The organism is Thermophilibacter sp. ET337 (assembly GCF_024733715.1).
Taxonomy (GTDB): domain Bacteria; phylum Actinomycetota; class Coriobacteriia; order Coriobacteriales; family Atopobiaceae; genus Thermophilibacter.
In genome coordinates this window covers 1-56,160 of sequence record NZ_JANRHO010000004.1, presented here as the reverse complement: position 1 = coordinate 56,160, position 56,160 = coordinate 1, and the positions used below count along the sequence as shown (strand labels likewise).

At 67.4% G+C, this 56,160-nt stretch carries 53 protein-coding genes and 1 riboswitch (1 of these 54 only partly in view); of the genes, 38 read left to right on the top strand and 15 right to left on the bottom strand.

Going from position 1 to position 56,160, the window contains the following annotated elements; genetic code table 11:
* Together NW198_RS04880 and NW198_RS04875 are read left to right on the top strand one after the other, a co-directional pair.
* Positions 1-106, top strand: partial view of a YccF domain-containing protein gene (locus NW198_RS04880; protein WP_258340234.1) — the end only. It extends 263 nt beyond the left edge of the window; only the last 106 of its 369 coding nucleotides appear in the window; its start codon lies off the left edge, out of view; its stop codon occupies positions 104-106.
* 153 nt (positions 107-259) lie between these two features.
* Positions 260-1,000, top strand: a complete 741-nt coding sequence (locus tag NW198_RS04875) for an SDR family NAD(P)-dependent oxidoreductase (protein WP_258340233.1) — start codon at positions 260-262, stop codon at positions 998-1,000.
* A 55-nt stretch (positions 1,001-1,055) separates the two neighbouring features.
* On the opposite strand, the gene NW198_RS04870 is transcribed toward NW198_RS04875, so the two are convergent.
* Both NW198_RS04870 and NW198_RS04865 read right to left on the bottom strand, forming a co-directional pair.
* On the bottom strand, positions 1,056-2,444 hold the full coding sequence (locus NW198_RS04870) for an ATP-binding protein (protein ID WP_258340232.1): 1,389 nt from the start codon (positions 2,442-2,444) through the stop codon (positions 1,056-1,058).
* Positions 2,445-2,948: 504 nt separating this feature from the next.
* Complete coding sequence (locus tag NW198_RS04865) at positions 2,949-3,272, bottom strand: hypothetical protein (RefSeq protein WP_258340231.1); 324 nt, start codon at positions 3,270-3,272, stop codon at positions 2,949-2,951.
* A gap of 306 nt (positions 3,273-3,578) precedes the next feature.
* On the opposite strand from NW198_RS04865, the gene NW198_RS04860 reads away from it, so the two are divergent.
* The 8 genes from NW198_RS04860 to NW198_RS04825 all read left to right on the top strand — a co-directional run bounded on the left by NW198_RS04860 (position 3,579) and on the right by NW198_RS04825 (position 13,916).
* Positions 3,579-5,198, top strand: a complete 1,620-nt coding sequence (locus tag NW198_RS04860; RefSeq protein WP_087316599.1) for a peptide chain release factor 3 — start codon at positions 3,579-3,581, stop codon at positions 5,196-5,198.
* A gap of 581 nt (positions 5,199-5,779) precedes the next feature.
* Positions 5,780-6,994, top strand: coding sequence for a diaminopropionate ammonia-lyase (gene dpaL, locus NW198_RS04855; protein WP_258340229.1), 1,215 nt, complete (start codon positions 5,780-5,782; stop codon positions 6,992-6,994).
* Between the two features lie 70 nt (positions 6,995-7,064).
* A complete protein-coding gene (locus NW198_RS04850; RefSeq protein WP_258340227.1) occupies positions 7,065-8,471 on the top strand; it encodes a YgeY family selenium metabolism-linked hydrolase in 1,407 nt (468 codons plus the stop codon).
* 170 nt (positions 8,472-8,641) lie between these two features.
* Complete coding sequence (ygeW, locus tag NW198_RS04845) at positions 8,642-9,844, top strand: knotted carbamoyltransferase YgeW (protein ID WP_258340226.1); 1,203 nt, start codon at positions 8,642-8,644, stop codon at positions 9,842-9,844.
* Between the two features lie 115 nt (positions 9,845-9,959).
* Positions 9,960-10,901, top strand: coding sequence for a carbamate kinase (gene arcC, locus NW198_RS04840; RefSeq protein ID WP_258340225.1), 942 nt, complete (start codon positions 9,960-9,962; stop codon positions 10,899-10,901).
* 93 nt (positions 10,902-10,994) lie between these two features.
* Positions 10,995-11,942, top strand: a complete 948-nt coding sequence (locus NW198_RS04835; protein WP_258340224.1) for an NTP transferase domain-containing protein — start codon at positions 10,995-10,997, stop codon at positions 11,940-11,942.
* Between the two features lie 159 nt (positions 11,943-12,101).
* Entirely contained in the window at positions 12,102-13,475 is a 1,374-nt protein-coding gene (gene hydA, locus NW198_RS04830; protein WP_258340223.1) for a dihydropyrimidinase, read from the top strand.
* A 54-nt stretch (positions 13,476-13,529) separates the two neighbouring features.
* The gene (locus NW198_RS04825) at positions 13,530-13,916 is read left to right on the top strand and encodes a Rid family detoxifying hydrolase (protein WP_087316588.1); all 387 of its coding nucleotides are present in this window, start codon (positions 13,530-13,532) and stop codon (positions 13,914-13,916) included.
* Positions 13,917-14,078: 162 nt separating this feature from the next.
* On the opposite strand, the gene yqeC is transcribed toward NW198_RS04825, so the two are convergent.
* A complete protein-coding gene (gene yqeC, locus NW198_RS04820; protein ID WP_258340222.1) occupies positions 14,079-14,738 on the bottom strand; it encodes a selenium cofactor biosynthesis protein YqeC in 660 nt (219 codons plus the stop codon).
* A gap of 130 nt (positions 14,739-14,868) precedes the next feature.
* On the opposite strand from yqeC, the gene NW198_RS04815 reads away from it, so the two are divergent.
* From NW198_RS04815 to NW198_RS04775, 9 genes are all read left to right on the top strand, one after another.
* The gene (locus NW198_RS04815) at positions 14,869-16,032 is read left to right on the top strand and encodes a double-cubane-cluster-containing anaerobic reductase (protein WP_258340221.1); all 1,164 of its coding nucleotides are present in this window, start codon (positions 14,869-14,871) and stop codon (positions 16,030-16,032) included.
* A 15-nt stretch (positions 16,033-16,047) separates the two neighbouring features.
* The gene (locus tag NW198_RS04810; protein WP_258340220.1) at positions 16,048-16,827 is read left to right on the top strand and encodes an acyl-CoA dehydratase activase; all 780 of its coding nucleotides are present in this window, start codon (positions 16,048-16,050) and stop codon (positions 16,825-16,827) included.
* 170 nt (positions 16,828-16,997) lie between these two features.
* Complete coding sequence (yedF, locus tag NW198_RS04805; RefSeq protein WP_258340219.1) at positions 16,998-17,651, top strand: sulfurtransferase-like selenium metabolism protein YedF; 654 nt, start codon at positions 16,998-17,000, stop codon at positions 17,649-17,651.
* A 15-nt stretch (positions 17,652-17,666) separates the two neighbouring features.
* Positions 17,667-17,918 carry a DUF3343 domain-containing protein gene (locus NW198_RS04800; protein ID WP_258340218.1) on the top strand — a complete coding sequence of 84 codons (252 nt, stop codon included), beginning with the start codon at positions 17,667-17,669 and terminating at the stop codon, positions 17,916-17,918.
* A 48-nt stretch (positions 17,919-17,966) separates the two neighbouring features.
* A complete protein-coding gene (locus tag NW198_RS04795; protein ID WP_258340217.1) occupies positions 17,967-19,115 on the top strand; it encodes an aminotransferase class V-fold PLP-dependent enzyme in 1,149 nt (382 codons plus the stop codon).
* A 326-nt stretch (positions 19,116-19,441) separates the two neighbouring features.
* The gene (gene yqeB, locus NW198_RS04790) at positions 19,442-21,286 is read left to right on the top strand and encodes a selenium-dependent molybdenum cofactor biosynthesis protein YqeB (RefSeq protein ID WP_258340216.1); all 1,845 of its coding nucleotides are present in this window, start codon (positions 19,442-19,444) and stop codon (positions 21,284-21,286) included.
* Positions 21,283-22,299 carry an iron ABC transporter permease gene (locus NW198_RS04785; RefSeq protein ID WP_258340215.1) on the top strand — a complete coding sequence of 339 codons (1,017 nt, stop codon included), beginning with the start codon at positions 21,283-21,285 and terminating at the stop codon, positions 22,297-22,299. Before yqeB ends, NW198_RS04785 begins: the two co-directional genes overlap by 4 nt.
* Positions 22,300-22,359: 60 nt before the next feature.
* Positions 22,360-23,139 (top strand): ABC transporter ATP-binding protein, encoded by a 780-nt coding sequence (locus NW198_RS04780; RefSeq protein ID WP_258340214.1) that lies wholly within the window; start codon positions 22,360-22,362, stop codon positions 23,137-23,139.
* A gap of 88 nt (positions 23,140-23,227) precedes the next feature.
* Positions 23,228-24,313, top strand: a complete 1,086-nt coding sequence (locus tag NW198_RS04775) for an ABC transporter substrate-binding protein (RefSeq protein WP_258340213.1) — start codon at positions 23,228-23,230, stop codon at positions 24,311-24,313.
* Between the two features lie 98 nt (positions 24,314-24,411).
* On the opposite strand, the gene NW198_RS04770 is transcribed toward NW198_RS04775, so the two are convergent.
* On the bottom strand, positions 24,412-24,990 hold the full coding sequence (locus NW198_RS04770) for a nucleoside-triphosphatase (protein ID WP_258340212.1): 579 nt from the start codon (positions 24,988-24,990) through the stop codon (positions 24,412-24,414).
* Between the two features lie 45 nt (positions 24,991-25,035).
* On the opposite strand from NW198_RS04770, the gene NW198_RS04765 reads away from it, so the two are divergent.
* From NW198_RS04765 to thiD, 9 genes are all read left to right on the top strand, one after another.
* Positions 25,036-25,890: a DUF364 domain-containing protein gene (locus tag NW198_RS04765; RefSeq protein ID WP_258340211.1), complete on the top strand. Its 855-nt coding sequence runs from the start codon at positions 25,036-25,038 to the stop codon at positions 25,888-25,890.
* 99 nt (positions 25,891-25,989) lie between these two features.
* Positions 25,990-26,102, top strand: a riboswitch (TPP riboswitch).
* Positions 26,094-27,455, top strand: coding sequence for a phosphomethylpyrimidine synthase ThiC (thiC, locus tag NW198_RS04760; RefSeq protein ID WP_258340210.1), 1,362 nt, complete (start codon positions 26,094-26,096; stop codon positions 27,453-27,455). It overlaps the preceding riboswitch by 9 nt.
* 9 nt (positions 27,456-27,464) lie before the next feature.
* Complete coding sequence (gene thiS, locus NW198_RS04755) at positions 27,465-27,662, top strand: sulfur carrier protein ThiS (RefSeq protein ID WP_087226084.1); 198 nt, start codon at positions 27,465-27,467, stop codon at positions 27,660-27,662.
* On the top strand, positions 27,662-28,327 hold the full coding sequence (gene thiF / locus NW198_RS04750; RefSeq protein WP_258340209.1) for a sulfur carrier protein ThiS adenylyltransferase ThiF: 666 nt from the start codon (positions 27,662-27,664) through the stop codon (positions 28,325-28,327). The genes thiS and thiF overlap by 1 nt, the downstream gene beginning before the upstream one ends.
* Before the next feature lie 92 nt (positions 28,328-28,419).
* A complete protein-coding gene (locus NW198_RS04745) occupies positions 28,420-29,232 on the top strand; it encodes a thiazole synthase (protein WP_087226090.1) in 813 nt (270 codons plus the stop codon).
* Positions 29,229-30,497 (top strand): 2-iminoacetate synthase ThiH, encoded by a 1,269-nt coding sequence (gene thiH / locus NW198_RS04740; protein WP_258340208.1) that lies wholly within the window; start codon positions 29,229-29,231, stop codon positions 30,495-30,497. Before NW198_RS04745 ends, thiH begins: the two co-directional genes overlap by 4 nt.
* Positions 30,498-30,505: 8 nt before the next feature.
* The gene (locus NW198_RS04735) at positions 30,506-31,075 is read left to right on the top strand and encodes a thiamine phosphate synthase (RefSeq protein ID WP_258340207.1); all 570 of its coding nucleotides are present in this window, start codon (positions 30,506-30,508) and stop codon (positions 31,073-31,075) included.
* Between the two features lie 16 nt (positions 31,076-31,091).
* A complete protein-coding gene (gene thiE, locus NW198_RS04730; protein WP_258340206.1) occupies positions 31,092-31,787 on the top strand; it encodes a thiamine phosphate synthase in 696 nt (231 codons plus the stop codon).
* Positions 31,788-31,795: 8 nt separating this feature from the next.
* On the top strand, positions 31,796-32,626 hold the full coding sequence (gene thiD, locus NW198_RS04725; protein WP_258340205.1) for a bifunctional hydroxymethylpyrimidine kinase/phosphomethylpyrimidine kinase: 831 nt from the start codon (positions 31,796-31,798) through the stop codon (positions 32,624-32,626).
* Positions 32,627-32,644: 18 nt separating this feature from the next.
* Here the strand turns inward: thiD and NW198_RS04720 are convergent, their stop codons facing one another.
* The 7 genes from NW198_RS04720 to NW198_RS04690 all read right to left on the bottom strand — a co-directional run bounded on the left by NW198_RS04720 (position 32,645) and on the right by NW198_RS04690 (position 39,836).
* A complete protein-coding gene (locus tag NW198_RS04720; protein ID WP_258340204.1) occupies positions 32,645-32,995 on the bottom strand; it encodes a DUF2200 domain-containing protein in 351 nt (116 codons plus the stop codon).
* Positions 32,996-33,032: 37 nt separating this feature from the next.
* Complete coding sequence (locus NW198_RS04715) at positions 33,033-33,443, bottom strand: helix-turn-helix domain-containing protein (RefSeq protein ID WP_258340203.1); 411 nt, start codon at positions 33,441-33,443, stop codon at positions 33,033-33,035.
* Between the two features lie 379 nt (positions 33,444-33,822).
* Positions 33,823-34,863 (bottom strand): selenide, water dikinase SelD, encoded by a 1,041-nt coding sequence (selD, locus tag NW198_RS04710; protein WP_258340360.1) that lies wholly within the window; start codon positions 34,861-34,863, stop codon positions 33,823-33,825.
* Between the two features lie 165 nt (positions 34,864-35,028).
* Complete coding sequence (locus NW198_RS04705; protein WP_087316562.1) at positions 35,029-35,400, bottom strand: DUF1508 domain-containing protein; 372 nt, start codon at positions 35,398-35,400, stop codon at positions 35,029-35,031.
* Between the two features lie 343 nt (positions 35,401-35,743).
* The gene (locus NW198_RS04700; RefSeq protein ID WP_087316561.1) at positions 35,744-36,364 is read right to left on the bottom strand and encodes an indolepyruvate oxidoreductase subunit beta; all 621 of its coding nucleotides are present in this window, start codon (positions 36,362-36,364) and stop codon (positions 35,744-35,746) included.
* A gap of 3 nt (positions 36,365-36,367) precedes the next feature.
* Positions 36,368-38,137, bottom strand: coding sequence for a thiamine pyrophosphate-dependent enzyme (locus NW198_RS04695; RefSeq protein WP_258340202.1), 1,770 nt, complete (start codon positions 38,135-38,137; stop codon positions 36,368-36,370).
* A 61-nt stretch (positions 38,138-38,198) separates the two neighbouring features.
* On the bottom strand, positions 38,199-39,836 hold the full coding sequence (locus NW198_RS04690; RefSeq protein WP_258340201.1) for a class I adenylate-forming enzyme family protein: 1,638 nt from the start codon (positions 39,834-39,836) through the stop codon (positions 38,199-38,201).
* 188 nt (positions 39,837-40,024) lie between these two features.
* Between NW198_RS04690 and NW198_RS04685 the strand changes: the two genes are divergently transcribed.
* The 7 genes from NW198_RS04685 to NW198_RS04655 all read left to right on the top strand — a co-directional run bounded on the left by NW198_RS04685 (position 40,025) and on the right by NW198_RS04655 (position 47,684).
* On the top strand, positions 40,025-40,696 hold the full coding sequence (locus tag NW198_RS04685; protein WP_087316555.1) for a response regulator transcription factor: 672 nt from the start codon (positions 40,025-40,027) through the stop codon (positions 40,694-40,696).
* Between the two features lie 36 nt (positions 40,697-40,732).
* The gene (locus NW198_RS04680) at positions 40,733-41,761 is read left to right on the top strand and encodes an ATP-binding protein (protein WP_258340200.1); all 1,029 of its coding nucleotides are present in this window, start codon (positions 40,733-40,735) and stop codon (positions 41,759-41,761) included.
* 409 nt (positions 41,762-42,170) lie between these two features.
* The gene (locus NW198_RS04675; protein WP_087316918.1) at positions 42,171-42,986 is read left to right on the top strand and encodes an ABC transporter ATP-binding protein; all 816 of its coding nucleotides are present in this window, start codon (positions 42,171-42,173) and stop codon (positions 42,984-42,986) included.
* On the top strand, positions 42,976-45,087 hold the full coding sequence (locus NW198_RS04670) for an FtsX-like permease family protein (RefSeq protein WP_258340199.1): 2,112 nt from the start codon (positions 42,976-42,978) through the stop codon (positions 45,085-45,087). The genes NW198_RS04675 and NW198_RS04670 overlap by 11 nt, the downstream gene beginning before the upstream one ends.
* 229 nt (positions 45,088-45,316) lie before the next feature.
* Complete coding sequence (locus tag NW198_RS04665) at positions 45,317-45,883, top strand: PTS glucose transporter subunit IIA (protein WP_258340198.1); 567 nt, start codon at positions 45,317-45,319, stop codon at positions 45,881-45,883.
* 20 nt (positions 45,884-45,903) lie between these two features.
* Entirely contained in the window at positions 45,904-46,470 is a 567-nt protein-coding gene (locus NW198_RS04660; protein ID WP_258340197.1) for a PTS glucose transporter subunit IIA, read from the top strand.
* Between the two features lie 122 nt (positions 46,471-46,592).
* Positions 46,593-47,684 carry a glycerol dehydrogenase gene (locus tag NW198_RS04655; RefSeq protein WP_258340196.1) on the top strand — a complete coding sequence of 364 codons (1,092 nt, stop codon included), beginning with the start codon at positions 46,593-46,595 and terminating at the stop codon, positions 47,682-47,684.
* 201 nt (positions 47,685-47,885) lie between these two features.
* Here the strand turns inward: NW198_RS04655 and NW198_RS04650 are convergent, their stop codons facing one another.
* The 3 genes from NW198_RS04650 to NW198_RS04640 all read right to left on the bottom strand — a co-directional run bounded on the left by NW198_RS04650 (position 47,886) and on the right by NW198_RS04640 (position 49,459).
* The gene (locus NW198_RS04650; protein WP_258340195.1) at positions 47,886-48,194 is read right to left on the bottom strand and encodes a CDP-alcohol phosphatidyltransferase; all 309 of its coding nucleotides are present in this window, start codon (positions 48,192-48,194) and stop codon (positions 47,886-47,888) included.
* Positions 48,195-48,350: 156 nt separating this feature from the next.
* Positions 48,351-49,019 carry an HAD family hydrolase gene (locus tag NW198_RS04645; RefSeq protein ID WP_258340194.1) on the bottom strand — a complete coding sequence of 223 codons (669 nt, stop codon included), beginning with the start codon at positions 49,017-49,019 and terminating at the stop codon, positions 48,351-48,353.
* 104 nt (positions 49,020-49,123) lie between these two features.
* Positions 49,124-49,459, bottom strand: a complete 336-nt coding sequence (locus NW198_RS04640) for a helix-turn-helix domain-containing protein (RefSeq protein WP_258340193.1) — start codon at positions 49,457-49,459, stop codon at positions 49,124-49,126.
* Positions 49,460-49,541: 82 nt separating this feature from the next.
* Here NW198_RS04640 and NW198_RS04635 point away from each other — a divergent pair, with 82 nt between their 5' ends.
* The 3 genes from NW198_RS04635 to NW198_RS04625 are packed head-to-tail and all read left to right on the top strand — an operon-like array spanning position 49,542 to position 54,650.
* Positions 49,542-50,222, top strand: a complete 681-nt coding sequence (locus NW198_RS04635) for an SAM-dependent DNA methyltransferase (protein WP_258340192.1) — start codon at positions 49,542-49,544, stop codon at positions 50,220-50,222.
* Positions 50,215-51,741 carry an Eco57I restriction-modification methylase domain-containing protein gene (locus NW198_RS04630; RefSeq protein ID WP_258340191.1) on the top strand — a complete coding sequence of 509 codons (1,527 nt, stop codon included), beginning with the start codon at positions 50,215-50,217 and terminating at the stop codon, positions 51,739-51,741. Before NW198_RS04635 ends, NW198_RS04630 begins: the two co-directional genes overlap by 8 nt.
* The gene (locus NW198_RS04625; RefSeq protein WP_258340190.1) at positions 51,738-54,650 is read left to right on the top strand and encodes a DEAD/DEAH box helicase; all 2,913 of its coding nucleotides are present in this window, start codon (positions 51,738-51,740) and stop codon (positions 54,648-54,650) included. The genes NW198_RS04630 and NW198_RS04625 overlap by 4 nt, the downstream gene beginning before the upstream one ends.
* A gap of 60 nt (positions 54,651-54,710) precedes the next feature.
* On the opposite strand, the gene NW198_RS04620 is transcribed toward NW198_RS04625, so the two are convergent.
* Positions 54,711-55,889: an ATP-binding protein gene (locus tag NW198_RS04620; protein WP_258340189.1), complete on the bottom strand. Its 1,179-nt coding sequence runs from the start codon at positions 55,887-55,889 to the stop codon at positions 54,711-54,713.
* Positions 55,890-56,160: the final 271 nt, after the last annotated feature.

Here is a 56,160-nt window from a genome sequence, read left to right as displayed (position 1 = left end):
CGAGGGCGCTATCTACTGCGTGACCGTCGTCGGCATCCCGTTTGGCCTGCAGCTCTTCAAGATGGCCAAGCTCACGCTGTGGCCGTTCGGCGCCGAGGTGCGGTAGGGCGAGGCCGGGGCGCAGCCCTGCATCCCGCGCTCGCCGAGTGACGTCGCGCCCTACGCCGAGCGGCGCCATGTCCCCGCGTTCTTCTCGCCCTGTGCTGGGTAGGGTAGGGTAGGGGCAACCCATATCCGTATCAGCACAGAAGGGAACGTCATGCTGCTCAAGGGAAAGACCGCCGTCGTCACCGGAGGCTCGCGCGGGATCGGCCTCGCCATCGTCAAGCGCTTCCTGGAGGAGGGCGCCAACGTGGCGCTCTGCGGGAGCCGCGAGGAGACCGCGCGGAAGGCCCTCGACGGCATCTTGGCCGAGAACCCGGACGCCCCCGTCATGGCCATCTGGCCGAGCGTCGCCGACGAGGCGGAGCTCGAGGCCGCCTTCCGCCAGGTGGCGGAGCGCTTTGGCGGGCTCGACATTGTCTGCAACAACGCCGGCATCTCGCAGTCCACGCCGCTCGACGCCTACACGGCCGAGGAGTTCGACAAGATCATCGACATCAACGTCAAGGGCGTGCTCAACGGCTGCCAGGCGGCGTCGCGCGTGCTCGGCGAGGGTGGCGTCATCATCAACACGAGCTCCATGGTGAGCAAGATGGGCCAGCCCTCCGGCGTGGCCTATCCCATGTCCAAGTTCGCGGTGAACGGCATCACGATCTCGCTCGCGCGCGAGCTGGGGCCGCGCGGCATCCGCGTGAACGCCGTCGCGCCGGGCGTCACGGCCACGGACATGGTGGCGAGCCTGCCCGAGGAGATGATCGCCCCCATTGCGGCCGGCATCCCGCTGCGTCGCGTGGGCCAGCCCGAGGACGTGGCCAACGCCTTCGTCTACCTGGCGAGCGACCTCGCGTCCTACGTGACGGGCGAGGTCCTGGCCGTCGATGGTGGCATGACGGTGTAGGTGATGGCCGACAGGGCGCGCTGGCCTCGGGGGCTCGGGGCCGGCGCGCCGCGGCCTACTCGTACATCTCCTCCAGCCCGATAAGCACTGTCCGCTTGTCGCCGACCGACTCAAACCCAGAGCGCGAGAAGAACCCGTACCGGTGGCACAGAAGCCCCGTCCGCTGCACCTGCTCGATCTCCTCGTCGATCATTCGCTGGGTCACGGGCGTTGAACGGAACTTCGCCTCGTAGAACGTGTAGCCCATCGGGTCTCTGGTGACCACGTCGAACTGTCCGTTTGTCCTCGTTGCCGGGTCGTCGTAGGAGTACGTGCCAATCAGGTCGAAGGGCGGCTCGATGTTGCCCGCACGGTTCTGCCTCACGAGGTGCTGGCGGCACACCTCCTCGAAGGCATGCGGGACAAACTGCTGCTCAAAGTCATCGTTCACGTAGCGGTCGTAGAAGGTTCCGGGGTCGAGCACGCTGCGCTGCGAGAGATACCGGAAGACGTAGCGATAGTAGAACCTCGTGAGCCCGTCGCAAATGACGTAGGATGTTCGCTTCTTGTTCGTTGGGTCGTTGATGGGCGCGCGCCGGTCGACGAGCTGCATCTCAATCAGCTTGTTGAGCACGTTCACGAGCGTGGCGCCGCTTGAGATGTGGGACTGGCTGAGGATGTCCTTGTAGCGCGTGTGTCCATCTGCAAGGGCGAGAAAGACCTCGTGCGCGTTGCCGATCTTTGAGACCTCGGAGAGCAGGTAGGCGGGAACCTCGTCCTCGAGGCGCGCGTCTGGCTGGAGAACGAGGTTGATGAGGTTCTCGCGCACGGATCTGCCGCGCTCGATGAGGCGGTTGTAGTACGGAATCCCTCCGAACACGCTGTACAGCCGCACTTTGTCCGCGCACGGGCGCTCGGGGTAGAACTGCGAAGACTCTAGGTAGTCCATCGGTTGAAGGTTGATCTTGAGATCGACGCGCCCATAGAGGGGGTTGTCCTGCTCGAGCAGGGACTTCATGACCTCGACGTATGAGCCGCAGAGCACGAGGGAGAGTTTCGAGCGGTCTCGATACTCATCGAGAAGAACCTGCAGGATGCTATCCATCCCCCTCACGACGTCGTGCAGGTAGGGGTACTCGTCGATGGCGAGTACGATCTTCTCGCTAAGCGCGCGTTCGAGGACGAACCGAAGCGCCGCCTCTATGCTGGCGAAGGCGAGCGGGGGCATGTCGAAGGCGCTGCCAATGACCTCGGACAGGCTGCTTACGTTGCTCTCGGCCGTGGTTTGTCGGCACTCGTAATAGATGGTTCGCGTGCCAGTGGTCTGAGCCTGGCGCATCGTGTGGAGGATGAGCTCGCTCTTGCCGACGCGGCGCCTGCCGTAGATGAGCGTTGCGTTTTGGGCGGGGGAGGAGAACTGCTTGATGAGCTTTGCCTGCCCGCGCTCGCGTCCGATGAACTCCATTTCGCTCACCTCATTTTACTCAAAAAAGTTGAGTCAAAAAAACTGAGTAAAGTGTAGCAGTTTGGGGAGCATAAGAGGTGATCCGAATGCGTTTAGGTGTACTGGCTCATGGGGACCAGCGTATGTCGCACCCTACACGGGGTGCGTGGGTAGAAACTCCGACGTCATCACGGCCGTCCACGCCGTCCAGGCCGCACCCTACGCGGGTGCGTGGGTGGAAACACGGATATGACCTCGGCGGCGCACGAGCAAGGGTCGCACCCTGCGCGGGGTGCGTGGGCGAGGTCGGCAATGAGCGCGTGAAGCCAACACAGCCGAGGGGCTCTTCCTGATGAGTGGGGCGGCGATCGATGGCCTTGGCCTCCATTTGCAATCATCCAACATGTCGAGGGTGGACATGTCACTGCTCCTGTCGAAAGCCGCATCTTCCCGTTCTTCTCGACGTGTTTGCGGGAGGTTGAGGCAGGAGAGGTGCAGCGCAATGTCGCGGCGAGCTGGCCTGCCTCACGCCACGCCCGCCCCGCCGACGCCGCGCAGGTCCTTGAGCGCCGGCCCGCATACGAAGGCGTCCAGCTCCCGCCAGCGATCCCGTGCCTCGTCCGAGAGCGCAAGGTCGTCAAAGCCGATGAGCCTCCGCAAGTGCCCGTGTGCCCGCGCCAGCGCGTAGTCGCGCGCCTTGTAGCTTACGTTGCCGCTGCGCAGGACCTGGCATGCCTGTCCGATGACCGCGGCGGCCTCGGCCGATCCCCTCGATGCCGGCTCCCGTGCGATCGCCTCCTCGAACCCAGCCATCAACTCGCACGCGCGCATGCTCTTGCAGCGGTCCATGTTCCCTCCTCGTTTCGATTGAGGTGAGTATGCCCGCTCGTCTCAGCTCGCATGTGGCTGTGACGGTTCTGTAAGTCACTTCCGACAAACCCTGCACCCGCGCGTTCTTCTCGCCCGCGCATCACCATGCTTCCCCGGACAAAGCCCGCCCCTCATCATGGCGCCACTTTGTCCGGGGAAACACGGTGAACACGGCCGAAGCCGTGTCCCGCGCCCGCGCTTCTCGCTACAATGGCTGGGCCGAATACGAAAACAGATGCGAAGGAATCACCCCTTCGAATCACCGCACGACACGAAAGAAGACCCATGCCCAGCGCCAGCCTTGCCGAACAGATCGCCTCGCGCCGCACGTTTGCCATCATCTCGCACCCGGACGCGGGCAAGACCACGCTCACCGAGAAGCTCCTGCTCTACACCGGCACCATCCAGAGCGCCGGCTCGGTCAAGGGCAAGTCCAGCGCCAAGCACGCGGTCTCGGACTGGATGGACATCGAGAAGGCGCGCGGCATCTCCGTGACCTCGTCCGTCCTGCAGTTCACCTACGGCGGCTGCTGCGTGAACATCCTCGACACCCCCGGCCACCAGGACTTCTCCGAGGACACCTATCGCACGCTCATGGCGGCCGACTCCGCCGTCATGGTGATCGACGGCGCCAAGGGCGTCGAGGCCCAGACCGTCAAGCTCTTCAAGGTCTGCGCGCTGCGCGGCATCCCCATCTTCACTTTCGTGAACAAGCTCGACCACGAGACGCGCGACCCCTTCGACCTCATGGAGGAGATCGAGAGCGTGCTCGGCATCGGCACCTACCCCATGAACTGGCCCATCGGCAACGGCCGCACGTTCCGCGGCGTCTTCGACCGTGCGAGCCGACACGTCCTCGCCTTCGAGGGAGACGGCCGCGCCAACGCCACCAAGCGCGTGAACGAGGTCGAGGCCGAGCTCGGCGACGCCGCCCTCGACGAGCTCATCGGCGAGGAGAACCACCGCAACCTCATGGACGACATCGAGCTGCTCGACGGCGCGGACCACGAGTTCGACCTCGAGGCCGTGCGCACGGGCAAGCTCAGCCCCGTCTTCTTTGGCTCGGCGCTCACCAACTTTGGCGTGGAGCCGTTCCTGCGCGACTTCCTGCGCCTGGCGCCTGCGCCGTCGGCCCACGTTGACGCCGAGACGGGCGAGCCGGTGGAGGCCGCGGACCCGGACTTCTCCGGCTTCGTCTTTAAGATCCAGGCCAACATGGACAAGAACCACCGTGACCGCATCGCCTTCCTGCGCATCTGCTCGGGAAAGTTCGAGCGCGGGATGGACGCCTGGCACGTCCAGGGTGGCCGCAAGATCAAGCTCGCGACCGGCACGGCGATGATGGCCGACGACCGCGCCACCGTGGACGAGGCGTATGCCGGCGACATCGTGGGCCTCTTCGACCCGGGCATCTTCTCCATCGGCGACACGCTGTGCAAGGTGGGCGGTCACGTCCGCTACGCCGGAATCCCCACCTTCGCGCCCGAGCACTTCGCGCGCATCGAGCAGGTTGACACGCTCAAGCGCAAGCAGTTCGTCAAGGGCATGGAGGAGCTCGCGCAGGAGGGCGCCATCCAGATCTTCCGCGAGTATGGAGCCGGCATGGAGCGCGTGATCGTGGGCGTGGTCGGCGTGCTGCAGTTCGAGGTGCTCGAGCAGCGCCTCAAGAGCGAGTACCACGTCGAGGTCTACCGCTCGCCGCTGCCCTACAGCCTGATTCGTTGGATCGACGAGTCTGAAGGCGAGGTGGACATTCGCTCGCTCAACCTCACGAGGGAGACGCTTCGCGTGGAGGACATGCGCGGGGGCAAGCTGCTGCTCTTCACGAGCCAGTGGAACCTCGACTGGGCGATCGAGCACAACCCCGACCTGCGTCTCTCCGAGTTTGGCAACGTGACCTTCTAGGGACGGGCGTTCGGCGGGCGGCGCGGCCGGCAACAATTGAGGAATCGCCTTGTCGGGCGCCCCTATGGGGCGCCCGACCGTGCAAAAACGCCCTTCGATCCATTTTGCCGGGCTCCAGAAAACAAAAGTCGCCTTCAATCCATGCGATTTTTGGCCAGCGACGATGGTCTGCTTTAGAAAACTTAAATAAATACAATCAATAGTGAATCCATCCGAGAGAGTCGAAGCAAATACAGCTCATTTCGCATGGATCGAAGGCGACTTTTGTTCGTGGGAGCCGCGAAAAAAGGATCGAAGGGCCAAATTGCAGAGCGAAGGCTTCTCCGGCACCCGATTTCGCGTGCGGATTGCACTCGCACACCATTCCGAAGTGACATCAGCCGACCCGCGTTTGGCCGTGTGCTGGTTGTGAAGTGGCACGCACGGTCGACACCGCTCGCCGATGCAAACGCGACGCTCACCGCGCAGAAAAAAATCCCCTTGCAACACCCTTGAAATGTGGGAATATATGGGCTAACAAACTTTCTGTTTGGTAAGCAGACAAAAAGTTGGCACGCACGCAGGCGAAGCAAGGAGGAAGCGTGAGCGAGAAGATCAAGTGGGTTGTCAACAAGATGCCCAAGAGCGACGATGCGCACCTGGGCATCATGTCCCTTGAGAACGTGGAGGCAGCCCGAAGCTTCCACCGGAGCTTCCCGCAGTACGACGTCACGCCCCTCGCCAAGCTCGACGCGCTGGCGGGGGAGCTTGGCCTCGCGAACCTCGCCGTCAAGGACGAGTCCTACCGCTTTGGCCTCAACGCCTTCAAGGTGCTTGGCGGCTCCTTCGCCATGGCCAACTACATCGCCCAGAAGATCGGCCGCCCGGTCTCCGAGATGACCTACGACTACCTCACGAGCGACGAGCTCGCCCGCGACTTCGGCCAGGCCACCTTCTTCACCGCCACGGACGGCAACCATGGCCGCGGCGTGGCCTGGGCCGCCAACAAGCTCGGCCAGAAGGCCGTCGTGCACATGCCCAAGGGCAGCGTGAAGAGCCGCTTTGACAACATCGCCGCCGAGGGCGCCGAGGTCACAATCGAGGACGTCAACTACGACGAGTGCGTCCGCATGGCCGCCGCCGAGGCCGAGGCCTGCGAGAACGGCGTCATCGTGCAGGACACCGCCTGGGAGGGCTACGAGGAGATTCCGTCCTGGATCATGGAAGGCTACGGCACCATGGCCTCCGAGGCGGCCGAGCAGCTGCGCGCTGCCGGCGTCGAGCGCCCGACGCACGTCTTCGTTCAGGCCGGCGTGGGCTCCCTTGCCGGCGGCGTCGTGGGCTACTTCACCAACCTCTTCCCGGAGAACCCGCCCATCTTCGTGGTGATGGAGGCCGACACCGCGGCCTGCCTCTACAAGGGCGCCCTGGCCGGCGACGGCGAGCCTCGCATCGTGGACGGCGACATGCCCACGATCATGGCGGGCCTCGCGTGCGGCGAGCCCAACACCCTGGGCTGGGACATCCTGCGCAACCACGTGAGCGTCTTCGTGAGCTGCCCCAACTGGGTCGCCGCCAAGGGCATGCGCGTCCTCGGCGCCCCCAAGAAGGGCGACCCGCGCGTCATCTCCGGCGAGTCCGGCGCCGTGGGCGCGGGCCTGATCACCACGCTCATGGAGTCCGACGAGTACGCCGAGCTCCGCGATGCCATCGGCCTGGACGAGAAGAGCTCCGTGCTCATGTTCTCGACCGAGGGAGACACCGATCCCGTGAACTACCGCAAGGTCGTCTGGGAGGGCGCGTACCCCGCCGAGTAGGGGAGAGCGAGAAGAACGGGTTCTTCTCGGCACAAGACACAACGGAAGCGTCAGAAAGGACGTAAGCAAAATGGCCAAGGAACTGAACTTCGACGAGATCAAGAGCGCGGCGGCGGCGTACGGCCCCGACATGACCGCCTTCCTGCGCGCGATGATCTCCCACCCCTCCGAGTCCTGCGAGGAGGGCGAGGTCGTGGCCTGCATCAAGGCCGAGATGGAGAAGCTCGGCTTTGACAAGGTCGAGGTCGACGGCCTGGGCAACGTCATCGGCTGGATGGGCGAGGGCGACAAGATCATCGCCATCGACTCCCACATCGACACCGTGGGCATCGGCAACCGCGACAACTGGGAGGCCGACCCCTACGAGGGCTACGAGACCGACGAGCTCATCTACGGCCGCGGCGGCTCCGACCAGGAGGGCGGCATGGCGTCCGCTACGTACGCCGCGAAGATGATGAAGGACCTGGGACTGATCCCCGAGGGCTACAAGATCATGGTCGTCGGTTCCGTCCAGGAGGAGGACTGCGACGGCATGTGCTGGCAGTACATCGTCAACAAGTACTTCGACGGCCCCGAGGACGCGCGCGAGAAGATTGACTTTGTGATCTCCACCGAGCCCACCGACGGCGGCATCTACCGTGGCCACCGCGGCCGCATGGAGATTCGCGTCGACGTCCACGGCGTCTCCTGCCACGGCTCCGCGCCCGACCGCGGCGACAACGCCATCTACAAGATGGCCGACATCATCGCCGACGTCCGCGCCCTCAACAACAACGGCTGCGACGAGTCCACCGACATCAAGGGCCTCGTCAAGATGCTCGACCCCAAGTACAACCCCGAGCACTTCGAGGATGCGCGCTTCCTCGGCCGCGGCACCTGCACCGTCTCCCAGATCTTCTACACCTCCCCGAGCCGCTGCGCCGTCGCCGACTCCTGCGCGATCTCCATCGACCGCCGCATGACCGCCGGCGAGACCTGGGACTCCTGCCTCCAGGAGATCCGCGACCTTCCGTCCGTCAAGAAGTACGGCGACGACGTCAAGGTCTCCATGTACATGTACGATCGCCCGAGCTGGAAGGGCACCGTCTACGAGACCGAGGCCTACTTCCCCACGTGGATCAACGCCGAGAGCGCGGCCCACGTCCAGGCCCTCGTTGACGCGCACCACGCCCTCTACGGCGACGAGCGCATCGGCTGCGAGGCCTCCATGGACAAGCGCGCCGGCCGCCCGCTCACGGACAAGTGGACCTTCTCGACCAACTGCGTCTCCATCCAGGGTCGCTACGGCATCCCCTGCGTGGGCTTTGGCCCCGGCGCCGAGAGCCAGGCGCACGCGCCCAACGAGGTCACCTACAAGCAGGACCTCGTGACCTGCGCCGCGCTCTACACAGCCGCGCTCAACCTCTACGACCCGTCCAAGAAGACCGGCGACGTCACCGTCTTCCGCGCCGGCGCCACCGACAACGACATCAAGTAACGTTCTCGACGCTGCGCACCGTTGTGACGGGCATCTTGCCCCTCACTCGTCGGGCGCCGCACTCCAGGCGTGCGCCCTCCTCCTTCGGGGCAATCTGCTCCGTCACAACGGCGCTCGCTGACTTAGGACTGACCCGTACGTCTCACGTATTCGATTGAAAGGAAACCACAATGGCCAAGGACTTCTCCGCGCTTCTCGACGAGCTCAAGGGCTACGACTTCTCTGGCATGTACAACGCCGACTTCCTGCACACCTGGGACAAGACCACCGACGAGCTGCGCGCCCTCTATGCCGTGGCCGCCGCCCTGCGCAACCTCCGCGAGCGCAACATCTCCCCGCGCATCTTTGACTCCGGCCTCGCGGTGTCGCTCTTCCGTGACAACTCCACCCGCACGCGCTTCTCGTTCTCCAAGGCCACGAACCTCCTGGGCCTCCAGCTCCAGGACCTCGACGAGGGCAAGTCCCAGATCGCCCACGGCGAGACCGTCCGCGAGACCGCCACGATGATCTCCTTCATGGCCGACGTCATCGGCATCCGCGACGACATGTACATCGGCAAGGGCGACGCCTACATGGCCGAGGTCGCCGAGTCCGTTGACGAGGCCTACAAGGACGGCGTGCTCGACCACCGCCCGACCCTCATCTCCCTGCAGTCCGACTCCGACCACCCGACCCAGTCCTCCGCCGACATGCTCTACCTCATCGAGGAGTTTGGCGGCCTGGAGAACCTCCGCGGCAAGAAGGTGGCCGTGACCTGGGCCTACTCCCCGAGCTACGGCAAGCCGCTCTCCTGCCCGCAGTCGCTCATCTCGCTGCTCCCGCGCTTTGGCATGGACGTCACGCTGGCCCACCCCGAGGGCTACGACCTCATGGGCGATCGCGTGGAGGCCGCCAAGGCCTACGCCGCCGAGTCCGGCTGCACCTTCAAGCAGGTGAACACCATGGCCGAGGCCTTCGAGGGCGCCGACATCGTCATCCCCAAGAGCTGGGCCCCCTACGCCGCCATGGAGAAGCGCACCAACCTCTACGCCGAGGGCGACGACGCCGGCATCAAGGCGCTGGAGAAGGAGCTTCTCGCCCAGAACGCCACCCACATGGACTGGTGCTCCACGCGCGAGCTCATGGCCAAGACCGCTCACGGCGACGACACGATTTACATGCACCCGCTGCCCGCCGACATCTCCGGCGTCTCCTGCGAGCACGGCGAGGTCATGGCCGACGTCTTTGACATGCACCGCGTGGGCATGTACAAGGAGGCCAGCTACAAGCCGTACGCCATCGCGGCCATGATCTTCCTGCAGAAGGTCAAGGACCCCGTGGCCACGCTCGCGGCGCTCGAGGCCGCGGCCAAGCCCCGCTGGAACCAGGCGTAGTAACAATCGCTCGTCCGGGTGAGGGCCGCCCATAAGTCGTTCGCTCGCTGCGCCTCGCGCAGAAGTCGCTCACTGACTTATGGGCGGCCCCGTCCTTACGTTGAGAGGGCATCAAATGTCTAAGCGTATCGTCATCGCTCTGGGTGGCAACGCCCTGGGCAACAACCTGCCCGAGCAGATGGAGGCGGTCAAGCACACGGCGCGCGCGATCGTGGACCTCATCGAGCAGGGCAACGAGGTCGTGGTGGCGCACGGCAACGGCCCGCAGGTGGGCATGATCCAGGAGGCAATGACCCAGCTCACGCGCTCCGACCCCGAGAAGTACATCCCGTGCCCGCTCTCGGTCTGCGTGGCTATGAGCCAGGGCTACATTGGCTACGACCTGCAGAACGCCCTGCGCGAGGAGATGCTCGACCGCGGGATCGAAGTGGGCGCGGCCACCGTGCTCACGCAGGTCGAGGTCGACCCCGCCGACCCGGCCTTCGCTAACCCCACCAAACCGATCGGCGCCTTCATGACGCGCGAGGAGGCCGACCGCATGATCGCGGAGCGCGGCTACAACGTGGTCGAGGATGCGGGCCGCGGCTACCGTCGCGTGGTGGCCTCACCCAAGCCGGTGGGCATCGTGGAGCTGGACACCATCCGCTCGCTCGTGGAGACCAACCACGTGGTCGTGGCCTGCGGTGGCGGCGGCATCCCCGTGTTCAAGACCGAGGGCAACCACCTCAAGGGCGCCGCGGCGGTCATCGACAAGGACTTCGCGGCGGCCAAGCTCGCCGAGCAGCTCGACGCCGACTTCCTCGTGATCCTGACCGCGGTGGAGAAGGTCGCCGTGAACTTTGGCAAGCCCGATCAGCGCTGGCTCGACGAGCTCACGCCCGCCGACGTGGAGCGCTACGTGGGCGAGGGCCAGTTCGCGCCCGGCTCGATGCTGCCCAAGGTCCAGGCGGCGCTCGCGTTCGCGCAGTCCGGCGCGGGCCGCTCGTCGCTGATCACGCTCCTCGAGAAGGCAAGCGACGGCATCGCCGGCAAGACGGGTACCATCGTACGCGGGTAGTCTGCAGGTTGGGGACAGTCCCCAATTTACAGAAAAGTTTTATGTGATTTGGGGACTGTCCCCAATTGACAGAAGAACGGGGGAGCGCGGGGCATGAGACCCGACCTCAGGGCATATCTTCTGGGCGACGACGGGCGCCGGGTCTTTGGGCCCGGCCCCGTCGACCTGCTGGAGCGCGTGGGCGAGCTGGGAAGCCTGCGCGCCGCCGCCATCGACATGGGCATGGCCTACACCAAGGCCACGCGGCTCGTGCGCGACGCGGAGCTCGCCTTTGGCTTCCCGCTGACGGAGCGCACGGTCGGCGGCACGGGCGGCGGCGGGTCGAGGCTCACCGCGCAGGCGCTCGACCTCATCGAGCGCTACCGAGCTTTCGAGCGCGCGAGCCGCTGGGCGCTCGCCGCCGCCTACGAGACGTGCTTCTCGGGCTTTGCCGACGTGGCGCGCCTGGGATGCGTGGTCATGGCGTCCGGGGAGGGGACGCGATTTGGCGGTGTCGCGGGCGAGAAGCTCGTGGCGCCGCTGGCCGGCACGCCCGTGCTCGAGCGCACGCTCGCAGCGCTGCCCGCCGACCTGCTCGACGTGGTGGTCGTGACGCGCTGGGACGCGGTCGAGGACCTCTGCGGGCGGCTCGGGGTGCGCTGCGTGCGCGCCACGGGTCCGCGCAAGAGCGACACCATGCGCGCGGGCCTGGAGGCGCTGGGGCGTCGCGCGGGCTGTCTGTTCGTGACCGGCGACCAGCCGCTCCTTACCGAGAAGAGCGTGCGCGCCATGGTCGCCGCGCTCACGCGCGAGCCCACGGCCATCGTGCGCCTGGCGTGGCGCGGTCAGCCGGCAAATCCGGTGCTCTGGCCGGCGGACATGCTCGACGCACTCGCGCGGATGGACAATGACACCGGGGGGCGCGCACTTCTCGCCGGCCATGCCGAGCTCGCGGACCGGGTGCGCCTGGTGGAGGCGGCTGACGAGCGGGAGCTCGACGACGTGGACACGCGGGAGGACCTGGCGCGCCTTGAGGACGCGCTGACGGAGAGAGGTATTTGACAGTGGCGGAAGGCTTGACAGTGGCGTCAGGTTTGACAGTGGCGTCAGGTTATATTGTCAAATCGGAATGATTTGACAATATAACCTGACGCCACTGTCAAACCTGACGCCACTGTCAAGCCTTCCGCCACTGTCAAATACGAGAGGAGGGGAGAGCCGATGAGAAGGATTCTCGCAAACGGCACGCTGGTCACGCCTGATGGCCTTCGCCGCGGCGACCTCGCGCTGGAAGGCGACAAGATCGTGGGCCTGGCGGCCCGCATCGAGCCCGCGCCCGGCGACGAGGTCGAGGACGTGGCGGGTTGCTGGGTCTTCCCCGGCTTCATCGACGCCCACACGCACCTGCAGTGCTGGACCGGCATGGACTGGACGGCGGACAGCTTCGAGACCGGGACGCGCGCCGCGGCCTGCGGCGGTACCACCTGCATCGTGGACTACGCCACGGCCGATCGCGGCGTCACGATGGACGAGGCGCTGGCCGAGTGGCAGGCGCGCGCGGCTTCGGGCGCCGGCTGCACGGCCAACTACGGCTTTCACATGGCGATCGCCGAGTGGGCCGAGGACTCGCCGGCTCAGATGCGCCGCATGCGCGAGGCGGGAGTGAGCAGCTTCAAGACCTACCTCGCCTACGACCACCTGCGGCTCACGGACGCCGAGACGCTGCGCTGCCTGGAGGTTGTCCGCGACCTGGACGCCGTCCTCTGCGTGCACTGCGAGAACGGCGACGTGGTGAACGAGCTGCAGCGGCGCGTGCTGGGCGCCGGCATCACGGGGCCGGAGGGGCACCCGCTCTCCCGTCCGGCCGAGGCCGAGGCGGACGCGGTGAGCCGCCTACTCTACCTGGCCCAGATTGCGGGCGCGCGCGTCAACGTGGTGCACCTGTCCACGGAGCTCGGTCTTCTCGCCGTGCGCGCCGCCCGCGCCCGCGGCCAGCAGGGCATCTACGTGGAGACCTGCCCGCAGTACCTCACGCTGGACGACACGCGCTACCTCGAGGCGGGGGAGGACGGCTTTGCGGGCGCCAAGTACGTGATGAGCCCGCCGCTGCGCAAGCCGGCCGACGTGCGGGCCCTCCGCGAGGCGGTGCTCTCCGGCGAGGTCGACTCCATCGCGACGGACCACTGCTCGTTCAACCTGCGCGGCCAGAAGGACCGCGGCCGCGGCGACTTCACCAAGATCCCCAACGGCGGCCCCGGCATCGAGCACCGGCCGGCCGTGATGGCCACGAGCTTCGAGGGCCAGCTCGGCCCCGAGGGACTCTGCCGCCTGCTGGCGGAGGGCCCGGCGCGCACCTTCGGCCTGTGGCCGGAGCGCGGTCGGCTCGCCGTGGGCGCGGCCGCCGACGTCTGCGTGTGGGACCCGTCGGCGCGCTGGACCATCTCGGCGGCGACCCAGCACCAGGCCGTGGACTACACGCCGTGGGAGGGCTTCGAGGCGCACGGCCGCGCGCACCTCGTCTACGTGGGCGGCGAGCTCGTGGCCCGCGACGGCGAGCCCACCGGCGTCACCCCCGGCCGCTACGTGGCAAGATAGTCAACAGTCAGTCGTAAAGTGGGGGACGTCCCCCTCAAGCAGAAGGAGAAGAACATGGCAATCGAGGCAATCGTCACCGACAAGGCGCCCGCGGCGCTCGGCCCCTACTCCGCGGCGGTGGCCGCTCCCGCGACCCGTGCGATCCACGTGTCCGGCCAGCTGCCGATCGACCCGGCCACCGGCGAGTTCGCCGGCGAGGACATCCAGGCCCAGACCCGTCAGAGCCTGACCAACATCAAGAACATCCTCGAGGCCGCCGGCGCGAGCATGGCCGATGTCGCCGAGGTCACCGTCCTTCTCGACGACATCGCGGACTTCGCGGCGATGAACGAGGTCTACGGCGAGTTCTTCACGGCGCCGTACCCCAGCCGCGCCGCCTTTGAGGTGGCCGCGCTGCCCAAGGCCGCCAAGGTCGAGATCAAGGCAGTGGCCTACCTGTAGGCAGAGCCTCACCGGTGGGGACGCCCGCCGACTTCCACGCAGGAGCGCTCTTCGAGAAACTCCCGCTTAGGAAGTCGGCGGGCGTCGCCGTTTCGGTCCTCAGAAAGCAACCGAGAATAATGAGCCTGCCGAGAGGTGGGGCGGGCCGCTGGGGAGCGGGCGTTAGGGCAGGGTGATTGTTCCGGCGCGGACGCTGCCCACATAGGCCGGGGTAGCGAGAAGGGCGGCGAGATCGCGGGCCGCCTCCGGAGCGGCATCGGCCTGGTTGACGAGCGCGACGTCGGCGAGAGCCTCGGCGTTGGCGGCGCGCGCCACGAGCTCGGGCGTGGCAAGGTCGTCCGGCGTGCAGCCGGCGAGCTCGCAGAAGCGCTCTGGTCGGTGGACGACCTCGCGCACGGGGTGGTCGAGCCCGGACGCGCCGAGCACGAGGACCGTGCGCTCAGAGCACGCGGGTATGACCGGCTCCCAGGGGGCGTGCGCCTTGAGGGGGAGCCGCCGCGAGCCGTCGGCCTCCACGAGGACGTGGTGCGCGAGCTCGGCGAGGACGTCCATGCCCAGCTTGGGAGTCACGAGCTTGCCGTCCTTCTCGGCCTGCGAGCCCACGCAGACGACGCGCGACTCCGCGAGCGCCGCGCGCACGTCGTCGGCGTCGGCTGAGGTCACGAGCGGCACGCCCGCGAACGGCCGGATGTGCGTGGTCGTGGTGAGCACGACCGTGCCCGGCAGCTCGCGTGCCAGTGCCGCCAGAAGCGACGTCTTGCCACCGCTGCCTATGACCGACGTCACGCCCGTGCTCACGCCCAACACCTCCGCAAGTGTCACGCGCACCTCCTCGACGATGTTCCTCGAAGCTATCCTACCGCTCACAGTCATTGTAGTTTCCAAACTACAACGCTGTATTACTCTTTGTTTGGATACCAAACACTTTTTTGACCAGACCCGGGGAGGGCCCATGATCGACGCTGCCACCATCGAGCTGCCGCGCACCTTCGAGGAGTTCAACGAGCAGCGCCGTCAGAGCTTCCTCAAGGTAAAGGACTTCAAGCAGGCGGGCGGTCGTCTGGTGGGCTATCTCTGCAGCTACACGCCGCTTGAGGTGATAGACGCGGCCGGCGCCTCGGGCGTGGGGCTCTGCGGCACCTCCGACGAGGTCATCCCCGTGGCCGAGGAGGTCCTGCCGGCCAACCTCTGCCCGCTGATCAAGTCAACCTACGGTTTCGCGTACTCGCAGAAGTGCCCGTTCACGCACTTCTCCGACCTCATCGTGGGCGAGACCACGTGTGACGGCAAGAAGAAGATGTACGAGCTGCTGAACGAGCTCAAGCCCACCTACGTGCTGCACCTGCCGCAGGGCCGTTCCCGCGCGCATGAGCGCGAGGGCTGGTACCAGGAGGTCGTTGGCCTCAAGGAGGCGCTCGAGCGGCTCTACGGCATCCAGATTACCGACGACGCACTGCGCGAGGCCGCGCGTCTGCGCAACCGTTTGCGTCGCGCGATCCTGGCCCTCTACGACCTGCAGCGGAGCGTGCCGCCCGCGATGAGCGGCGTGGAGCTCATGAGCACGATGTTCGCCGGGACGTTCAACTTTGACGTGCGCGCCTACGTGGAGAGCCTCGAGCGCCTCTGCGAGCAGCGCCACGCGGAGGCCGCCGAGGTCGGCAGTCCCATCGGCGCGGGAGCCAAGCGCATCCTCATCACGGGCTGCCCCGTCGGCGGCGTCATCAACAAGGTGGGCGCCACCATCGAGCGCAACGGCGGCGTGGTGGTCTGCGAGGACGACTGCTCCGGCGAGCGCACCAACCGCTTCATGGTGGACGAGGACGCGCCGGACATCCTGCGCGCCATCGCCGAGCGCTACCTCAAGATCAACTGCTCCGTCATGACGCCCAACGACAACCGCTTTGCCGCGACGCTCGAGATGGCCGAGAAGTACCAGGTGGACGGCGTGATCGAGTGCGTGCTCACGGCGTGCCATACCTTCAACGTCGAGTCCGCACGGGTGGAGCGCGCCGTCGAGGGGGCGGGGATCCCTTACATGAAAGTGGAAACCGATTACTCCGCCGGCGACCTCGGCCAGCTGGAGACGCGCATCGCCGCGTTCATCGAGACGCTGTAGAGGGGCGAGAAGTACGTGTCTGCCGGGCGTTTGGGCATAGGCGTTGACATCGGCTCCACGGCGACCAAGGTGGCCGTGGTGGACGCCGACGGCTCGCTTGTGCATGCCGAGCTCATGCCCACGGGCTTCTCCAGCGTGGACGCCGCCGAGCGGGCGCGTGCGACGCTCGAGGCGGCGGGGTTCTCGCTCTGTGCCGGCGATGCGCGCGTGGTCGCCACCGGCTACGGGCGCGTGGCCGTTCCGTACGCGGACAAGGTCGTGACCGAGATCACGTGTCACGGCCTCGGGGCGGCGCGACTCTTTGGGGATGAAGGCACCGTGATCGACGTGGGTGGTCAGGACACCAAGGTCATCCGTCTGCGCGCCGGTCGTGTGGTTAAGTTCGTGATGAACGACAAGTGCGCGGCGGGAACCGGTCGGTTTCTGGAGATCATGGCGGACCGGCTGGGGGTGGGGCACGACGAGCTCTCCGCGCTGGCTCGTTCAGGCGAGCCGACGCAGATCACGAGCATGTGTACCGTGTTTGCGGAAAGTGAGGTCATCAGCCTCATGGGCCGCGGGGAGCCGCGGGAGAACATCGCCCGCGGCGTGATCGAGAGCGTTGTTTGCCGCGTGGCGACGCTCGTGGGGTCTGCGGGCGGCGCGACGCCGTACTATCTCACAGGTGGGCTTTGTGACAACGAGCTTGTGGTCGAGCTCCTGGGCGAGAAGCTCGGCGCACCCGTGGCGACGTGCCCGGAGGCGCGCTACGCCGGGGCGCTGGGCGCGGCGCTCATGGCGCTGGAGCTGGAGTAGGGAGGGGTCGGGAAAAAACACGCATTCAATGTGGGTCACGTCGTGTTTGGCTGGGACGATGGCCGATGGTTCTCATCCAATGCGTGTTTTTTGACCCTTGGAGTAGGAGACTAGGTGCGGGTGCCCCGTTAGCCCGCCGGCAAGGCCCGGACGGGCCGAGAGGAGACAACATGGCAGACACGGTGCTCACGATCGACGCGCGCGGGGACGCGTGCCCGATTCCGGTGGTGAAGACGCTGAAGGCGCTGGGCGCGCTGGCTGGCCCGGGCTCGGTCGAGACCCTCGTGGACAACGAGATCGCGGTGCAGAACCTCACGCGCATGGGCGAGGGCAAGGGCTGCACGGTGACGAGCGAGCGCCTGGGCGAGAAGGAGTGGCGCGTGACCGTGGCGGCCTCGGCGGCGCTCGCGGTGAGCGACGTGGAGGCCGATTCGGCGACGTGCGAGGTGCCGACGCCGGGCGCGCCGTCCGCGGCCGCGCCTGCGGCGCGCAAGGTCGTGGTGGCGATCACCTCCGAGTGCATGGGCACCGGCGACGACGTCCTGGGGCGCAAGCTCATGGGGAGCTTCGTCTACTCGCTCACGCAGCTCGACGAACTGCCCGCGACCGTGCTGCTCTACAACGGCGGCGCGCACCTCAGCTGCGAGGGCTCGGCCGCGCTCGAGGACCTGCGCGGCCTTGCGGCCTCCGGCGTGGAGGTGCTCACCTGCGGCACCTGCCTCGATCACTACGGCATCGCGGACCGGCTCGCCGTGGGCGAGGTTACCAACATGTACGTGATCGCGCAGCGTCTCACGGGCGCAAGCCTCGTGGTGAGGCCTTAGGGCCGGGCGCGGGCGATGGCACGCGTGCGGGTGCCGTCATTGGTGGTGACGTTTCCCACCACGGCGGCGGCGATGTCATGCGAGGAGTGCTGCCAGCGGCGGGGCCTCCCCGGGCGGATGATCCCGGTGCCCGGCGAGGTTGCGGCCGGCTGCGGCCTGGCGTGGAAGACGGCGCCGGAGGCTCGCGAGGAGCTCGCGGCGGCGCTGGCGGCCGACGGCGTGCCCGTGGAGGCCATGGCCGTGATCGAGCTCCTGGAGTTCTGTTAGTTGGGGACAGTCCCCAACTAACAGACGGGCGAGAAGGACGTGGGGTCGATGATCTACCTGGACAACGCGGCGACGACGATGCGCAAGCCGCAGGAGGTCGTGGACGCCGTCGTGGCGGCGATGGGGTCGCTCGGCAACGCGGGGCGCGGCGCGTCGGCCGGAGCGCTCGACGCCGGCCGCACGGTCTGGCGCTGCCGCGAGGCGGTTGCGGCGCTTCTGGGTTGCCCGCGCGCCGACCACGTGTGCTTCTCGGCCAACTCGACCGCGGCGCTCAACGCCGCGCTCTCCGGCCTGGTGGGGCCAGGCGACCGCGTGGTCACCACGGTGCTGGAGCACAACTCCGTGCTGCGCCCGCTCGCGCGGCTGGCAGACGAGCGAGGCGTCGAGGTTGTCTACGCTGGCTGCGACGAGCGCGGATACCTTTGCATGCACGAGCTCGAGCGCCTGGTCACGCCCGGCACGCGCCTCGTGGCGGTGACGCACGGCTCCAACGTGACGGGAAACCTCGTCGACGTGGCGCGCGTGGCGCAGATAGCGCACGCGGCCGGGGCGCTCTGCCTGGTGGACGCGTCGCAGACGGCGGGCTCCGTGCCGCTGGACATGGCTGCGATGGGGCTCGACGTGGTCTGCTTCACCGGCCACAAGGGCCTCATGGGACCGCAGGGCACGGGCGGGATGGCCGTGGCAGAGGGCATCGACGTGCGGCCCTGGGCCGAGGGCGGCTCCGGCGTGCACTCCTTCGAGCGGCGACACCCGCAGGAGTGGCCCACGCGCCTGGAGGCGGGGACGTTGAACGCGCACGGCCTGGCGGGCCTTGCGGCGGGCATCGCGTTTATCGAGAAGAACGGCGGGCCCGCGGCGGTGGGCGCGCGCGAGCACGCGCTCGCGCGGAGGCTCTACGAGGGCGTGGCCGGCGTGCCGGGCGTGACGGTGTACGGCGGCTGGCCGGAGGCGCCCGAGCGCTGCGGATCCATCGTGGCGGTGGGCGTGGCCGGGCTCGACTCGGCGGAGGTGGCCGACGCGCTGTCCTCGGGGTGGGGGATCGCGTGCCGCGCCGGCGCCCACTGCGCGCCGCTCATGCACCGCGCGTTGGGGACCGAGCGCCAGGGCATCGTGCGCCTGAGCTGCGGCTGGTTCAACACCGAGGAGGAGGTTGACGTCGCGGCCGCCGCCGTGCGCGAGATTGCCGCAAGCTGAGGTCCTGCTCGCCCGTGGAGGGGCGTGGTCCGTGTTGGACTCAGTTGCCTACTGGTCTATCAGTAGGCAACTGGCATCGTCTGGGGCATTTTGGCGAGTTGACCTCTCTTACCTACTGATTTTCCAGTAGGTAATACTTTCACCGACAAGAACTGATTGCTCGGGGTCTAAGAGGGACGTGCCGTCCGGGGGCGCTCACCTGCCGCTCGCTGCTTCGACGCGGTCTACGGGCAGCCCAAACTATTTGTAAGCTATACTTACTTGTTGGAATCCAAAGCCTGACGTAGAGCGTTATATTTTCAAAAGTATAACGTTGACGAGGGGGAATGATAGAGATGCTGGTCGTGATTCGCGGAGCGGGCGACATCGCCTCGGGTATCGCGCTGCGCCTGCACCGCGCTGGCATGCGGGTCGTGATGTGCGATCTCGCGGTGCCCACGTCCATCCGGCGCACCGTGTGCTTCTCGGAGGCCATTCGCCTGGGCGAGACGCTCGTGGAGGACGTGCGCGGCGTGCTCTGCGGGAACGTCGAGGCGGCCCGCGCGGCCGTGGCGGCCGGCGACGTGGCGGTGCTCGTGGATCCCAAGGCCGCCTGCGTGCGCGACCTCGCTCCGGACGCGCTTGTCGACGCGATTCTCGCCAAGCGCAACCTCGGCACCACGCGCGACATGGCCCCCGTCGTCATCGGGGTGGGGCCCGGCTTCACCGCGCGCCAGGACTGCGACGCCGCCGTGGAGACTATGCGCGGCCACTACCTGGGCCGCGTTTACTACGAGGGCTCGCCGATCCCCAACACCGCGGTACCCGGGCTCATTGGCGGCTACGCGGGGGAGCGCGTGATGCGAGCTCCCGCAGACGGCGTCTTCGAGCCCTGCGTGGAGATCGGCGCGCAGGTCAAGGCCGGTGACGTCTGCGCCACGGTGGCAGGCGAGCCCATGTGCGCCACCATCGACGGCGTGGTGCGGGGCCTCCTGCAGGCGGGCGTGCCCGTGCGGGCGGGCATGAAGTCCGGAGACGTGGACCCGCGCTGCCACCCGGAGTACATCGAGAGCTCCTCGGACAAGGCGCTCGCGGTGGGCGGCGGCGTGCTCGAGGCGATCCTTTCTCTCTCCGGTGCGTTGGGCGAGAAGAACGTGCGAGTTCCGGACGATTTTGCCGAGAAAACCGTCCAGACGGCGCCCCTCAACGGCTCGCTCTCGGACGCGGGCTTCGTCTCCGCGATCGCAGACGAGCTCGCTGCCGGCCGGCGCGTGGGGTTTGCGAGCCTGCTCGCCACCCGCGGCTCGATGCCGCGCCACGAGGGCGCGCGCCTCGCCGTGACCGAGAAGGACCGGCTGCTCGGGACCGTCGGCGGCGGCGCAATCGAGCGGCTCGCGATCGAGCGGGCGCGCGCGGCCCGCGACGGCGGCTCGCCGAGCCTCGCGTGGTACCGCACCGGCGACGAGATGGCCTGCGGGGGAGACGCGCTGCTCGCCGTGCGGTCGCTTACGGCCGACGACCTGCCCGTCCTTCTCGCCCTGCGCGACGCGCTCGAGCACGACGAGTCCGCCTCCGTGACGGAGCGCTGGTCCGACCCCGCCGCGCCCACGCTCGAGCTTGCCCCGGCCGCGCGCCTCGCCGGCCCGACCTGGGACGACGCGCGCGCCACCTACCGCGAGCCCGTCGCCGCGCCGAGCCGCCTGCACGTCTTTGGCGCCGGGCACGTGGGCGCGGCGCTCGTTGCCATGGCGTCGGCCGTGGGCTTCGAGTGCCATGTCTACGACGATCGCCCCGAGCTCGCCACGTCGGCAAACCTGCCCGCCGCGACGTCGGTGACCTGCGGCGCATTCGATGAGCTCGCCGCCGGCGCCGTCATCGGCCCGCGCGACTCCGTCGTCGTGCTCACGCACGGGCACGCCCACGACGAGACGGTCCTTCTCGCCGTGCTGTCCCGTGACGTCCAGCCCGCCTACGTGGGCTGCATCGGCAGCGCCCGCAAGGCCGCCCTCGCGCGCGAGCACCTCGTCGCCGCCGGCGTCCCGCAAGAGCGCGTTGACGCCGTGGCCATGCCCATCGGACTTGCCATCGGTGCCGTCACGCCGGCGGAAATCGCCCTCGCCATCGTCGCGCAGCTCGTCCGCCGTCGCGCCGAGCGTCGCGGCGAGGGTCCGGGGAAGGGCGAGCGCGCATGAGTGGCGTCCTGCGCAAACACCCTGGTCGCATCATCGCCCTTCTCGGCGCGTCGCTCGTGGCCGTCGTGCTCGTCTCGTTGGCGCTGGGCCGCTATCCCATCGGCCCGGCAGACGCGGTTGAGCTGCTTGCATCCCGCGTGGCGCCCGGCCTCGGCGACTTCTCCGCGCAGCAGGAGACGCTCTTCTTCAATGTGCGCCTGCCGCGCATCCTGCTCGTGATCCTCGTGGGCGCGAGCCTCTCGGCCGCCGGCGCCGCGTTCCAGGGCATCTTCCAGAACCCGCTCGTCTCGCCGGACTTCCTGGGCGCGTCGCAGGGCGCAGCCTTCGGCGCTTGCTGGGCCATCCTTGCGGGCGGCACCTCGCTTGCGATCTCCGGCTCGGCATTCGCTGTCTCGCTCGCCGCGGTGGGCATCGTGCTGCTGGTGAGCAGCCGTGCGCGCGGCAACCGAATCCTCGTCACCGTCCTCGCGGGCATCATGGTGAAGTCGCTCTTCGAGGCCGGCGTCTCCTACACCAAGCTCGTGGCCGACCCGTCCAACCAGCTGCAGGCCATCACCTTCTGGCTGCTCGGCTCGTTCAACGGCGCCAAGGTGGCCGACTTCGCGCTGGCTGCCGGCCCCATCGCAATCGGCCTCGCGGGCCTCATGGCCATGCGCTGGCGCCTCAACGTCCTCACGATGTCAGACGACGAGGCGCTCTCCATGGGCGTCAACGCCCCGCGCGTGCGCGCCGTGGCCGTGCTCTTCTCGGCGCTCGTGACCGCGGCGAGCGTTGCGGTCTCAGGGCTCATCGGCTGGGTGGGCCTGGTGGTGCCGCATCTCACGCGCGGTCTGGTGGGCAGCGACTACCGGCACCTGCTGCCCGCCAGCATGCTCGCGGGCGCTACGTTTCTGCTGGTGGTGGATGACATCGCGCGCCTGGCGCTCACGGCGGAGATCCCCATCGGCATCCTCACGTCTGTGGTGGGCGCGCCGTTTTTCCTGTGGCTCATCGTGAAGAGGGGGCGCGGCTGATGCGGGCGAGAAGAACCTGGCGTCCCGGCCCCGCGGCGGCCGAGAGGGGGCGCGGCTGACATGAGCTTCGAGATCTCCGGCCTCGGCTTCTCCTACGGCGACCATGCGGTCCTCGAGGGCGTTGACCTGCGCGTTGCTGACGGTGAGCTCGCGTGCGTGCTCGGCCCCAACGGCGTGGGCAAGACCACGCTCTTCCGCTGCATCCTGGGCCTCGAGCGGCCCCGCGCGGGGACCATCCTCGTGAACGGGCATCCGCTCGACCAGCTCAGCGTTGCCGAGCGTGCCCGTGAGATGGCCTTTGTCCCGCAGAGCCACGCACAGGTCTTTGACTACGAGGTGCTCGACGTGGTGCTCATGAGCGCGGCGTCGCGCCTGGGTCCGCTGCGCGCGCCCGCCGCGGCCGACCGCGCCCGCGCCGAGGAGGCGCTTGAGCGCGTGGGCGTGGCGCACCTCGCGCACCGGAGCTTCATGCAGGTCTCGGGCGGGGAGCGACAGCTCGTCCTCATTGCCCGCGCCATCGCGCAGGACGCGCGCTCGATCGTGATGGACGAGCCCACGAGCGCGCTCGACTTTGGCAACACGGCGCGCGTGATGGCGGTCGTTAGGCGGCTCGCGAGCGAGGGTCTCTCTGTAATCGCGTCCACGCATGCGCCCGACCTGGCCTATCTCTATGCGGACACGGTGCTCGCGCTCGACGGCGGCCGCGTCCGCGCATGCGGCTCGCCGGCAGAGGTCATCACCGGACCGCTCCTGAGCGAGCTCTACGGCCTGCCCGTGGAGGTCAGCTCGCTGTATGACGACCGGGTGCGCGCCTGCGTGCCTCTGGACATGACGAAGTGATTTGCGAGTTGGGGACAGTCCCCGATTCACACAAAAGTTTTATGTGAATCGGGGACTGTCCCCAATTCACAGGACGAAGGGAGAAGAAGTGAGGAGAAGAACGTTCTTGTCGGCAGTTGCGGCACTTGCGATGGCGGTGTCGCTCGGGGCGTGCAACGGCGCGCCGGCCGACCAGCAGCCCGCCGCGGAGCAGGCCGCCATGCGCGTGGTCACGGACTCGGTCGGGCGCGAGGTTGAGATCCCGGCCGAGGTCGAGCGCATCGCCGCCTCCGGCCCCGTAGCGCAGCAGGTCCTGCTCACGGTGGCGCCCGGGAAGATGGTCGGCCTCTCCGGCGAGCTCACGGACGAGCAGCTCGCCTATCTCGGCGAGGACCTTGCTGACCTGCCCGTCTTTGGTCAGATCTACGGCGGCAAGGGCGACTTCAATAAGGAGGCCGTCGCCGCGGCGGACCCGCAGCTGATCGTCGACGTCGGCGAGGCCAAGGACTCGCTCGCCGAGGAGCTCGACGCGCTGCAGGACCAGATCGGGATCCCGTGCGTGCACATCGACTCGACCGACCTCCACAGCTACGCCGACCTCTACGACCAGCTTGCGGAGATCCTGGACTCCGAGAAGGCCGCCGAGCTCGCGGACTACTGCCGCGACGCCGTGGCCGAGGTCGAGGCCGTCGTGGCGGAGGTACCGGACGACGAGCGCCCACGTGCGGCGTACCTGCTCGGCGACACGGGGACCAACGCGATGGCGCGCGGCGGCTTCCAGTCCGGCGTCATCGACCTGTGCTCCGAGAACGTCGTCGTGGTGGACGACCCGTCTTCCAGCGGCAAGGGCAACGAGATCGGCCTCGAGCAGATCGCGCTCTGGGACCCCGAGCTCATCGTCTTCGTTGGCGACTCGATCTATGACACCGTGGGCTACGAGCCGGCCTGGGCCGAGCTCAGCGCCATCAAGTCCGGCAACTACTTCCGCGCGCCGAGCGAGCCCTACAACTGGATTTCCATGCCCGCCTCCGTCAACCAGATCATCGGACTGCAGTGGTACGCGCGCCTGTGCTACCCGGACCGCTTCGACGACGACCTGCGCGACGTGGTGGGGGAGTACTACCAGCTCTTCTACGGCCACGACCTCACGGACGAGGAGTATGACGCGCTGATGCGCGGCGCCGTGCGAGAGTAGAGCAAGGGCCCAAAAAAAACGGACATTGGATGGCCAAAATTGGCCCTTTGCGCGACGTTTGCCCAGTTGGCAAGATTCTTTCAGCTAACCAAATGCCGTTATTTTCTGGGGTGCCCGGGTAGACCGCCGGGAAGAACCTCGCGAAAGCGCCTCGCGCCCGTCTCGTCCGGGCGGACGAGCTCGACGGATCCCCAGGCGGGGCGCAGTCGCGCGGCGGCCTCCTCTGCCAGCGTGGCGCGCACGACCGCGAGCGCGTGCGGCCAGGCGGGCGCGGGGCCGGCGTCGAGCAGCGCGAGCGCCGCGGTGAGCCCGCCGCCGCGGCGCAGCTCGAGCGGGCCTATCTCGTCGATGACGAGCGGCCCGGGGCCCGCGTCCTTCTCGCCCACCGCCGCGGCAAGCCCGGTGAGGTGCGCGTTCACGCGGGCAAGCGCCGTCGCATCAAAGTCCCAACCGCACCTGTCAATTGGGGGCTGTCCCCAATTGACAGGTTTGGCGAGGAGGACGCGCTCGCGCGAGGGCAGCAGCACGTTCTCGATCCCGACCTTCTCGCCGTCGCGCCACACGCCGGGTGCGAGCACCCCGCGAACGGGTACGCCCGCGGTCTCGAGCTCGTGCACGCGCGCCTCGAGCCACGTGGTCTTGCCCGTCCGGATGTCTCCGGTGAGAATGAACAGCATGAAGCCTCCCGACCGCCCAAGCCGCAATGACCCATCCCGGAGGAAATGATGACAGATGCGTGGTCGCTCTACGACCGAATGATCGACCGGATTCCCGAGGACGTGCTCGTGCGGAGCGTGGTCATGGGCGCCCACCACTGCCTCGTCGAGGCCGAGTGCGGCGCGGGCGTGGCGGCGCTCCACCGCGGGGGCGTGCGCCTGCGCCTGGAGCGCGGCTGGGCGGGCCGTCCGCTGCGCGAGCTTGCCGCCTGTGCGAAGTCGTGGGACTTCGAGGTGGCGTCGGTGGGCGTGGCGGCGCTCAACGCCTGGCACAACCAGCGCGAGCGGATCGGCGAGCTGAGCCTGGTCACGGACGCGGGGAGCACGGACCCGTTTGTGTTCCTGGCCCCGGCGGCCCGGCGCATGGCGGCCGAGAGGGGCGACGGCTCGCGGCCCCGCACGGTGGTGGTCGGCCACTTTCCGCACCTTGCGGCCATCGCGGAGCACGCGGACGTCACCGTGCTGGAGCGCTCCGCCCGCGCCGACACGGACCTGCCGGACACCGCCTGCGAGTACCTGCTGCCGGGAGCGGACCTCGCCGTCATGACGGGCATGGCGCTCGCCAACAAGACGATGCCGCGTCTGCTCGCTCTTGCGCGCGACGCGCTCACCTGCGTGGTGGGCCCGTCGGCCACGATCTGCGCGGCGGTCCAGGAGGCGGGCGCGGACCTCGTCGCCGGCAGCGTGGTCGCCGACGCCGCGCTCGCTCGCGAGGTCGTGAGCTGCGGCGCGGCGCTTTACGGCTCCGGGGCGCTCGAGCACGTGCTCGTTGCAACGCCTCGCGGTCGCGCGGCGCTTGCAAGCCCAGGCGGAGGTGGTGATGGCGCTCACGCGCAGGCTGCTGGCGAGCTCCTTGATTGAGGGGCCGTTTGTCCCGCTACGGCGCACTAGACTCGAGCGAGCGCGAGCCTTGGGGGAGCGCTATACTTGCCGCAGGCGGACTTCGCTCCGCCGGAACAATCGCATAGCGCGGGGAGCTTGCAGGACGGCAGGCTGAGAGGGGGCGCGCCCGCCCCGACCCGAGGAACCTGACATGGGTAATGCCAACGGAGGGAGTTTTGCGCATGAGCACAGCTGTAGAGAAATTGGGCGGGCAGGCACCGCGCGGCGAGAAGAACCTCGTCACGCAGCTCGACTACGCCCGCGCCGGGCAGATCACGCCCGAGATGCGTGCCGTGGCGGAGGCGGAGCGCCGAGACCCGGAGTTCGTCCGCGCAGGTGTGGCGGCGGGGCGCATCGCCATCCCGGCCAACGTCCGCCACCTCGAGAAGGGCCTCGTGCCGCGCGGTGTGGGCGCGGGCCTCTCCACCAAGGTCAACGTCAACCTCGGCATCTCCGGGGACGTGGCGGACGCCAGCATGGAGTGGAAGAAGGTTGGCACGGCCGAGAAGTACGGCGCGGACGCCATCATGGACCTTTCCAACTCCGGCAAGACCCGCTTTTTCCGGCAGCAGCTCGTGGAGCGCACGCCGCTCATGGTGGGCACCGTCCCCATGTACGATGCCATCGGCTACATGGAGAAGCCGCTCGTGGAGCTCACTGCCGAGGACCTTCTCGCCACGGTGCGCGCCCACGCGGAGGACGGCGTGGACTTCCTCACCATCCACTGCGGCATCAACCGTCGCGTGATCGAGACCTTCAAGGAGACCGGGCGCCTCATGAACATCGTCAGCCGCGGCGGGTCGCTGCTGTTTGGCTGGATGGAGGTCACGGGTAACGAGAACCCCTTCTACGAGCACTATGACGAGGTTCTCGAGATCTGCCACGAGTACGACGTGACCATCTCGCTGGGCGACTCGTGCCGGCCGGGCTGCCTCTTCGATGCCAACGACGCCGCCGAGACGGCCGAGATGATCGAGCTCGGCAAGCTCACGAAGCGCGCCTGGGACGTGGGCGTGCAGGTCATGATCGAGGGCCCGGGCCACATGGCCATCAACGAGATCGCGGCCAACGTGACGATGGAGAAGCGCCTCTGCCACGGTGCGCCGTACTACGTGCTCGGCCCGCTCGTGACGGATGTGGGCGTGGGCTACGACCACATCACGGCGGCCATCGGCGGCGCCATCTCGGCGAGCGCCGGGGCGGACTTCCTCTGCTACGTGACGCCGGCCGAGCACCTCTGCCTGCCCGACGCAAAGGACGTGCTCGACGGTCTTATCGCCACCCGTATCGCGGCGCACGCGGCCGACATCGCCAAGGGCGTGCCCGGCGCGCGCGAGGCGGACGACCGCATGGCGGACGCCCGACGCCGCCTGGCCTGGGACGAGATGTGGGCCTACGCGCTCGACCCGGACACGGCCCGCGTGCGCTACGAGGCCTCGCCGGCCTCGACGGAGGGGACCTGCACCATGTGCGGCAAGATGTGCGCCGTCCGCACGGTGAACAAGGTCTTCGAGGGCACCACGATCGACCTCGACCTGGAATAGGGGGCTGCCATGGCACAGATAAACGGCAGGACCGCGCCCGAGGCCGACGGCCGGACCGTCGCCGAGGTGCTGGAGCAGATGGGATACGAGCGTGCCCGCGTGGCGTGCGAGCTCAACGGGGAGATTCTTCCCCGCGCCGAGTTCGATGTCCGCCGGCTGACGGCCGAGGACGCGCTCGAGGTCGTCCGCTTCGTGGGAGGCGGCTGATGGCGGGGGAGAGGGACGTCGAGAGGGGCGGTGCCGTCGTGGGGGACGCTCTCCCCGACGCCCTCGAGCGCCGTATCGGGCACGAGGCGCGGGAGCGCCTGCGCGCGGCGCGCATCGGGATCGCAGGGGCGGGCGGGCTCGGCTCCAACATCGCCGTCATGCTTGCGCGCAGCGGGGTGGGCGAGCTCGTTGTCGCCGACTTTGACGTGGTTGACGAGGGCAACCTCAACCGTCAGCACTACTTCCGCGAGCATCTGGGCCGTCCCAAGGTCGAGGCGCTCGCCGAGCAGCTCCTTGCCATCGGCTCGGGCACGCGCGTGCGTGTGCTGCGCACCCGCGTCACGCCCGAGAACGCCCGGGGGATCTTCGAGGGGTGCGATATCGTCTGCGAGGCCTTCGACGACCCCGAGGCCAAGGCGCTTCTCGCCGAGGAGCTCCTCACCCTGCCCGAGGGTCCCGTGCTCGTCGCTGGCAACGGCATGGCGGGCGCGGGCCCGGCGAGCGAGATCGTCACGAAGCGGGTGGGCCGGCGCTTCTACGTCTGCGGCGACGGCGCGTCGGACGTCGGGGCGACCGGGGCGCTTCTCGCCCCGCGCGTCGCGCTCTGCGCCGCCCAGCAGGCTCTTCTCGCCGTGAGGATCGTCCTGGGGCTCGAGGGCTCCTGACGTCCCCGGTTATCTGGCAACCAAACGCGCCGCGGGCCGACCTGTTTTGCGGGGCCCAGCGCCCGCGACGCCCATCAACGAAAGGAAGCACCATGACAGAGCACATCGCATCGGGCGCCGTCGCGCCCAGCGCGGACACCTGGACCCTCGGCGGCAAGGAGTTTGCGTCGCGCTTCATCCTGGGGTCGGGTAAGTTCAGACTCGACGTGGTCAGGGCGGCCGTGGAGGACGCGGGCGCGCAGATCGTGACCCTTGCTGTTCGCCGCGCCAACACCAATCAGGAGGGGAGCATCCTCGATGCCGTGCCCGAGGGCGTGACGCTTCTGCCCAACACCTCGGGCGCCCGCACGGCCGAGGAGGCCGTGCGCATCGCCCGCCTCGCGCGTGAGCTCGGCTGCGGCGACTTCGTCAAGGTCGAGGTCATCCGCGACGCGCGCTACCTCCTGCCCGACAACGCAGAGACCGTCCGCGCCACCGACATGCTGGCGAGCGAGGGCTTCACGGTGCTGCCGTACATGTACCCCGACCTCAACGTCGCGCGCGACCTGGTGAGCGCGGGCGCGGCCGCCGTCATGCCTCTCGGCGCGCCCATCGGCTCCAACCGCGGCTTGGTGACGCGAGACTTCATCCGCATCCTCATAGAGGAGATTGACCTGCCGGTGATCGTGGACGCGGGCATCGGGCGCCCGTCGCAGGCGTGCGAGGCCATGGAGATGGGCGCGGCTGCCGTCATGGCCAACACGGCCGTGGCCACCGCCGGCAACATCCCGCTCATGGCGCGCGCCTTTGGCGACGCGGTGCGGGCCGGTCGCGCGGCGTTCCTTGCGGGTCCCGGTCGCGTGCTCGACGGCGCGGGCGAGGCCTCGAGCCCGCTCACCGGATTTCTGGGGGAGGAGGCCAGATGAGCGCGGACGAGAAGAACGTGCAGGTAGTGTGGCCTGAGACCGTAGCCGTGGGCAAGCGCTGCCGGCGCATCGTCTCCATGGACGAGAAGGACATGGCGCACGCCATCCACACCGACTACGGCCTGGACACCATGACCTTCCTGCCCGACATGGACGTCCTGGACAACGGCATGTTCGACCGCGTGCTCGACGCCGTGGAGGCCTACGACCCCGACGCCGTGACCGCCGCCGACGTGCGCCGCGTGCTCGACGCCGACGTGGTGGAGCCCGCCGACTTCGGCGTGCTCGTGTCGCCCGCGGCCGAGCCCTTCCTCGAGGAGATGGCCGAGCGGGCCCGGGCCGAGCGCGTGCGCTGGTTTGGCACAAACATCCAGTTCTTCACGCCGCTCTACTTGGCAAACTACTGCGAGAACCGCTGCGTGTACTGCGGCTTCAACTGCGAGAGCGGCATCCGTCGCGCCCGCCTGGACGAGGGGCAGACCGTCGCCGAGCTCGACGCCATCGCCGCCACGGGCCAGGAGGAGATCCTGCTGCTCACCGGCGAGGACCCGGTGACGTCGGACGTGGACTACATCGCACGCGCCTGCGAGCTCGCGGCCGCGCGCTTCAGGAACGTCGGCGTCGAGGTGTACCCCGCCAACGTGGCCGACTACGCGCGCCTGCACGAGGCCGGCGCTGACTTCGTGACCGTGTTCCAGGAGACCTACGACCCGGCACGCTACGCCAAGCTCCACCTGCGCGGCCGCAAGCGCATCATGCCCTACCGCTTTGAGGCGCAGGAGCGCGCGCTCAGGGGCGGCATGCGCGGCGTGGCCTTCGCGCCGCTGCTGGGCCTCTCGGAGTTCCGTCACGACGCGCTCGCCTGCGCGCTGCACGCCTACTACGTGAGCCGGGCCTACCCGCATGCGGAGATCTCCTTCTCGTGTCCGCGTCTGCGCCCCGCTGCGGGCGCCGTCACGCCCAACGGGCCGCACGTGAGCGAGGCGCAGCTCCTGCAGGTCATCTGCGCCTACCGCCTGTTCATGCCCTTTGCCGGCGTCACCGTGTCCTCGCGTGAGTCGGCGCGCTTCCGCGACCACGTGGCCACGATCACGGCCACCAAGGTCTCGGCCGGCGTGTCCACGGGCATCGGCGAGCATGCGCACCAGGCCGAGGAGGGCGACGACCAGTTTGAGATCGACGACAGCCGCAGCCTGGCCGAGATGTGCGCCGCCATGCGCGACATGGGGCTCGAGCCGGTCATGAACGACCACGTTCTGGTGTGAGGGCGCCCATGGGCTCGCTCTTTGACGGAGGCTTCCTGCGCGTTGCCATGACGGACCGGCGCCGCTGCGCGCGGCCGCTGCCCGAGCAGGTGGCGCGGATCGCCGGCACCTACGACGCGCTCATCCTGCGCGAGAAGGACCTGGACGACGGCGCGTACGTCGCGCTCGCCCGTGAGGTCATGGCGGCCTGCGGGCGCGCGGGCGTCGCCTTTGTCGCCCACGGCCACGTGCCCGCCGCCCGTGAGGCCGGCGCGTCTCGCCTGCACCTGCCGCTGCCCGCGCTTGAGCGTGACGGCCGCCCGGAGGGGTTTGACCTCGTCGGTACCAACGTGCACGAGGTGGACGAGGTGGCGGTTGCCGAGGGGCTCGGCGCCGACTACCTTGTGGCGAGCCCCGTCTTTGCGCCGTCGTGCAAGCCGCTCCCGGGCCGCGGGATCGCGTTTCTCGAGCAGGTCATCGCTGCGGCCCATGTGCCGGTGCTCGCCCTCGGCGGCATCACCGACGCCACCGAGCCTGCCGTCCGCGCCGCCGGCGCCGCCGGTGCCGTCCGCATGTCCGACGCCATGGCGTGCGCCTAGGAAAGGAGACGCCCTCATGGACGCCAATCACATGGATGTGGGACCCGTCGTCCGCGGGTCCTTCTCGCCCGCCGACATCCGCCGCGGCATGCTGCTCTACGCGGTGACGGATCGCTCCTGGCTCAGGGGGCGTTCGCTCGTGGACTGCGTCCGCGCGGCGGTCGCGGGCGGAGCCACCTTCGTGCAGCTTCGCGAGAAGGGCCTCTCGACAGACGAGATTGTGGCGGAGGCGCGACAGCTCCTGCCCCTCTGCCGTGCGGCAGGCGTGCCCCTCGTGATCGACGACGACGTGGAGGCGGCCCGGCGCAGCGGCGCGGACGGCGTGCACGTGGGGCAGTCTGACACGACGTGCGCCGCCGCGCGCGAGGCGCTCGGGCCGGACGCCATCGTGGGGGTCTCGGCCCACACGGTGGAGGAGGCGCTCGCCGCTCAGGCGGCCGGTGCCGACTACCTGGGCGTGGGGGCGCTGTTTGGGACGTCCACCAAGTCCGACACCGTGGCCGTGTCCCTCGAGGGCCTCGCGCGCATCTGCGCCGCCGTGGATATCCCGGTGACGGCCATCGGGGGCGTGAGCACGCGCACGCTGCCCTCGCTCGCGGGGACGGGCGTCGCCGGCGCGGCGGTGGTCTCGGCGATCTTTGCCGCCGAGGACATCGAGGCCGTAACGCGCGAGCTGCGCCGCCTTGCCGCGGACGCCGTCGGGTCGAGATAGGGGGTCTCATGGACACGAGGAGCTGGAGCGTTCCCGCGGTGCTCGCGATTGCCGGCTCGGACTCGAGCGGCGGCGCGGGCATCCAGGCGGACATCAAGACCATCGCCGCGCACGGGCTCTTTGCCGAGACCGCGATAACCGCGCTCACGGCACAGAACACCTGTGGCGTGCGCGACGCCATGGAGGCCACGCCCCAGATGGTGGCCGAGCAGATCGACGCCGTCTTCGAGGACATTCCGCCCGCCGCGGTCAAGGTGGGCATGGTTTCCTCCGCGGCGATCGTCGAGGCCATTGCCGAACGGCTCGAGCACTGGGGCGCCAAGAACGTGGTCGTGGACCCGGTGATGGTGGCCACGTCGGGCGCGCGTCTCATAGACGACGGCGCGGCGGGGGCGCTCGTGGGGCGCCTGCTGCCGCTCGCGCGCGTGATCACGCCCAACATCCCTGAGGCGGAGGCGCTTCTCGGCGAGCCGGTGCGTTCTGAGGCGGAACAGGAGGCGGCCGCGCTCGCGCTTGCCGAGCGCCTGGGCTGTGCCGTGCTCGTCAAGGGCGGGCATGGCGTTGCGGATGCCAACGACGTGCTGGTGGAGTCGGCCGTCGATGACGAGGGCGCCCCGCGCGTGACGTGGCTGCGCGCCCCGCGCGTGGAGACCGGGAACACCCATGGCACGGGCTGCACGCTCTCGAGCGCCATCGCCTGCGGCCTGGCGGAGGGCCTCGCGCTGCCCGAGGCGGTGTCGCGTGCGAAGGACTACCTCACCGGTGCGCTCTCTTCCGGTCTGGACCTGGGGCGAGGCTCCGGTCCCGTGGACCACATGTGGCGCCACCGCGGCAGATAGCGCGCGAACCGCTCGGCGCTAGCTCCGCAGCACCTTCTCCAGCGCCTTGCCTCGTGCAAGTTCGTCGACCAGTTTGTCCAGGTAGCGGGCGTTCTGTTCCACGGGGTCCTCGATCGCGGCCACGTCCACACCGCAGACCTTGCCGGTGATGAGCGCACGATTGGGGTTCAGCGCCGGCGCCTCGTCGAAGAACTCCCGGTAGGTGACGCCGCGCTCAAGCTGCCGGGCGAGGCCCGCCTCGTCGTAGCCGGTGAGCCAGCAGCACGCGGCGTCGACCTCCGCGCGCGTGCGCCCCTTGCGCTCGGCCTTCTGCACGAGCAGGGGATAGACCTTCGAGAACGACATCTCCGCAATCGACTTGCGCGCCATGGGACCTCCAATGATACGAAGGGACAGTCCCTTTGTATCACTCCGGATCGGGGCTGTGCATGAGCTGGGTGAGCGCGAGGCACGCGACGCCGATGCCGAGAAGCCCGAGCGCGTTTTTCGGCTCCACCTCGTCCATGACGGTGAGCGCGGTCACGCCCACGCCCATGGCGAGCGCGACCGCCTTGAGGACGAGCTCCACGAGCGCGGGCACGCGGGACCCCGCCGGCTCCTCCTGCGCCGCCGTCTTCACCTCGAGCAGCTCGTCCACCGAGGTGCCCAGCACCTCGGCCAGCTTGGGCAGCGACGTCACGTCCGGAAACGAGAGATCTCGTTCCCATTTCGAGACGGCCTTGTCCGTGACGCCCATCTGCCGGGCGAGCTCGAGCTGCGTCATGCCCCTCTCCTTGCGCAGGGCGGAGATGGTGGCGCCGAAGGTCTGCTTGGTCATGATGGTCCTTTCGCTGGGATCCGCCTGGCAGGGCCATCGTCACGCGATGCCGCCTCGCGCTCAACCGACCGCCAGTTGAGTCGGCTCGACCGTTGGTAGAGCCCCAGTTTACGGCAGGTGAGCTGGGAGTGCTGATGCCGCTCGCGGCACCGCTTCATCCCGGAGCTTCTTGTTGTGTACGCTCGCTGGCGTTGTGCGCACTCCCTAGCGTTGTGTACACGGGCCCAGATGCCCTTCTCGGAAGATACGCAGGTAGACGGGCTGGCGAGAAGTGCGCACGACGGCGAGAAGTGCGCACGACGGCGAGAAGTGCGCACGACGGCGAGAAGTGCGCACGACGGCGAGAAGTGCGCACAACGCCCAAAGGAACACCCCCAGATTACGCCACGACGACGCTCTTCTCGCCGCGCGGGACGGCGCGGCCGATGACGGCGGCGGGGAGGCCCTCGGCGCGTAGGGCGTCGGCCAGGCGCTCCGCGTCCTTCTCGCCCAGCGCCAGAAGCAGGCCGCCGGAGGTCTGCGGGTCAAAGAGCACGTCGGTGAGGTCGAGCGGCAGCGCATCACTCAGCGCCACGCGCGGGCCGAAGAAGTCGCGGTTGCGATAGGCGCCGGCGGGAATGAGGCCCATGGCGGCCATCTCGCGGGCGCGCGCCATGAGCGGCACGGCGGCGGCGTCGACCTCGAGCGTGACGCCGGAGGCCTCGGCCATCTCGCAGGCGTGCCCCATGAGCGAGAAGCCCGTGACGTCGGTGGCCGCGTGCGGCCAGAAGCCCAGCTCGCGCGACAGGCGGATCGGCGCCTCGTTCAAGGTGGCCATGGAGTCGGTGGCAACGCGCACGCCGGCGTCGTCCAGAAGGCCACCCTTGTGCGCGGTGGTGAGGATGCCCGTGCCGAGCGCCTTGGTGAGCACGAGCGCGTCGCCCGCGCGGGCCCCGCCGTTTTCCAGCCGCTCGTCCAGCTGCACGAAGCCCGTCACCGCGAGGCCGTACTTGGGCTCGTGGTCGTTGATCGAGTGGCCGCCCGCCACGACGCACCCGGCGCGGTGGCACGCGTCGGCCCCGCCGGCGAGAATCTGGCCCGCGACCTCGATGCCCAGGCAGTTGGGGAAGCACAGGAGGTTGAGCGCGAGCGCGGGCCGGCCGCCCATGGCGTAGACGTCGGAGAGGGCGTTGGTGGCCGCGACCTGGCCAAAGAGGAACGGGTCGTCCACCATGGGCGGGAAGAAGTCCGTCGTCGCGATGAGGCCGCGGCCGTCGCCGAGGTCCCACACGCACGCGTCGTCGGAGGCGTCGAAGCCCACCACGAGCTCCGGCGCGTCCAGGCGCGGCAGGCCGGACAGCACGCCCGCAAGCTCGCCCGGCGCGATCTTGGCCGCGCAGCCCGCCGCCTCCACGAGCTCCGTGAGGCGCACCCCGGTCATGTCCATGCTCGCTCCAATCCGTCGGGAGAAAACCTGTCCCAAAGTGTCTGCACGAAATAACACGTCCCCAATGAGCAGAGAACGTGTCCCAAAGTAGCAGACGCCCCCGGGACGCGAGGTCTCGGGGGCGTGCCGAGTCAACGTTCTATTTCCTGCCGCGAGCCGCTAGTTCTCGTCTGCGGCGAGGGAGGAGTCGCACTCCGCGCGAGTGCGCTCGATACGCCTGAGCAGGGACTCCTTGAGCTCATAGGTGTGCGAGCGCGCAATGTCGCCGGCCTCGTGCGTGATGAAGCGGAAGAAGTAGTGGCCGTCGAAGTCCTCGTAGATGCGGAACTTGGGCGTGGACTCGCGATCGAAGGCGTCGATCGTGCTGTCCTCGATCTCGGCGTCGGCCGCGGAGGCGCGCACGCACTCGATGCCGTGCAGGCACTCGTCCTTGGACGGGAAAATGATCGAAGACATGAGGATGTGCCCGTTGGACGCGCACAGGTTAAAGCAGTAGCGGCCCTCGTTCTCAACCACGACGTACTGTCCCATACAAATCACCACCAAACTCGTTTTACCTACCGATTACAAAAGGTTAGCCCGCGCCGCGCCATGCGGGGGCGGGAACTGTGCGGGCGGTCGGATTTGGTCGGGGAGACGACGGCGCGACGGGCGAGAAGAACCGGCGCTCGTCAAGCGGCCTCGTATGGGAGCGATTTCGCACCCACGCTTGGGCTGCGACAAAATGGGGTATAGTGTTTTTACACCCCCCGAACAGACGGGTTGGCGTGGTCGGGGGACGCGCCAACCCACCAGACGAGAAGGGCCCCGGTCGCAGCACGTGCGACCGGGGCCACGTCGTTTGCGGGGCGTCGGAGTCAGGCGACCCGGACCGTCAGCGTGCGGCTCCGCGCAGGGCCGCGTCGCGGCCGGCGTCGAAGGCGGCGAGGTTGGCCTCGACCGTCGCCGCGGGCACGCAGGCGCGCACGGCGTCGCGCCAGAGCTCGACGTCGAAGGGCAGCGCCGTGGAGAGCGCGCCCACGAGCACCACGTTGGTGGAGCGGGGCGTGCCCAGGCCGCGCGCGATGACGCCGGCGTCGAGCAGGTGGGCCCCCAGCTCGCGCAGGCGCTCGTCCACGCGCTCGGGCATCTGGAAGTTGCCGATGTTCACGGAGACGGGCGTGATCTCTTCGTCGTTGACGAACATCGTGCCGCCCTCCGCGAGGTAGTGCTGCGCGCGCAGGGCCTCGACGGCCTCGAAGGCCACCACCACGTCGGCGCAGCCGTCGTCGCAGACCATGGTGGAGACGTGCTCGCCCAGGCGGATGACGGTGCTCACGGACCCGCCGCGCTGGCTCATGCCGTGGATCTCGGAGACCTTGACGTCGAGTCCGGCCTCGGCCGCCACCGTGGCGAGGAGCTTGCCCGCGAGGATGGTACCCTGGCCGCCCACGCCCACGAGGAGGATGGTCTTGGTGCCGTCCACGACCGCACCGCTCTTCTCGGTATCTGCCATTGCTTACTCCTTCGTGATGCAGCCGAACGGGCAGGACTGGACGCACTGGTCGCACCCGATGCACTGCGTGGGGTCAATGGCCGCGGTGCCGTCCTTGGCGCGCCCGAGCGCGGGGCAGCCGATCTTGATGCACTGGCCGCACGCGCGGCAGTTGCGGATGGTGGGCTGCTTGCCGCGGCTGCGGTCGATCAGGCGGCACGGCGCCTTGAAGACGATGACGGAGAGACGGTCCGTTGCGGACGTGGCGGCCTTGAGCGCGGAGCGCACGGCCATGAGGTCCTGGGCGTCCACCTCGACCACGTCCTCCACGCCCATCGCGCGCACGAGGGCGAGAAGGTCGAGCGCCTTGCCCGTGGGGTTGTCCAGCGGCCCGATCTTGTGCGAGCTGTCCGTGAGCGTGACGCCGTTCACGGGGTTGCCCTGCGTGCCGGTCATGGCCGTGGTGCGGTTGTCCAGGATGCAGAGCGTGCCGGCGCCGCCGTTGTAGATGGTGCCGAGCATGCTCGTGATGCCGGAGTGTGCGAAGGTGGAGTCGCCGATGACGCCCACGACGGGACGGCCGGTGCGCTCAGGCGCGCCGGCGAGCTCCATGCCGTGCGCCATCGAGAGGGAGGCGCCCATGTCGATGACCGTGTGGCACGCGCCGTAGGGCGCGACGGCGCCGAGCGTGTAGCAGCCGATGTCGCCGGTGACGATGGCCTTGAGCCGGCGCAGCTCGCAGAAGACGAGGCGGTGCGGGCAGCCCGGGCAAAACGCCGGCGGGCGCGGCGGGAGGTCGGTGGCAGCGGCGAGGTGCGCGGGCTGCTCGACGCCAAAGGCGGCGCGGATGAGCTCGGGCTTGAGCTCGCCGGCGACGGGAAGCGGCGCGGCGGGCGGCTCGGCGAGCTCGATGCCGAGGGCGCGGACGCGCGAGGAGAAGTAGTCGCTGGCCTCCTCGACGACGTAGCAGGCGTCCACGGACGCGGCGAAGTCGGTGAGCGCTCGGGCGGGAAGCGGCCAGGCGAGGCCCAGCTTGAACGTGGAGGCCTCGGGCAGCGCCTCGCGGACGTGCTGGTAGACGGCGCCGGCGCAGATGACGCCGACCTTCTCGCCGCGGCGCTCGACGCGGTTGAACGGGCAGGTCTCGGCGTAGGCCTCGAGCTCGGCCTGGCGCTCGTCCACCACGAGGCGGCGCTTGACGGCGTTGGCCGGCATCATGACGTACTTGGGGATGTCGTCGACGTAGTCGCGCGACGCCACGGCCTCGCGCTCGCCGGACGTCTTGACCAGCGTGCGGGTGTGGGCGATGCGCATGGTCTCGTGCAGCATGACCGGCGTGTCAAAGCGCTCGGAGAGCCCGAAGGCGGCACGGGTCATCTCGTAGCAGTCCTGCGAGTCGGCCACGTCGAGGCACGGGATGCGGCCGAAGGCGGCGTAGAAGCGCGAGTCCTGCTCGTTCTGGGACGAGTAGCACGACGGGTCGTCCGCGGCGAGAAGGACGAGGCCGGCGTTGACGCCGGTTGAGGCGGCGGCCATGAAGGGGTCGGCCGCCACGTTGACACCGACGTGCTTCATCGTGACGAGCGAGCGCGCGCCGGCGATGGCAGCTCCCAGGCCCACCTCGAAGGCGACCTTCTCGTTGGGGGACCACTCGCAGTAGACGTCGTCCTTGCGCACGAGCGACTCGAGCGTCTCGGTGGACGGCGTGCCGGGGTAGCCGACGCCAACGGCGACGCCCGCCTCCCAGGCGCCCTGCGCGATGGCCTCGTTTCCGGACATGAGGTGCTTGTCCATGTCTCTCCTCTCCTGGGGTGATGGATCAATTGGGGACAGGCCCCAAACGACCCATCCATTCCTAGTGACGCGTCTCGCGCGCGACGATAGCGTCGGCGCCGTACTTGGCGCGCAGCGCCGGCTTCTCGATCTTGCCCGTGGGGTTTCTCGGCACGGGCGCGAAGATGACGCGCCGCGGCCGCTTGTAGCGCGGCAGCCTCTTGCAGAACTGCATGACGTCGTCCTCGGTGAGCGGCGCGGCCTCGGGCTTGAGCTCGATGATCGCCGCGGGGATCTCGCCGAGGCGCTCGTCGGGAAGTCCGATCACGGCCACATCCTTGATCGAGGGGTGCCCCATGAGGAAGCTCTCGACCTCCACGGGGTAGATGTTCTCGCCTCCCATGATGACGACGTCCTTCTTGCGGTCCACCAACCAGTAGAAGCCGTCCTCGTCCTGGCGGGCCATGTCGCCGGTGTGCAGCCACCCCGCCACGAGCGTCTCGGCCGTGGCCTCGGGGTCCTTGTAGTAGCACTCCATGAGGCCGGGGCCGCGCACGCACAGCTCGCCGACCTCGCCGGGCTCCACCACGTGGCCGAGCTCGTCCACGATCTTGCACTCCCAGCGATACCCCGGCACGCCGATGGCGCCCACGTGGTCGATGTTCTCGAGCCCCAGGTGGACGCAGCCCGGGCCCATGGACTCGGACAGGCCGTAGTTGGTGTCGTAGTCGTGGTGCGGGAAGACCGCGCGCCAGCGGCGGATGAGGCTCTCCGGGACCGGCTGGGCGCCGATGTGCATGAGACGCCACTGGTCCAGGTGGTAGTTCTCCAGCCGCACCGTGCCCTCCTCCAGGGCCACGAGGATGTCCTGGGCCCAGGGCACGAGCAGCCAGACGATGGTGCAGCCCTCGTTGGAGACGGTCTCGAGCACGGTCTTGGGAGACACGCCGCGCAAAAGCACGCCGCGCCCGCCCGCGAGCAGGCTCCCCAGCCAGTGCATGCACGCGCCCGTGTGGTAGAGCGGCGGGATGCACAGGAACACGTCGTCGTGGGTCTGGTGGTGATGGACCTGCTCCATCTCGGCTGCCTGCGTGAGGCTCTCGTGGTGGTGCAGGATCGCCTTGGGAAAGCCCGTGGTGCCGCTGGAGAAGTAGATCGCGGCGTCCTCGTCCTCCGAGAGCGGGACGCGCGGGTCGGCCGAGGAGCACAGGCTCGCCAGCTCGCGGTAGCTCTCCGCCCACGTGGGGCAGTCGTCGCCCACGTAAAAGAGCAGGCGCCCAGCCTGGATGCGCTCCGCGATCTCCTCGACGCGGCCGATGAACTCCGGGCCAAAGACGAGGATGTCCACGTCCGCCTTGTCGAGGCAGTACGCGATCTCGTCCGCGGAGTAGCGGAAGTTCAGCGGCACCACCGTGGCGCCGGACTTGAGGACGCCAAAGTAGAGCGGCAGCCACTCGATGCAGTTGTAGAGCAGGATGGCGACCTTGTCGTCCTTGCGGACGCCGCGGGAGAGCAGCAGGTTGGCAAAGCGGTTGGCCTTCTCGTCAAAGACCGACCAGGTCATCTCGCGGCGGAAGGGCTCGTCGTCGGTGGTCTCCACCAGGTCGTAGTCGCGCCAGGTGATGTGGCGGTTCTCGCGCCGCTCGGGGTTGACCTCCACGAGGGCGACCTCGCTCGGGTACTTCTCGGCGTTGGCGCGCAGCATGTCGACGATGGTCATCTCGGGCCTTTCGTTTGTCACACAGTCTGTTCATCATAGTCCGGCGGCGGGCCAGAAGAACGGGCGGGCCGCAAGCGGTAACAGGCGTGTGACGTGTGCGGCGCGGCCTGCGTCCGGCGAGGGGGCGCGGGACGCGGCGCCCCGGCCGTGTGCTACCCTTGCCTGCAACCGCGGAACGGGAGGTGCCCATGCGACGGCTTTTGGTGGTGGAGGACGACGCGCGCCTGCGCGACGAGCTCTGCGTGCTGCTCGAGCGCAACGGCTACGAGGCCGTGGCGCTCACGGGCTTCGACGACACGGCGGGCCAGGTCCTCGCCGCGGCTCCCGATTTGGTGCTGCTTGACCTCAACCTGCCCGGGGTGGACGGCCAGTTCGTCTGCCGCGAGGTGCGCCGTCGCTCCGATGTGCCCATCATCGTGGTGACCTCCCGCGACAACGACATGGACGAGCTGCTCACGCTCTCGCTCGGCGCGGACGACTTCGTGCCCAAGCCCTACAACGACCAGGTCCTGCTCGCCCACGTGGCGACGGTCCTCAAGCGCAGCTACGGCGAGGGCGCCGCGGCGGCGGAGATCTCCCACGGCGGCGTGGTGCTGGACACCGCGCGCTGCCGCGTGAGCTCTCAGGGCCGCACGGCCGAGCTCACCAAAAACGAGCTGCGCATCCTCGCACTGCTCATGCGCAACGCCGGCGCGGTGGTGAGCCGACAGCGCATTCAGGAGGAGCTCTGGGCGTCCGACGAGTTCGTGGACGACAACACGCTCACCGTGAACGTCTCCCACCTGCGCTCCACGCTCGCCAAGATCGGGGTGGAGGACTACGTGCTCACCAAGCGCGGCATGGGATATCTGGTGGAGTAGCGTCGGTGACAGTTGGCGACGCGCTGGGGAGGACGCATGAGCTTTGGTGCCTACATCGCAGACCGCCTGGTGCCGCTCGTCGTGGGCGCGGTCGCGCTCGCGTTCTGCGCGCTGGTCATGACGGTCTATGGGCTCGACCTCGCGGCGACGGGGTTTGTGTGCGGGGTGCTCGTGCTCGCCGCCGCGGTCGCGCTGCTGCTCGACTGGCTCCACCGACGCGCGTTCTACCAGCGAATCTCTGACATGCTGGACTCCCTCGACGAGACGTATCTCACCACCGAGCTCGTGGGTCGTCCGGGCTTTCTCGAGGGGGAGCTCTTCTACGACGCGCTCGACCGCGAGTCCAAGGCCATGCGCGACCGCATCGCCGCGGCGCGCCGGCGCTCTCGCGAGTACCGCGAGTACGTCGAGACCTGGGTGCACGAGATCAAGACGCCCATCGCCGCCGCGCGCCTGATCGCCAAGAACAACCCCTCGCCGGTCGTGGACTCCATCGACGCCGAGGTCGACGCCATAGAGGGCTACGTCGAGCAGGCGCTCTACTACTCGCGCGGCACCTCGCTCGAGCGTGACTTCCAGATCCGCGAGGTCGACCTCGGCGAGGTCGTCCGCGACGCGTTGCGCCACAAGGCGCGCGCGCTCATCGGGGCGCGGGTGGCGCCCGAGCTCGGGGAGCTCTCGTTCACGGTGCACGCCGACCCCAAATGGCTCGCCTTCGTCATTGGCCAGGCGCTCGTGAACAGCGCCAAGTACCGGGGCGAGGGCGACGGGAGGGGGCGCGTCCGCATCTTCGCCGAGCGCCGCGAGACCGGCCTCGACGCATGGGAGACCGTGCTCGCCCTGGAAGACGACGGGGTGGGGATACCGGCGGCGGACGTGGGGCGCGTCTTTGACAAGGGCTTCACCGGTGAGAACGGACGGCGCTTCGCCCGCTCGACCGGCATGGGGCTCTACCTCGTGCGCGAGCTCTGCGAGAAGATGGGCGTCAGGACGTGGCTCGAGTCCGTTGAGGGCAAGGGAACCACGGTCTACCTGGGATTTCCTGACATGGCCGAGCGAGCGTGACGCCCGAAGCGACCGACGCCTCGGGGAGGGCGGCCTGCACTTTCGCCCTTCAATCCATTTTTCCCTGCCGCCGCGAACAAAATCGCCCTTCGATCCATGGAAAAATGGCCTCGATGAGCCCGTCCTTGCGGCGGCGTCCGACGTTTTCCCAGTTGGCTGAGAGCCGGCCTTGCTCCGGTGGCGAAAATGCCCGAAATAGTCATGGATCGAAGGCGGGTTTTGTTTTTCGCGCGGCCCGATTATGGACTGAAGGCCGATTTTGCAGAGGGCGGGCCATGCTGAGCCGCCTCCTCCTCTCCCTCGTGCCAACCTTGCGAAAGCGTAAGGTCTCGATAAGCGCGTTCGATGGCGCCAGCGCGCCTGCCGGGCGAGTATGGTCGTGTACCAGATCCCAGACGAGAGGAGCCCCATGGCACCCGCTCACATTCGTCCCGTCGGCCCCGACGCTGCGGCGAGCTCCGTAACGCCCGCCCTGTCCTGCCAAAACGTCGAGAAGCTCTATGGCAGCCGCTCCAACGTCACGCGCGCCCTCGACGGCGTGTCCTTCGACGTCGCGGCCGGCGAGTACCTCGCCATCATGGGCCCGTCCGGCTCGGGCAAGACCACGCTGCTCAACTGCGTCTCCACGATCGACCGACCCACCTCGGGCCACATCTACGTGGACGGCCAGGACATCACTGCGCTGCGCCCGGGCCAGCTCTCGAAGTTCCGCCGCGAGCGCCTGGGCTTCGTCTTCCAGGACTCCAATTTGCTCGACACCCTGACCGCGCGCGAGAACATCGCGCTGGCGCTCACGATCAACCACGCGACCGCCCGCGACGTGCCCGGCCGCGTGGAGAAGGTCGCCGCCCGTCTGGGCGTCGCGGACGTGCTCGACAAGTTCCCGCACGAGATGTCCGGCGGCCAGAAGCAGCGCGTTGCCGCGGCCCGCGCCATCGTGACCAACCCGTCGCTGGTGCTTGCCGACGAGCCCACCGGAGCGCTCGACTCCAAGAACTCACGTCGCCTGCTCGAGAGCTTCGAGGCGCTCAACGCCGACGGCGCCACGATCATCATGGTCACGCACGACTCCTTCGCGGCAAGCTACGCGCGCCGCGCCCTCTTCCTCAAGGACGGCCGTGTCTGGAACGAGATCGTCCGCGGCGACAAGACGCGCAAGGCCTTCTTCAACGAGATCATGGACGTCGTGTCCTTCCTGGGAGGGGAGGGCGCAGATGTACGCTAAGATTGCGCTCGGAAACGTCCGCAAGTCCTTCCGCGACTTCGCGGTCTTCTTCCTCACGCTCGCCTTTGGAGTCTGCGTGTTCTACGCCTTCGGTTCCATCACCGACCAGGCCGCCGTCATCCAGATGGTCGAGGACCAACGCCGCATGGTGCAGGCCCTCGCGGACATCCTCTCCGGCCTCTCCGTGTTCGTCGTCATCATCCTGGGCTTTCTCGTCGTCTACGCCAACCGCTTCCTCATCCGGCGGCGCAAGCGCGAGTTTGGCATCTACCTCACGCTGGGCATGGACATCGCCCACGTGTCCTGGATCGTGGTCATCGAGACGCTCGCGGTGGGCGTGGTCGCGCTCGCGGTGGGCCTCTTGCTGGGACTGGCGCTCTCGCAGGTCATGATGTACGTCACGGCAGGTCTCTTCGAGGCCACGATCAAGGGCTTCGTCTTCGCGTTCTCGCCCGCGGCGGCGCTCTCCACCGTGGCGTGCTTCGCGGGCATCTTCCTCGTCACGCTCGTCTTCAACGTGACCACGGTCAGCCGCTACAAGCTCATCGACCTCATCAACGCCGACAAGGTGAGCGAGAAGGTCCGCCTGCGCAGCCTGCCGCTCTCCGTGGTGCTCTTCCTCGTGTCGCTCGTGCTGATCGGTGTGGCCTACAAGGTCCTGCTCGAGCACGGCATGATGGAGGAGGGCCCGTACTTCGCCATCGCCACGGGCCTGGTCACTGCTGGCACGCTGCTCTTCTTCTTCTCGATCTCCGGCTTTGCCCTGCGCGCGCTCCAGGCGAGCCCGCGGGCCTACCTCAAGGGCCTCAACATGTTCGTGATGCGCCAGCTCAACAGCCGCATCAACACCGCGTGGCTCTCCATCTCGATGGTGTGCGCGATGCTCTTCCTGGCCATCTGCGGCGTGTGCACGGGTTTCTCGGTGGCGACGGGCATGAACGAGAGCCTGAGCGTGGGCACGCGCTATGACATGTCGCTCGTGAGCTACCCGATGGGCATGGCCTCGGCGCTCGTCTCCGCCGACCCCGAGGAGGGCCCGGCCGCGGAGGACGGCTACGACGCCATCGCCCGCCTGCGCGCCGACATCCCCAACTACGACGAGCTCTTTCGCGACGCCGTCCAGGTCAACCAGTACACCTACGACGCCGAGGGCAACGTGCTCGTGGACACCACGGTGGAGGAGCTCTTTGCCAACACCGACTTCACCGGCAACGCGACCATGCAGACCATGATGCAGGGCAACACCGACCAGCGCCTCGTCATCGTACCGGTCTCGCAGTACAACGCCCTGGCCCGGATGGCGGGCGAGAAGAGCGTTGAGCTCGCGGGCGATGAGTGCCTGCTCTGGAACGACATGTCGTCCCTCGACGAGCTCTGGGAGGCCGTGATCGCGCAGAACCCCGAGGTCGAGGTCCGGGGCCGGACGCTGCGCTTTGCCGACGAGCCGCTCGCGTACCTGCCCTTCTCGGACACGAGCGCAGGCGGAACGGTGTCGGGCGCGCTCATCGTCCCCGACGACTTGGTCCCGGAGGGCGTCGGCCCCACCTCGACCGTGGTGAACCTCATGTACGCGGGCGAGCGCGCCGAGGTGGAGCCCGCCGCCGTCGCCGCGATCGACGAGGCCTATGGCGACATCATGAACCAGGGTTCCACGCTCGACGCCTGGCCGGTCTGGATGCGCACGACCGCCCAGAACCTGCTCGACCAGGCGTCCGGCACCACCGTCGTGGTCACCTATCTGGCGATCTACATCGGCGTGATCCTGCTCGTGTGCTGCGCGACGGCGCTCGCCCTCCAGCAGCTCTCCGAGGCGGCGGACAACGTGGGCCGCTACCGCGTGCTCGCCGAGCTCGGCGCCGAGAAGCGCATGATCGACCACGCGCTTCTCGCCCAGGTGGGGGTGTACTTCCTCTTCCCGCTGGTGGTGGCCGTGGCGCACGCGGCGGTGGCGCTCTCCGTGGTGAACGACATCGTGGCGCTGCTCACGGGCTACCAGATCGGCACGGCGCTCGTGGGGACCGTGGCCTTTGTCGTGGCGCTCTACGGCGGCTACTTCCTCGTGACCTACCTCACGTCCCGAAGCATCCTCGCCCGCACGTAGGTCAATTGGGGACGTGTTTTTTCGTGCAGACAAAAAGGGACAGGTTCGGGGCGCCGGCATTCCAGCCGCCCCGAACCTGTCCCTTTTTGTCTGCACGAAAAAACACGTCCCCAATTGACAGGCCCGTTGGCCGAATGGCCTCAAGCAGGGAGTGAGCCTCGTTGGTCACACGGGTACTATAGATGGGTACGAGGGTTCTGAAGCTCATGCACGCGACCAGGAGGTGTCCATGGGACTGTTTGAGAAGATCAAGAGCGCGTTCGTCTCGTCCGACGGCAAGGTGACGCACCCCGAGGCGACCTTCGCCACCCGCCCTGACACGGTGTATGCCCCCGTCTCGGGCGTGCTCCTCAGCCTGCAGGAGGTCAACGACCAGGTCATCTCCGCTGGCCTGCTCGGCGACGGCTACGCCATCCTGCCCACCGGCTCGGGCGTGCTCTACGCGCCGGTCTCCGGCCGCGTGAGCGTTGTCACCGTCACCAACCACGCCATCGGCCTGCGCACGGACGACGGCATCGAGGTCCTCATCCACATCGGCATCGACACGGTGAAGATGGATGGCAAGGGCTTCACGCGCCTCGTCGAGGCCAACGACGAGGTCCGCGCCGGCCAGCCGCTCATGACCTTCGACGTCGAGGCCATCAAGCTCGCCGGCTACGAGGAGGTCGTCGCCTGCGTCATCTCCAACCCGGACGCGTTTAGCAACATCGAGCACGTCGGCGACTCCGGCACCCTGCTCGGCGGCCGCCCGCTCGTCAAGCTCGGCGACCCGCTGCTCGTGGCTCGCAAGGCATAAGGAAGGAAGGAAGCTTAAAGATGGGTCTTCTCGACAAGTTCAAGAGCAAGTTCGTCTCTGCCGAGGGCAAGGCCAACCCGCCCGAGGCCTCGTTTGCCACGCGCTCAGACGCGGTCTATGCCCCGATCTCCGGCGTGCTGGTGACCCTGCAGGAGGTCAAGGACGAGGTCCTGCCGGTGGGTCTTCTCGGCGACGGCTACGGCATCGTCCCAACCACCGACACCGGCATCATCTACTCGCCGGTCTCCGGCCGTGTGGGCGCCGTCACGACGACCAGCCACTCTATCGTGATCGCCACCGACGAGGGCATGGAGGTCCTCGTCCACGTGGGCATCGGCACCGTCAACATGAAGGGCAAGGGCTTCAACAGCCTCGTCAAGATGGGCGACGCGGTCCGCGCCGGCCAGCCGCTTCTGACCTTCGACAACGCCTCCATCAAGCTCGCGGGCTACGACGACGTCGTCACCTGCACGATCTCCAACCCGGACGCGTTCTCCAAGGTCGAGCACGTCGGCGACTCCGGCACCCTGCTCGGCGGCCGCCCGCTCGTCAAGATCGGCGACCCCCTGCTCGTGGTCAAGAAGTAGAAGTGTTACGATAGAAAGTAGCCAAGGCTCCGTACGTAAGGGCGTGCGGAGCCTTTCTGCTGAGAAGAACGATCAGGCAGAGAAGGTCAGACGGAGAAGGTCAGACGGAGAAGGGAAGCAGCATGGCACGCGTCTTCATCAGTCCCAGCAAGTACGTCCAGGGCCCCGGCGAGCTCGCCCGCCTCGGCGAGTACGTCAAGGCCTACGGCGCCCACGCACTCGTGGTCATCTCCGAGGGCGGCCTGCGCCGTTCCGGGAACGTCATCTCCGCGAGCCTCGAGCAGGCCGGCGTGGCCTGCACCTATGACAACTTCAACGGCGAGTGCTCCCAGGCCGAGATCGACCGCCTCGTGGAGGTCTACCGCGCGGCCGGCACCGACGTCGTCGTGGGCGTGGGCGGCGGCAAGATCTTCGACACCGCCAAGGCCGTGGCCGCCGCGGTGAACGCGCCCGTGGTGATCGTGCCCACCATCGCCGCGACCGACGCCCCGTGCTCGGCGCTCTCCGTCATCTACACCGACGAGGGCCAGTTCAAGGAGTACCAGTTCTTCAAGAGCAACCCCAACCTCGTGCTCATGGACACCGACGTCATCTCCAAGAGCCCGGTGCGCCTGACGGTCTCCGGCATGGGCGACGCGCTGGCCACCTACTTCGAGGCCCGCGCCTGCACGCGCTCCGACGCCACCACCTGCGCCGGCGGCCACGTCACCGAGGCCGCGATGACGCTCGCGCGCCTGTGCTACGACACGCTCATGGCCGATGGCCTCAAGGCCAAGCTCGCGCTGGAGGCCGGCGCCTGCACCGAGTCGGTCGAGAAGATCATCGAGGCAAACACCCTGCTCTCCGGCCTGGGCTTTGAGTCCGCGGGCCTCGCCGGCGCGCACGCCATCCACAACGGCATGACCGCCCTTCCCGAGACCCACGCCTACTATCACGGCGAGAAGGTCGCCTTTGGAACGCTCACCCAGCTCGTGCTCGAGAACGCCGACGAGCTCTACGAGGTGCTCGACTTCTGCGTCGAGGTGGGCCTGCCGGTGACCTTCGCGCAGCTCGGCGTCGAGGACGCGAGCTACGAGCGCGTGCTCGAGGTCGCCAAGCTCGCCTGCGCGCCCACCGACACCCTCGGCAACATGCCCTTCGAGGTCACGCCCGAGAAGATCGCCGCCGCCATGCTCGCGGCCGACGCCTACGGTCGCGCCGCCCTGGCAGAGTAGATCGGTCACTTGGTGCGGGTTGCGGACGGTTCCGACTCAGATTTCGTCCGCAACCCGCACGCGTTCGGGATAGGTGCGGGTTGCGGACGGTTCGAGCCCAAAAACCGTCCGTAACCCGCACGTTCTTCTCGGCGCGCATGAAAAACGGGGCCGACTCACGTGGAGCCGGCCCCGCTGCGTCTGCTTGGTGGCGATTGCGACCTATGCGTCCTTCTCGCCGGAGAGCGAGGCGTAGAACGTGGCGTGATCGAAGACCTCCTGAATGGTCTTGCCGTTGACGAAGGGAAGGGCGAGGAACTCGTCGACGGTGGGGACGAGCTCGGAGCAGTCGACGAAGTGGTTCTTCTCGTTGCGACGGCTCGTGTCCTGGGCGCGCCAAGACTCGTAGTTGCAGTCGGTGAGGTAATAGACGGTCGAGCCGATCTTCATATAGACAGAGTGATTACAGTGCAGGTACTCGACCAGTCCCTCGTAGTTGATGTCGAGAGCCTCGGCTGCCTTCTTTCCCATGGCGGTTCCTTTCTACGGAGGCCAAACGGACGTTAGCTAGAGTGTAACCCGTGGGCGGCCGGGTTATGCGTCTGTTCTCAAATTGTTAGGCGAGCGTAGCCTCGGGCCTCGGCGGGCGTCCGGGCGCGCGGCGCGGACGGTGCCGTCGACAGCGCGCTAGCGAGAGGTGCCGAGAAGGGCCTCGACGAGCTCCTCCGGCGTGTCCACGAACTGTGTGGCGCCGGCTTCGACGAGCTCCTTGCGCGTGCGAAAGCCCCAGGTGCACGAGAGGCACGGGCATCCCGCGTTTGCCGCCGTCTGGACGTCGACCTCGGAGTCGCCCACGTAGACCATGTCGTCGCGCCCCCGCCCCATGCGCGCGAGGGCCGCATCGACCATGGCGGGCGCGGGCTTTTTTGATATGCCCGCGGCCTCGTTCTCTCCCAGGACCGCGTCGAAGGTTCCCGGGAACTGCCGGGCCACGAGCTCCTGGACGGCAAAGTCGGCCTTGTTGGAGACCACCGCGAGCGCGACGCCGGCCGAGCGCAGGCGGGCCAGCATCTCGGGCACGCCGCGGTAGGGGCCGGTGTGGTCCTCGCAGTGCGCGCCGTAGTGGCGCTTGAAGTCCTCGAGCACCGCGGCCTCGACGTCTGCCGGGGTGCCGGCGGGCACGGCGCGGTGGATGAGCAGGGCGATCCCGTTGCCCACGAAGCGGCGCACGTCTTCGATGGGGTGCGCGGGCATCCCGTGCGCGGCGAGCGCCGCGTTGGTTGAGATGGTGAGGTCCTCGAGCGTGTTCAGCAGGGTTCCGTCGAGGTCGAACACCACGGTCTTGTATGCGGGCATGAACGCTCCTTCGCTCGAGGCCGCGCACGCGCGCTGCATCCGGCGTCGTCGGCCGCACGCAAGAGTAGCACGTCGGCGCGCCCGGGGGAGGGCGGCGGCCTGGGCTACGACCGCTCCCGGGCCTGGGTGGCCCCCGCGCCCTCCGTACCGTCGTACTCCACGAGCTGATGGGGCGGCACGTCTCCGAGCCCGAAGAAGAGATCGGTCAGGGGAACGTCGAGCCCGTCAGCTATTTTGACGAGCACGTCGAGCGTCACGTTGCTCTTCCCGCCGATGAGCTGGTTAAGGTGGGAGCGATCCATAGAGATCATCGCAGAGAGCTTGGACTGGCTGAGCCGCTTCTCCTTGCAGAGCTCGCCAATTCGCTCGCCGACCTTCGTTCGGACAAATTTGCAGGGTGCGCTGGTATCCATGCTTAAAAGGCTACCGAGCGTCGACAAGCTACCTGTTGAACATAGACCACAGCCCCGATTTCTGCTATAGCTCAACTGTTGAATATAACCAACAGTTGGAGTTGAGAACGTGTCTGGTCAGGTCAAATCGCGACAGCGCGTGGTCGATCACGGCGAGGTGTTCACGGCCGAGCGTGAGGTCAATGCCATGCTTGACCTGGTGAAGGCCGAGACGGAGCGTATCGAGTCGCGCTTTCTGGAGCCTGCGTGCGGCAACGGCAACTTCATCGCGGAGGTTCTGCGCCGCAAGCTCGTCGTGGTCTCCTCTCGCTACCGCAGGAGTCCGGCCGAGTACCAGCGTTACGCCTTCGTGGCCGTGAGCAGCGTCTACGGCGTCGACATCCTCGAGGACAACGTCGAGGAGTGTCGCGACCGGCTCTTTGCCATCGTGGAGAAGGACGCGCGCTCGGCAATCAGGGGCGCCGTGGAGCAGGCGTTTCTCGACGCGGTGCGCTACGTGCTCGGGAAGAACATCCTGTGCGGCGATGCCCTCACCCTCAAGGACGCGGACGGCGAGCCCATCCGCTTCGCCGAGTGGTCGATGGTGACCGGAGACCTCGTGAAGCGTCGCGACTTCCTCCTGAGCGAGCTGCTCGAGGGCAACGTCGACAAGGGGGAGACCCTCTCGCTCTTTGGCGAGAAGAACAACGTGATCAGCTGGGAGTTCGACGAGGAGACCCAGGCATACCTCCCCTCTGCCGTATGCGAGTACCCACCTGTGGACTATCGAGAGGTGGGTCGAAATGGCTAGCCTCCTCGAGCGCACCTACAACCCTGACGTCCTCACGTGTCTGGCCAACCTCTCAAACGACGAGGTCCTCACCCCTCCGGAGCTGGCGAACCAGGTTCTCGACCTGCTGCCCGACGATCTCTGGCGCGACCCTTCCGTCAAGATCTTGGATCCGTTCTGCAAGTCCGGCGTCTTTCTGCGGGAGGCCGCCAAGCGCTTCATCAGGGGACTCGAGGACGTCTACCCGGACTTGCAGGAGCGCGTGGACCACGTAATGCACGAGCAGCTCTACGGCATCGCCATTACCGAGATGACGGCCCTGCTCTCGCGCCGGAGCCTCTACTGCTCGAAGTTCCCCAACGGCAGATTCTCCGTGAGCGAGTTCGACGGAAACGAGGGGAACATCCGCTACCGCAACATCCGGCACACGTGGCGGAACGGGAAGTGCGTCTACTGCGGCGCCTCGAAGGAGCAGTACGACCGCGACGAGGGCCTCGAGTCGCACGCCTACGAGTTCATCCACACCAGCAGCCCCGAGGAGATCTTTGGCATGAAGTTCGACGTGATTGTCGGCAATCCGCCGTACCAGCTTGACACTGGAGGTTCTAAGAGGCAAGCAAAGCCTATATATCATTTATTTGTTGAACAAGCAAAAAAATTAAATCCAAAGTATTTAACGATGATTATTCAGTCCAGATGGTTTGCAGGTGGTATGGGGCTGGACACGTTCCGCAATTCTATGATGAATGATAGACATATTGTCAGAATTGTAGACTTTGCAAATGCAAAAGAATGCTTTCCCCAAAACAGCATTAGTGGAGGCGTCTGCTATTTCCTCCGTGATAGAGAACGCGAGAATGATTGCTTGTTCACTAATGTGTCAAACGGTGATTCGAATGATATGATACGCCCGCTCAACGAGTTTCCAGTTCTCGTTAGATACAATCAAGCTGTGCCAATCTTGCGCAAGGTGATCTCTCACCAGGATCCCTCTCTTTCTGAGACTGTTAGCGCGATTAGCCCCTTCGGCATTCCTACCAGCGTTCGGGGTACGGCAGTCCCTTCTTCCAGTTCAGACATTCGACTTCTCTCGAGTGATGGGTTTAGCTATATATCTATAAATAAAGTAAAAAGCAAAATTGATATATTTAACTCATATAAAATAGCAATTAGTCAAACCGGAGCTGAACATGCCTGTGAACCTGATAAAAATGGAAAGTTCAGGGTACTAACCAAATCTATGTGTGTGCTCCAGCCAACGGACGTTTGCACACATTCGTATCTTGCGGTGGGGCCAATGAAGGATGAAGATCAATGCAATAACCTCCTTGTCTATTTGAAAACAAAGTTCATTAGATTCTTGATTCTTCAAGCGGTCTCATCTATTCATATAAGTCGTCAAACGTTCTGCTTCGTTCCTAGACTGGATTTCTCGCATGCGTGGACTGACGGAGAGTTGTATGCAAGATACGGCCTCGAGGAGAGCGAGATTGAATTTATCGAGGGATTGATAAAGCCATTCGATGGAGCCCAGCAATGACTGACTCCACCTTCTTCCCCCAGCGTCCCGACGTCCACCCGCAGGTCTACGCCTATCGTGACATCTATGTCGAGCATGCGGGCCTGCTCAAGGTTGGCTTCACACAGCACGACGTCGAGAGGCGCGTGGCCCAGCAGTTCCCGGTGATTCAGCCGGGGGAGGGAAAGCCGTACGAGATCGTGTTCTCGGAGTCCGCAATGCGCTCCGACGGCACGTCCTTCTCGGATCACGACCTCCATCGGAGGCTGAGGGCCAACGGCATCCAGAACGTTGGAGGAGAGTGGTTCCGCTGCTCGGTCGATGACGTGCGCAACGCCTGGCTCGAGGTCCGCGACCGCCGCGACTACGAGAATCGTCGCACCGAGGACTTCGGGATGCGCCCCGAGCAGCGCCACGCCGTCGAGAAGACCATGGCGTACTTCGGACGCTGCGAGCTTCCGGGAAGCCACGACGCGCCCAAGTTCCTCTGGAATGCCAAGATGCGCTTTGGCAAGACCTTTGCCACCTACGAGCTCGCCAAGCGGATGGACATGCGTCGCGTGCTCGTGCTGACCTTCAAGCCCGCGGTCGAGGACGCGTGGCAGACCGACCTCGAGTGTCACGTCGACTTTGACGGGTGGCAGTTCGTCTCGCGCAACGCGCACAGCTACGAGGAGTGCGACCCTGCGCGGCCCATCGTGTGCTTTGGCTCGTTCCAGGACTACCTGGGGGTGAACCGGGAGACCGGGGGCATCAAGGCGAGCCACGAGTGGGTCCACCTCGAGGACTGGGACCTCGTGGTCTTCGACGAGTACCACTTCGGAGCCTGGCGCGACACCGCGCAGAAGCTCTTCGCCCGGCAGGACGACGACCGCTTCGACGACGTTGACGACACGGCGTCTGAGATCAGCGGCAACTCCCTCGACGAGACCTGGCTGCCCATTCAGTCCCGCTTCTACCTCTACCTCTCGGGAACGCCGTTCCGGGCGCTCACCACGGGGGAGTTCATCGAGGACCAGGTCTTCAACTGGACCTACTCGGACGAGCAGGAGGCCAAGCTGCGCTGGGAGGGGTCGGACAACCCCTATGCGACGCTGCCGCGCATGGTGCTCATGACCTACCGCGTGCCCGACTCGATCACGCGCATCGCGCGTCAGGGCGAGTTCGACGAGTTCGACCTCAACGTGTTCTTCTCGGCCGAGGGGCGCGGCGCATCGGCGCGCTTCGTTCACGAGGAGTACGTGCAGAAGTGGCTCGACCTCATCCGAGGCTCGTCCGCGGAGACGGCCGTGGACGACCTCAAGCTCGGGGCCAAGAGGCCGCCCATGCCGTACTCCGACGTCAACCTGCTCTCCACGCTGACCCACACGCTGTGGTTCCTTCCCAGCGTCGCCTCGTGCGAGGCCATGGCAAACCTGCTGGCGCAGCGGCAGAACACCTTCTTCCACGACTACAAGGTCATCGTGGCGGCGGGGAGCGCCGCGGGCATGGGCGTGGATGCGGTGCGTCCGGTGCGCGACGCCATGGGGGACCCGCTTCGCACCAAGACCATCACCCTCTCGTGCGGCAAGCTCACCACGGGCGTGACCATCAAGCCGTGGAGCGGCGTGCTCATGCTGCGCAACCTCAAGAGTCCCGAGACCTACTTCCAGACGGCCTTCCGCGTGCAGAGCCCCTGGACCACGCGGAGGGAGGACGGCGGGACGGAGATCCTCAAGCAGGAGTGCTACGTCTTCGACTTCGCGCTCGACCGGGCGCTCGCCATGGTCTCGGACTACAGCTGCCGGCTCTCGGTGAGCGAGACGAGCCCGGAGCGCAAGGTGGGGACGTTCATCAAGTTCCTGCCGGTGCTTGCCTACGACGGCAGCGCCATGCGCGAGGTGGACGCCGCGGAGATCCTCGACATCGCCATGGCGGGCACCTCCGCCACGCTGCTCGCCCGCCGCTGGGAGAGCACGCTTCTGGTCAACGTGGACAACGACACGCTGCGTCGCCTCCTCGCGAGTCCGGAGGCGATTGCCGCCATCGAGAAGATCGAGGGGTTCCGCAACCTCAACGTGCAGGGCGACATCGAGACCATCATCAACAAGTCCGAGGCGGTGAAGAAGGCCAAGAAGGAGAAGGACAGCCTAACCGCGAAGGAGAAGAGGGAGCTCTCCGCCGAGGAGAAGGAATTCAAGAGCAAGCGCAAGCAGATTCAGGAGAAACTCATCAAGTTCGCGACGCGCATTCCGGTGTTCATGTACCTCACCGACTATCGCGAGCAGTGCCTGAAGGACGTCATCACGCAGCTCGAGCCCGGGCTCTTCAAGCGGGTTACGGGTCTCGACGTGCGCGACTTTGAGCTGCTGGTCTCCCTCGGCGTCTTCAACGACGCGCTCATGAACGATGCAGTGTACAAGTTCCGTCGCTACGAGGACGCGAGCCTGTCGTACACGGGCATCGAGCGGCACGCGTACGACTCGAGCGTGGGCCTCTTCGACACGGCGCTCTCGCGCGAGGACTACGAGGTCATGAAGCTGCGCGACACACGGCTGGGCTCGGATGGCACCGTGAGCAGGCGAACCGGGCGCGTGATGGATGCTGCTGGGATTGACGGCGCGCGCCAGCCGGATAGGGGGCCGGTGCAACGTCGCACAGGCGTGGCCGAGGTTTCGATGCCGCGCGAGACGGCCCGTCCCGCGCAGGACGTGCGGACCGCGGCGGAATCACCCTCGACCTCTGAGGCGACCGCGCTTCGTCCGAGCTTTCGGAAGGCGACGCCTCAGGAGCTGGCGATGCTTGCGGTTGGCGACGCCGTGCGCCACAAGGCGTATGGAGAGGGCCGGATCGTGAGCATCGGCGGCGGTATGATCAAGGCCCGATTTGGCGACAAGGACCTCATGTACAGCTTCCCCGGAGGTTTCGAGCGAGGCTTTCTTGGACTCTAGGCTCGGAGGTTTTGCTGCCTCCATTGTTCTTCTCGCCGGGCGCTCTGCCACGCGATCGAGTCAGCCGTCAAGTCCGAGGAGCGTCCCGATGCGGGTGTAGGGCACCATGTCGCCCCGGGGCGTGCGCGCCTCGGCCTCCCCACCGTACACGACGGCCTGCTGCCGGACGTCCAGGGAGAACTCGTCCTGAGCAATCTTGTTGAGGACGTCGAAGTAGCGCGACTGGTACGTGGTGGAGGACTTGCACTCCACGGCTCGCACGACGCGTGCGCCCCTCTCCACGAGGACGTCGATCTCTCGTTTGCGGCCGTCGCGCCAGAAGGTGAGCTGGGGGTCTCGCTTGCGCGCGTAGCCGCGCTTCTTGAGCTCGGAGATAACGGCGCACTCGAAGAGGGGTCCCTTGAGGGGGCTTCCGGACAGCTCCTCGCTGCTGGAGATGCCCATGAGGTGGGCGGCGAGGCCCGTGTCACAGAAGTACAGCTTCGGGGACTTTACAAGTCTCTTGGTTGGGCTGGCACAGTGCGGGCGCAGGAGGAACACCAGATGGCTTGCCTCCAGGATTGACAGCCACTCCTTTGCCGTGTTGGGCGAGATGCCGCAATCTGACGCAAGCGAGGAGACGTTGAGGAGCTGACCTACCCTGAGGGCGCAGAGCTTCAGAAACGTCTGGAAGGCGGAGAGGTTGCGAACGCCGAGCTCCGCCCGAACGTCGCGCTCAAGGTAGGTGCTCACATAGTCGGGGAAAAAGTCGAGCGGGTCGATTCCGTCCGCGACGAGTCGGGGGTAGCCGCCTTGGTACAGCCAGTCGAACAGGCCCTCCGGCTCCTGGCCGGCCTCCGAGAGCTCGTGGTGGGAGAGGGGGAGCAGCGTGAAGAGGGCCACCCTCCCGGCGAGCGACTGACCGATTGACTTCATGAGCAGGAAGTTCTGTGATCCCGTGATGACGAACTGTCCGGGCTGGCGCGTCTCGTCGACGATGCCCTGGAGGTACGAGAAGAGCTCGGGCGTGCGCTGTGCTTCGTCGAAGATGATGTGGGAGGCGTGGCGGGAGAGGAAGAGCCGGGGGTCGTCCTCAAACTCGCTGCGGACGTCCGGGTCCTCCATGGAGAGGTACTCGTAGTCCGCAAACGCGCTGCGCACGAGCGTGGTCTTGCCCCCCTGGCGCGGTCCGGTGACGGAGAGGATGGGATATTTTCCGGCAAGTTCGTGCAGCTTAGAGTGCATTTCTCGGTCGATCATCGCATCCTCCCAAGTCGCACTGACTGATTTGCGCAGTTTCTATTGATAGTTTAACACAGACTCCACTGATGAATTAGCGCGCTTTCTACTGACGGATTAGCACAAGTTCTACTGACGAACCGTCGCAAAGGTAGGCGCTCGGCGCATTGGCGGGGGGCATGGCCCCTGGCGCATCGTCCTTCTCGACTCAGCAGTATCTGAAATTGGCAGAGCTGGGCTGCCAATTTTGGGAAAAATGGCAGAGCTGGGCTGCCAGATGCATGGGCGAGCG

What these genes read in the sequence shown, in the direction of transcription:
- NW198_RS04715 (WP_258340203.1), bottom strand. Translation starts at nt 33,443, where the DNA reads ATGACCAAGCAGACCTTCGGCGCCACCATCTCCGCCCTGCGCAAGGAG.
- selD (WP_258340360.1), bottom strand. Translation starts at nt 34,863, where the DNA reads ATGACCGGGGTGCGCCTCACGGAGCTCGTGGAGGCGGCGGGCTGCGCG.
- thiE (WP_258340206.1), top strand. Translation starts at nt 31,092, where the DNA reads ATGGACGCCAATCACATGGATGTGGGACCCGTCGTCCGCGGGTCCTTC.
- NW198_RS04680 (WP_258340200.1), top strand. Translation starts at nt 40,733, where the DNA reads ATGAGCTTTGGTGCCTACATCGCAGACCGCCTGGTGCCGCTCGTCGTG.
- NW198_RS04835 (WP_258340224.1), top strand. Translation starts at nt 10,995, where the DNA reads ATGAGACCCGACCTCAGGGCATATCTTCTGGGCGACGACGGGCGCCGG.
- NW198_RS04825 (WP_087316588.1), top strand. Translation starts at nt 13,530, where the DNA reads ATGGCAATCGAGGCAATCGTCACCGACAAGGCGCCCGCGGCGCTCGGC.
- thiS (WP_087226084.1), top strand. Translation starts at nt 27,465, where the DNA reads ATGGCACAGATAAACGGCAGGACCGCGCCCGAGGCCGACGGCCGGACC.
- NW198_RS04655 (WP_258340196.1), top strand. Translation starts at nt 46,593, where the DNA reads ATGGCACGCGTCTTCATCAGTCCCAGCAAGTACGTCCAGGGCCCCGGC.
- NW198_RS04800 (WP_258340218.1), top strand. Translation starts at nt 17,667, where the DNA reads ATGGCACGCGTGCGGGTGCCGTCATTGGTGGTGACGTTTCCCACCACG.
- yedF (WP_258340219.1), top strand. Translation starts at nt 16,998, where the DNA reads ATGGCAGACACGGTGCTCACGATCGACGCGCGCGGGGACGCGTGCCCG.
- NW198_RS04700 (WP_087316561.1), bottom strand. Translation starts at nt 36,364, where the DNA reads ATGGCAGATACCGAGAAGAGCGGTGCGGTCGTGGACGGCACCAAGACC.
- yqeB (WP_258340216.1), top strand. Translation starts at nt 19,442, where the DNA reads ATGATAGAGATGCTGGTCGTGATTCGCGGAGCGGGCGACATCGCCTCG.
- hydA (WP_258340223.1), top strand. Translation starts at nt 12,102, where the DNA reads ATGAGAAGGATTCTCGCAAACGGCACGCTGGTCACGCCTGATGGCCTT.
- NW198_RS04705 (WP_087316562.1), bottom strand. Translation starts at nt 35,400, where the DNA reads ATGGGACAGTACGTCGTGGTTGAGAACGAGGGCCGCTACTGCTTTAAC.
- ygeW (WP_258340226.1), top strand. Translation starts at nt 8,642, where the DNA reads ATGGCCAAGGACTTCTCCGCGCTTCTCGACGAGCTCAAGGGCTACGAC.
- NW198_RS04670 (WP_258340199.1), top strand. Translation starts at nt 42,976, where the DNA reads ATGTACGCTAAGATTGCGCTCGGAAACGTCCGCAAGTCCTTCCGCGAC.
- NW198_RS04770 (WP_258340212.1), bottom strand. Translation starts at nt 24,990, where the DNA reads ATGCTGTTCATTCTCACCGGAGACATCCGGACGGGCAAGACCACGTGG.
- thiF (WP_258340209.1), top strand. Translation starts at nt 27,662, where the DNA reads ATGGCGGGGGAGAGGGACGTCGAGAGGGGCGGTGCCGTCGTGGGGGAC.
- NW198_RS04660 (WP_258340197.1), top strand. Translation starts at nt 45,904, where the DNA reads ATGGGTCTTCTCGACAAGTTCAAGAGCAAGTTCGTCTCTGCCGAGGGC.
- NW198_RS04675 (WP_087316918.1), top strand. Translation starts at nt 42,171, where the DNA reads ATGGCACCCGCTCACATTCGTCCCGTCGGCCCCGACGCTGCGGCGAGC.
- NW198_RS04645 (WP_258340194.1), bottom strand. Translation starts at nt 49,019, where the DNA reads ATGCCCGCATACAAGACCGTGGTGTTCGACCTCGACGGAACCCTGCTG.
- NW198_RS04720 (WP_258340204.1), bottom strand. Translation starts at nt 32,995, where the DNA reads ATGGCGCGCAAGTCGATTGCGGAGATGTCGTTCTCGAAGGTCTATCCC.
- NW198_RS04735 (WP_258340207.1), top strand. Translation starts at nt 30,506, where the DNA reads ATGGGCTCGCTCTTTGACGGAGGCTTCCTGCGCGTTGCCATGACGGAC.
- NW198_RS04650 (WP_258340195.1), bottom strand. Translation starts at nt 48,194, where the DNA reads ATGGGAAAGAAGGCAGCCGAGGCTCTCGACATCAACTACGAGGGACTG.
- NW198_RS04785 (WP_258340215.1), top strand. Translation starts at nt 21,283, where the DNA reads ATGAGTGGCGTCCTGCGCAAACACCCTGGTCGCATCATCGCCCTTCTC.
- NW198_RS04695 (WP_258340202.1), bottom strand. Translation starts at nt 38,137, where the DNA reads ATGGACAAGCACCTCATGTCCGGAAACGAGGCCATCGCGCAGGGCGCC.
- NW198_RS04665 (WP_258340198.1), top strand. Translation starts at nt 45,317, where the DNA reads ATGGGACTGTTTGAGAAGATCAAGAGCGCGTTCGTCTCGTCCGACGGC.
- thiH (WP_258340208.1), top strand. Translation starts at nt 29,229, where the DNA reads ATGAGCGCGGACGAGAAGAACGTGCAGGTAGTGTGGCCTGAGACCGTA.
- NW198_RS04685 (WP_087316555.1), top strand. Translation starts at nt 40,025, where the DNA reads ATGCGACGGCTTTTGGTGGTGGAGGACGACGCGCGCCTGCGCGACGAG.
- NW198_RS04745 (WP_087226090.1), top strand. Translation starts at nt 28,420, where the DNA reads ATGACAGAGCACATCGCATCGGGCGCCGTCGCGCCCAGCGCGGACACC.
- arcC (WP_258340225.1), top strand. Translation starts at nt 9,960, where the DNA reads ATGTCTAAGCGTATCGTCATCGCTCTGGGTGGCAACGCCCTGGGCAAC.
- NW198_RS04690 (WP_258340201.1), bottom strand. Translation starts at nt 39,836, where the DNA reads ATGACCATCGTCGACATGCTGCGCGCCAACGCCGAGAAGTACCCGAGC.
- thiD (WP_258340205.1), top strand. Translation starts at nt 31,796, where the DNA reads ATGGACACGAGGAGCTGGAGCGTTCCCGCGGTGCTCGCGATTGCCGGC.
- NW198_RS04815 (WP_258340221.1), top strand. Translation starts at nt 14,869, where the DNA reads ATGATCGACGCTGCCACCATCGAGCTGCCGCGCACCTTCGAGGAGTTC.
- NW198_RS04850 (WP_258340227.1), top strand. Translation starts at nt 7,065, where the DNA reads ATGGCCAAGGAACTGAACTTCGACGAGATCAAGAGCGCGGCGGCGGCG.
- NW198_RS04620 (WP_258340189.1), bottom strand. Translation starts at nt 55,889, where the DNA reads ATGATCGACCGAGAAATGCACTCTAAGCTGCACGAACTTGCCGGAAAA.
- NW198_RS04875 (WP_258340233.1), top strand. Translation starts at nt 260, where the DNA reads ATGCTGCTCAAGGGAAAGACCGCCGTCGTCACCGGAGGCTCGCGCGGG.
- NW198_RS04865 (WP_258340231.1), bottom strand. Translation starts at nt 3,272, where the DNA reads ATGGACCGCTGCAAGAGCATGCGCGCGTGCGAGTTGATGGCTGGGTTC.
- NW198_RS04795 (WP_258340217.1), top strand. Translation starts at nt 17,967, where the DNA reads ATGATCTACCTGGACAACGCGGCGACGACGATGCGCAAGCCGCAGGAG.
- NW198_RS04870 (WP_258340232.1), bottom strand. Translation starts at nt 2,444, where the DNA reads ATGGAGTTCATCGGACGCGAGCGCGGGCAGGCAAAGCTCATCAAGCAG.
- NW198_RS04625 (WP_258340190.1), top strand. Translation starts at nt 51,738, where the DNA reads ATGACTGACTCCACCTTCTTCCCCCAGCGTCCCGACGTCCACCCGCAG.
- thiC (WP_258340210.1), top strand. Translation starts at nt 26,094, where the DNA reads ATGAGCACAGCTGTAGAGAAATTGGGCGGGCAGGCACCGCGCGGCGAG.
- NW198_RS04630 (WP_258340191.1), top strand. Translation starts at nt 50,215, where the DNA reads ATGGCTAGCCTCCTCGAGCGCACCTACAACCCTGACGTCCTCACGTGT.
- NW198_RS04765 (WP_258340211.1), top strand. Translation starts at nt 25,036, where the DNA reads ATGATGACAGATGCGTGGTCGCTCTACGACCGAATGATCGACCGGATT.
- NW198_RS04780 (WP_258340214.1), top strand. Translation starts at nt 22,360, where the DNA reads ATGAGCTTCGAGATCTCCGGCCTCGGCTTCTCCTACGGCGACCATGCG.
- NW198_RS04860 (WP_087316599.1), top strand. Translation starts at nt 3,579, where the DNA reads ATGCCCAGCGCCAGCCTTGCCGAACAGATCGCCTCGCGCCGCACGTTT.